The 57,671-nt window shown below is 47.6% G+C and carries 41 protein-coding genes and 1 pseudogene (2 of these 42 running past the window's edge); 8 read left to right on the plus strand and 34 right to left on the minus strand.

All coding sequences use genetic code 11. The annotated features are described in order from the left end of the window. The 9 genes from EBB54_RS15760 to EBB54_RS15790 form a co-directional block, all read right to left on the minus strand. Window positions 1-307, minus strand: partial view of a hypothetical protein gene (locus tag EBB54_RS15760; protein WP_125128144.1) — the 5' portion only. 143 nt of this gene lie to the left of the window's left edge; 307 of the gene's 450 nt are visible here — the first part of the coding sequence; its start codon is at window positions 305-307; its stop codon lies beyond the left edge, outside the window. After that, window positions 297-596, minus strand: a complete 300-nt coding sequence (locus tag EBB54_RS15765) for a helix-turn-helix domain-containing protein (RefSeq protein WP_125128145.1) — start codon at window positions 594-596, stop codon at window positions 297-299. The genes EBB54_RS15760 and EBB54_RS15765 overlap by 11 nt, the downstream gene beginning before the upstream one ends. 121 nt (window positions 597-717) lie before the next feature. After that, the gene (locus EBB54_RS15770; protein ID WP_148099374.1) at window positions 718-1,095 is read right to left on the minus strand and encodes a hypothetical protein; all 378 of its coding nucleotides are present in this window, start codon (window positions 1,093-1,095) and stop codon (window positions 718-720) included. Between the two features lie 124 nt (window positions 1,096-1,219). Further along, the gene (locus EBB54_RS30190; protein WP_154677795.1) at window positions 1,220-1,363 is read right to left on the minus strand and encodes a hypothetical protein; all 144 of its coding nucleotides are present in this window, start codon (window positions 1,361-1,363) and stop codon (window positions 1,220-1,222) included. 552 nt (window positions 1,364-1,915) lie between these two features. Further along, the gene (locus EBB54_RS15775) at window positions 1,916-2,449 is read right to left on the minus strand and encodes a Uma2 family endonuclease (protein ID WP_125128147.1); all 534 of its coding nucleotides are present in this window, start codon (window positions 2,447-2,449) and stop codon (window positions 1,916-1,918) included. Window positions 2,450-2,470: 21 nt separating this feature from the next. Beyond that, window positions 2,471-2,797 (minus strand): helix-turn-helix domain-containing protein, encoded by a 327-nt coding sequence (locus tag EBB54_RS15780; RefSeq protein WP_125128148.1) that lies wholly within the window; start codon window positions 2,795-2,797, stop codon window positions 2,471-2,473. A gap of 1,183 nt (window positions 2,798-3,980) precedes the next feature. Then, a complete protein-coding gene (locus EBB54_RS31610; protein WP_004072613.1) occupies window positions 3,981-4,103 on the minus strand; it encodes a hypothetical protein in 123 nt (40 codons plus the stop codon). A gap of 403 nt (window positions 4,104-4,506) precedes the next feature. Then, the gene (locus tag EBB54_RS15785) at window positions 4,507-8,367 is read right to left on the minus strand and encodes an SbcC/MukB-like Walker B domain-containing protein (protein WP_125128149.1); all 3,861 of its coding nucleotides are present in this window, start codon (window positions 8,365-8,367) and stop codon (window positions 4,507-4,509) included. 69 nt (window positions 8,368-8,436) lie between these two features. Continuing rightward, a complete protein-coding gene (locus EBB54_RS15790) occupies window positions 8,437-9,570 on the minus strand; it encodes an exonuclease SbcCD subunit D (RefSeq protein ID WP_125130841.1) in 1,134 nt (377 codons plus the stop codon). A gap of 140 nt (window positions 9,571-9,710) precedes the next feature. On the opposite strand from EBB54_RS15790, the pseudogene EBB54_RS32250 reads away from it, so the two are divergent. Next, window positions 9,711-9,950 (plus strand): annotated as a pseudogene (locus EBB54_RS32250) (AAA family ATPase); the annotation flags it as partial. Between the two features lie 12 nt (window positions 9,951-9,962). On the opposite strand, the gene EBB54_RS31935 reads toward EBB54_RS32250, so the two are convergent. The 23 genes from EBB54_RS31935 to EBB54_RS15905 form a co-directional block, all read right to left on the minus strand. Next, on the minus strand, window positions 9,963-10,133 hold the full coding sequence (locus tag EBB54_RS31935) for a hypothetical protein (protein WP_330554529.1): 171 nt from the start codon (window positions 10,131-10,133) through the stop codon (window positions 9,963-9,965). Window positions 10,134-10,234: 101 nt separating this feature from the next. Beyond that, window positions 10,235-11,245: an Rpn family recombination-promoting nuclease/putative transposase gene (locus EBB54_RS15800; protein WP_243127691.1), complete on the minus strand. Its 1,011-nt coding sequence runs from the start codon at window positions 11,243-11,245 to the stop codon at window positions 10,235-10,237. Between the two features lie 294 nt (window positions 11,246-11,539). Next, the gene (locus EBB54_RS15805; protein ID WP_125128150.1) at window positions 11,540-14,425 is read right to left on the minus strand and encodes a polysaccharide pyruvyl transferase family protein; all 2,886 of its coding nucleotides are present in this window, start codon (window positions 14,423-14,425) and stop codon (window positions 11,540-11,542) included. 61 nt (window positions 14,426-14,486) lie between these two features. Next, a complete protein-coding gene (locus EBB54_RS15810; protein WP_125128151.1) occupies window positions 14,487-16,649 on the minus strand; it encodes a glycosyltransferase in 2,163 nt (720 codons plus the stop codon). A 66-nt stretch (window positions 16,650-16,715) separates the two neighbouring features. Further along, window positions 16,716-18,101 carry an accessory Sec system glycosylation chaperone GtfB gene (gtfB, locus tag EBB54_RS15815; protein ID WP_243127693.1) on the minus strand — a complete coding sequence of 462 codons (1,386 nt, stop codon included), beginning with the start codon at window positions 18,099-18,101 and terminating at the stop codon, window positions 16,716-16,718. Then, the gene (gene gtfB, locus EBB54_RS15820; RefSeq protein WP_125128152.1) at window positions 18,082-19,440 is read right to left on the minus strand and encodes an accessory Sec system glycosylation chaperone GtfB; all 1,359 of its coding nucleotides are present in this window, start codon (window positions 19,438-19,440) and stop codon (window positions 18,082-18,084) included. The genes gtfB (EBB54_RS15815) and gtfB (EBB54_RS15820) overlap by 20 nt, the downstream gene beginning before the upstream one ends. Then, window positions 19,419-20,909, minus strand: a complete 1,491-nt coding sequence (gtfA, locus tag EBB54_RS15825; RefSeq protein ID WP_125128153.1) for an accessory Sec system glycosyltransferase GtfA — start codon at window positions 20,907-20,909, stop codon at window positions 19,419-19,421. The genes gtfB (EBB54_RS15820) and gtfA overlap by 22 nt, the downstream gene beginning before the upstream one ends. Further along, window positions 20,899-22,158, minus strand: a complete 1,260-nt coding sequence (locus EBB54_RS15830; RefSeq protein ID WP_125128154.1) for a glycosyltransferase family protein — start codon at window positions 22,156-22,158, stop codon at window positions 20,899-20,901. Before EBB54_RS15830 ends, gtfA begins: the two co-directional genes overlap by 11 nt. 108 nt (window positions 22,159-22,266) lie before the next feature. Continuing rightward, window positions 22,267-23,637: an accessory Sec system glycosylation chaperone GtfB gene (gtfB, locus tag EBB54_RS15835; RefSeq protein ID WP_125128155.1), complete on the minus strand. Its 1,371-nt coding sequence runs from the start codon at window positions 23,635-23,637 to the stop codon at window positions 22,267-22,269. Continuing rightward, entirely contained in the window at window positions 23,616-25,085 is a 1,470-nt protein-coding gene (locus tag EBB54_RS15840; protein ID WP_125128156.1) for a glycosyltransferase, read from the minus strand. Before EBB54_RS15840 ends, gtfB (EBB54_RS15835) begins: the two co-directional genes overlap by 22 nt. A gap of 191 nt (window positions 25,086-25,276) precedes the next feature. After that, a complete protein-coding gene (locus EBB54_RS15845; protein ID WP_125128157.1) occupies window positions 25,277-26,299 on the minus strand; it encodes a sugar transferase in 1,023 nt (340 codons plus the stop codon). Between the two features lie 125 nt (window positions 26,300-26,424). Then, a complete protein-coding gene (locus EBB54_RS15850; protein ID WP_125128158.1) occupies window positions 26,425-28,077 on the minus strand; it encodes a glycosyltransferase in 1,653 nt (550 codons plus the stop codon). Window positions 28,078-28,136: 59 nt separating this feature from the next. Beyond that, the gene (gene secA2, locus EBB54_RS15855; protein WP_125128159.1) at window positions 28,137-30,470 is read right to left on the minus strand and encodes an accessory Sec system translocase SecA2; all 2,334 of its coding nucleotides are present in this window, start codon (window positions 30,468-30,470) and stop codon (window positions 28,137-28,139) included. Next, on the minus strand, window positions 30,433-30,903 hold the full coding sequence (gene asp3, locus EBB54_RS15860; RefSeq protein ID WP_125128160.1) for an accessory Sec system protein Asp3: 471 nt from the start codon (window positions 30,901-30,903) through the stop codon (window positions 30,433-30,435). The genes secA2 and asp3 overlap by 38 nt, the downstream gene beginning before the upstream one ends. Window positions 30,904-30,908: 5 nt before the next feature. Then, window positions 30,909-32,411 carry an accessory Sec system protein Asp2 gene (asp2, locus tag EBB54_RS15865; RefSeq protein WP_125128161.1) on the minus strand — a complete coding sequence of 501 codons (1,503 nt, stop codon included), beginning with the start codon at window positions 32,409-32,411 and terminating at the stop codon, window positions 30,909-30,911. Then, complete coding sequence (gene asp1, locus EBB54_RS15870; protein ID WP_125128162.1) at window positions 32,404-33,999, minus strand: accessory Sec system protein Asp1; 1,596 nt, start codon at window positions 33,997-33,999, stop codon at window positions 32,404-32,406. Before asp1 ends, asp2 begins: the two co-directional genes overlap by 8 nt. Window positions 34,000-34,050: 51 nt before the next feature. Continuing rightward, window positions 34,051-35,250 (minus strand): preprotein translocase subunit SecY, encoded by a 1,200-nt coding sequence (locus EBB54_RS15875; RefSeq protein ID WP_125128163.1) that lies wholly within the window; start codon window positions 35,248-35,250, stop codon window positions 34,051-34,053. Window positions 35,251-35,331: 81 nt separating this feature from the next. Beyond that, complete coding sequence (locus EBB54_RS30195; RefSeq protein ID WP_154677796.1) at window positions 35,332-35,478, minus strand: hypothetical protein; 147 nt, start codon at window positions 35,476-35,478, stop codon at window positions 35,332-35,334. Continuing rightward, window positions 35,478-40,658, minus strand: a complete 5,181-nt coding sequence (locus EBB54_RS15880) for a hypothetical protein (RefSeq protein WP_154677797.1) — start codon at window positions 40,656-40,658, stop codon at window positions 35,478-35,480. The genes EBB54_RS30195 and EBB54_RS15880 overlap by 1 nt, the downstream gene beginning before the upstream one ends. 207 nt (window positions 40,659-40,865) lie before the next feature. Continuing rightward, the gene (locus EBB54_RS15890; RefSeq protein ID WP_125128166.1) at window positions 40,866-42,053 is read right to left on the minus strand and encodes a BTAD domain-containing putative transcriptional regulator; all 1,188 of its coding nucleotides are present in this window, start codon (window positions 42,051-42,053) and stop codon (window positions 40,866-40,868) included. Further along, window positions 42,050-43,093 (minus strand): GGDEF domain-containing protein, encoded by a 1,044-nt coding sequence (locus tag EBB54_RS15895; protein ID WP_162307162.1) that lies wholly within the window; start codon window positions 43,091-43,093, stop codon window positions 42,050-42,052. Before EBB54_RS15895 ends, EBB54_RS15890 begins: the two co-directional genes overlap by 4 nt. A gap of 311 nt (window positions 43,094-43,404) precedes the next feature. Beyond that, on the minus strand, window positions 43,405-44,025 hold the full coding sequence (locus EBB54_RS15900; protein ID WP_125128168.1) for a recombinase family protein: 621 nt from the start codon (window positions 44,023-44,025) through the stop codon (window positions 43,405-43,407). 471 nt (window positions 44,026-44,496) lie between these two features. Continuing rightward, window positions 44,497-46,107, minus strand: a complete 1,611-nt coding sequence (locus EBB54_RS15905) for an AAA-like domain-containing protein (protein WP_125128169.1) — start codon at window positions 46,105-46,107, stop codon at window positions 44,497-44,499. A gap of 276 nt (window positions 46,108-46,383) precedes the next feature. Here EBB54_RS15905 and EBB54_RS15910 point away from each other — a divergent pair, with 276 nt between their 5' ends. Beyond that, the gene (locus EBB54_RS15910; RefSeq protein WP_125128170.1) at window positions 46,384-46,752 is read left to right on the plus strand and encodes a VOC family protein; all 369 of its coding nucleotides are present in this window, start codon (window positions 46,384-46,386) and stop codon (window positions 46,750-46,752) included. A gap of 365 nt (window positions 46,753-47,117) precedes the next feature. Here the strand turns inward: EBB54_RS15910 and EBB54_RS15915 are convergent, their stop codons facing one another. Beyond that, complete coding sequence (locus tag EBB54_RS15915; protein WP_162307163.1) at window positions 47,118-47,456, minus strand: type II toxin-antitoxin system RelB/DinJ family antitoxin; 339 nt, start codon at window positions 47,454-47,456, stop codon at window positions 47,118-47,120. 208 nt (window positions 47,457-47,664) lie between these two features. Then, window positions 47,665-49,029, minus strand: a complete 1,365-nt coding sequence (locus tag EBB54_RS15920) for an MATE family efflux transporter (protein ID WP_125128172.1) — start codon at window positions 49,027-49,029, stop codon at window positions 47,665-47,667. A 192-nt stretch (window positions 49,030-49,221) separates the two neighbouring features. On the opposite strand from EBB54_RS15920, the gene EBB54_RS15925 reads away from it, so the two are divergent. From EBB54_RS15925 to EBB54_RS15950, 6 genes are all read left to right on the plus strand, one after another. Next, the gene (locus EBB54_RS15925) at window positions 49,222-50,577 is read left to right on the plus strand and encodes an RCC1 domain-containing protein (protein ID WP_125128173.1); all 1,356 of its coding nucleotides are present in this window, start codon (window positions 49,222-49,224) and stop codon (window positions 50,575-50,577) included. Then, window positions 50,567-51,325 carry a response regulator transcription factor gene (locus tag EBB54_RS15930; RefSeq protein ID WP_125128174.1) on the plus strand — a complete coding sequence of 253 codons (759 nt, stop codon included), beginning with the start codon at window positions 50,567-50,569 and terminating at the stop codon, window positions 51,323-51,325. Before EBB54_RS15925 ends, EBB54_RS15930 begins: the two co-directional genes overlap by 11 nt. Continuing rightward, window positions 51,322-52,782 carry a sensor histidine kinase gene (locus EBB54_RS15935; protein ID WP_125128175.1) on the plus strand — a complete coding sequence of 487 codons (1,461 nt, stop codon included), beginning with the start codon at window positions 51,322-51,324 and terminating at the stop codon, window positions 52,780-52,782. Before EBB54_RS15930 ends, EBB54_RS15935 begins: the two co-directional genes overlap by 4 nt. A 102-nt stretch (window positions 52,783-52,884) precedes the next feature. Further along, entirely contained in the window at window positions 52,885-54,441 is a 1,557-nt protein-coding gene (locus tag EBB54_RS15940; protein ID WP_125128176.1) for a DUF6034 family protein, read from the plus strand. Between the two features lie 106 nt (window positions 54,442-54,547). Continuing rightward, on the plus strand, window positions 54,548-56,152 hold the full coding sequence (locus EBB54_RS15945; protein WP_125128177.1) for a DUF6034 family protein: 1,605 nt from the start codon (window positions 54,548-54,550) through the stop codon (window positions 56,150-56,152). A gap of 114 nt (window positions 56,153-56,266) precedes the next feature. Continuing rightward, window positions 56,267-57,671, plus strand: partial view of a L,D-transpeptidase family protein gene (locus EBB54_RS15950; protein WP_125128178.1) — the 5' portion only. It continues 359 nt past the right edge of the window; 1,405 of the gene's 1,764 nt are visible here — the first part of the coding sequence; the start codon lies at window positions 56,267-56,269; its stop codon lies beyond the right edge, outside the window.

Genomic DNA, 57,671 nt, shown 5'->3' on the forward strand with positions numbered 1-57,671 from the left:
ATCCTTGCTTTGTATTTTTCTTATACTGATTTGGATAGCTGCACAGGAGGACCATATCTCCGACAACTCTTTCAAATGTTCCGTTTATTCTTCCTTTTTGACTGTAAGAATAAACATCCAGAAAGAATCTATTCTGTGTAATTTCTCTAATTTCCCTTGCGAAAGCATCTATATAGGTAAATGCCTTTTGCGCCTGATTCATTGCCTTATGATTGTTATATTTGCGTACAAGTTTGGAAATTTCTGTCGTATCACAATTTTGATGAATTGCAGCTTTAAGCTGGTATCCGTTGAATCTATCCTTCAATTTCGCAGCTTCTCATAATCCGCAGATTTTCCGCATACTCTGTTGACGATATTTTTAATGTCTGCCATATCTCATTAGATTTGTAGCCTTCTACAAGCATATCTAAAATTTTAATTTGCTGTTTTGTCAATCTCGAAATATGCTTTTTTACCTTGTCCTGGAATTGCTCCTTTTCCTGTCTCCTGACAACTTCCTCAAAAGTAACAAAATCGGATGCCACACAATCCAAAAGGCAGTAATCTTCATTATTTTCACTTGCCGCATCCAGCGAAACAGCAAATTGATTCAAAACTCTGTTTTGTCTGTGTCTATACTCCAACTCTATTTTGAACTTCTTTGATAAACAGCTATGAAGAAAACCTTCAAATCATTTTCGCAGTATGGTTCTAATACCGCTAAATTTTTGCTATTCATTTTCTTTTCACCTCACTTTCCTTTTGACTACCTCCCAACTTTACCAGATGGGAACGCTCACAGCTTAAAGGCCTGTTTATAGTGGCTATCGCCATTCTACTCTGCGGTTTATATGTAATTTTCGCCATGTCGGTGATCTCTGTATCAAGATCATTTTCAGTCATATATGAAATGATCTCATGCTCAACCGCTTTCAATTCGTTTTCTAGCTCTTCTTTCATTGCCTTCAAACTTCTTAACTCCTGAACCTTGTTTTCTAGCTCTTTTTTGTGATACACATATCCTTGTACCTTCCTTTTCTTATATTTAATTTGGTGAGTAGCAACCCCTAAAGAATCTTCTGGACCATTCCTCTCTTGTCTCGATATCGTCACCAGTATATTGTTTTAGGTTTGTGGATGCTTTCGGCTTGCCCGGTTGCTTATTTGAAGAATCAAAAAGAGTGTAAAGCCCTTGATGATTCAATAAAGACTTTACACTCTTTTTGATTTTGGTATATTAATCTCCATCTTCCAGCATTGACTGGAATATGTCCAGGACTTTTTTTAAATCCTCATTGTCAGGAGATTTTTGCAATGCTTTCCTAAGCAATTCCAACGCTAAACGAATAAATCCTTGGAATTGTTTATTGGTCATTCCCATAATTTCACCTCCCTTCTATATGAATATGAAAATACCGTCTATAGGATACTTTCATTATATCAAAGGGAATTTTGAGTGTAAAGTCTTTATTCAATTATCAAAGCGCATAGGATTTTGATATTCTACTATGTTTCGCAGGTCATCTGTTGTAATTGTGTTTATATTCAAATAAATCCTTAAGCTGCCCTTGCGGATGTAACCTCTGCCTGACTCTGTATAATGAATTTTGTGCTTGTGGTAGTTGGTGTAGCCCTCACCGTTTGACCATGCTGCTATCAGATCATAATTGTCTTTCCATTGATCAACACTTTTCAAGGCATAAAAAAACCAGGACATCTATGCCCCGGTTCTACTGGTATACAATAAATAAACACATCTATGATTTAGTTTTGCTTAATCCGGAATTCGCTGGCAAACTATTCCTGCATTTTGAGAATGCTCTGAACCCCACTATTTATGCGGCATTCAGAGCATTTTTTACTCAATCACCTACAAAACTCAGGTTAAAATTCTACCATATTCGAGAATTTTCTACAATAATATTTTCAATATCTACTGGATTCTTATCAAGAATCCTTCATATATTCCTACTGGAACCTCTTCACCAAATGGATATTCTATCATTGTATCAGCTTCAAAATTATAGACTGTTACAATATTCTTGTCCGGATCAGCCACCCAATACTCTCTGACTCCTGCAGTACGATATTTGAATAGCTTCTTATAATAATCCATCTGCCTGCTACTAAGAGATACAATCTCAATAATCCAATCAGGCGCACCATGACAACCCTTATCATCTAATTTTGACGGATCACAGATTACGGAAATGTCTGGTTCAACATAATTGCTGTCATTTTCATTCAGGAATACCGCAAAAGGGGCTGGAAAGACTTCACAGGGGCCTTTATTGTTGCGGATATATATATTAATCTCCGTACTAAGATAATTTACTAATCTTTGATGGTTTGTATTTGGTGGTGCCATATAATAAATCTTTCCATCAATAAGCTCTGCACGTTCTCCCTCTGGTAATGCGTAGATGTCATCTATTGTGTAGGTTTCTTCTTTTCTTACTACATTCATTGATTGCACCTCCCGCTTCTACTATGGCATTACTTTCTTTTCAATTGTGATTCCATAGCCTAATGCATTTAAAATGTTACAAAAGGTCTGCAAGGAAGGACTATGGCTCTTTTTTTCTAATCGAGATATCGCTTGTTGTGTATTCCCTGTCATTTTCGCAAGCTCTGATTGAGAAATATTCTCCTTCTTTCGAAGTTCAATTAATTTATCAACTAATTCCTTGTCATTGTCAGAAATATAATATGTCGGGGCTGGCATTCCTTCTCGTTCAGTAAGAGGAATATTTCTTTTTTCAATTTCAACTGCTTCTAACAAACCTTGCATTGTATCATCAAAAAATTTGCTCATACTTTTATTCCCCCTTTAAAATTTTAACAACTGCTTTAAATGCTTTCTTTTCGTCTTCTGTTAAATCATCCTTTTCGTTTTTTGCATATACATTTATAAAGTAAATAGTTTCTTTCAATTCAATATCTACATATATGACTCTGCCGCCTCCACGCTTTTTCCATTCTTAGGATACAACAAATTTGATGTTTTGTCAATAAATCTATTTCTTTACCTATTCCGCTTTTCAATTCTTATTAGGAATGCTTCTATATTTATCCGCACACCCTTAAATTCCACCATTTTTACTAACTTTTAAAAGCCATAAATCTCAAAATAAATCAATACTTTTCGCAATTTTTACTTTCCGCCTGCCGAACACACCACAAAAATCACAAATCCAAGCAAAAAAATAGCATCTTTCCCATGCTATAACACACAAGAAAACCACTATAAATCCTTTATTTTCAAGCTTACTTCCTTTTTCAAATCAGCTATTACATTATTGAAAATTTCATTCCTTATTACATTGCTTTCTTTGATATTAATCCTCCGATTTCACCAGTTTATAAGCAACGAATTCTTAACTTTCTTCCACAATCCTCAAATATTTATACACTGAATTTCTACTAAGTCCTGTCAGCCTTGCGAATTCTGATATACTGACATCATACGCAGCATACCCATGGTCAATGTGATCCACTTTCATATTCCAAAAAAATATTATGTTCCTTGATTCCCATAGCAACTAAATCTCCTACATGGAGGTGATCGCAATAAACATTGAAATCAAACCGAAAAGCAAACTCAAAGAATTTTTCCAGGGCTTCCGAAACACATCAGAAGACTTGCTCTTTGCTCTTGGTTGATACTTCCTATGCTCCATTCCATTAATTTCTTCCTTAATTTGATCCGTTGAAAGTTCTTCACACATTCCAGAAAAAATATAATCTATTTTCTGTATTTTTAGACAAGGTAAGATTAAAACCGATCGACAAATTAAGCAAAATTGATATTTCGTCATCATTAGATGGGTATGTAATGAATCTTCTGGACTATTCCTCTCTTGCCTCGATATCGTCACCAGTATATTGTTTTAGGTTTGTAGATGCTTTCGGCTTGCCCAGTTGCTTATTTGAAGAATCAAAAAGAGTGTAAAGCCCTTAATAATTCAATAAAGACTTTACACTCTATATAATACTAATTATTTAGTTTCTATTTTGGGTTCCGCCGTTTCGACATATTTTATAATTTCGATGATTTTTTCGGCAGTCATCCCTTCGGCTTCCAATTTCTGGATTAAGTTAACAACTTCTTTTCCAGTCACAGAATCGCCTCCCTTCTATATGGAAAATATCGTCCTATGAGATATCTCCATTATATCAAAAGGATTTTTGGGTGTAAAGCCTTTATTCAATTATCAAAGCGCATAGGATTTTGATAGGCCGAGTAGACATACCCCTTACGAGGTATGCCCCTCTACAGATTGTATCAAAACAGAATTATTGTATTAGCAAAGTACTGCTCATTGACTCTTTTTCTAATATCAAACATAAAGCAAAACCACAAAGCAGAGTGGAACCCGAAAAATGTCCTTACATTCTTGGAAGTTCATGGAGCCGACGCGGAAATCCTCCGTATGATGGAGACACAGTGCTCAAAAAGCAGGGCAGATGTGGATCATGAGATAGAAACAACTGTAACAAGCTTTCATACTTATTTTCTTACCCTCATTCCACCTCCACCGTGCTCCCAACTCCGTCCCGGCTCCGCAGCTTCGTCACCACGATCTTCCGCTCGATTCGCTCTTTGAGCTCCGCCACATGGGAAATGATCCCTACCATGCGGTTCCCTTCCGTCAGCCCGGCCAGCGCCTTTACCGCCTGGTTCAAGGCCTCCTCATCCAGGGAACCGAAGCCCTCATCCACAAACATGGCATCCAGCCGGATCCCGCCCGCGCAGGACTGGATCTCATCCGACAATCCCAGTGCCAGAGACAGAGACGCCTGAAAGGACTCCCCGCCGGACAGCGTCTTGACGCTCCGCTCCGTGCCGTTATAATGATCGATCACATTGAGCTCCAGCCCGGCTTTCTCCCGCTTGCCGTCCCCGTCCTCCTGCCGCTTCAGTTCATACTGTCCGCTGCTCATCGTCATCAGCCGCAGGTTTGCCCGGCGCAGGATCCGGTCAAAATACGTCATCTGGATAAAGGTTTCCAGCTCAATCTTCCGCTTCCCGGTCAGAGTCCCGTTAGCCGTATCCGACAGCGCCTTCACCCACACATATTCCTGCTCCACAGCGATCATCATCTGCTGTCGGTCACAAACCGCCTCGTAAATGTCCCGGTTCTTCTTTCCTGCCGCATACCGCTCCGCCCGTTTCCCGGACAGCCCCGCCTTTTCCTCTGTCCACTGCTGCTTTCTCTCCAGTATTTCCTCTGCCGCCAACGGTTCCTCCGACTGCTGGGCTTCCAGCGCCTGGACCGCAGCCTGCAGCGCCGTCAGTTCTTCCCTACACCTCCGGAAATTCTGCTCCGCCTTTTCCCGTTCCTTCTGCAGGAAATGCAGCTTCTCCCGGAGCTCCCCGGCCTTCTCTTCCGCTTCCTCCCTGGTCTGCCCTCCCAGGATTTCCGCCAGATCATCCCTCTGTTCCTTCCAGAGCTTCCGCTCCGTGTCCATCCGTGTCAAAAGAAGCTCTGTCCGGCCTGCTTCTTCCTCCATCCGGCGCATTTCCTCCTCCAGCTTCGGAATCTCTTTGTCCAAACGCTTTTTCCGTTTTATGTTTCTTCGGTTTTCCGCAATCCCGCTCTCCAGATCAGCCAGCTCCAGATCCAGCAGCTGCCCCGCTCCGGTCACCGTCTGCAGCAGATCATGGTCTCCCATTTCCACCGCATTTCCATAAGAATCTCCCCAGGGCATCCCCGGTGCAAGAAGAAGCGCTTCCATCTGCTTCCGGTTTTCCCCACGCCGGGACTGCAGGATTTCCAGACGGCTGCTCTGTCCCCGGATCGTCTCCCGGCATTTTTCCAGTTTCTTTTCCAGCCTCCGGACCGTTTCCAAAAGTCGGCCGCGCAGTTTCAGTTCCTTTTGCGCCTGCTGCTCCCGGAGCGAGATCTCTTCCAGCTGTTCCGCCAGACAGCAAAATGCAGATTCAAGCGCCGCTTTCCGCTTCCCGTCCGCTGCGGTTTTGAAAGCAGACGCATCCTCCGCCTCCAGAACCGCAGCTCTCACATCCGCACCCTTACTCTTCCTCCCTGCGTCCTGCTCTGTCCGCGCCTCCCCGATCCGGCCCAGCCTGTCATCCAGCTGCTTCCCCAGGGCCATACTCCGCCCCGCCAGCAGATCCACATCTGCCCGCAGCTCCTTCACCTGCTCGCCAAGCCCCGCCAGATGCCCTTCCAGCGCTTCCGCCTCCTGCATTCCGGCATCATACCGTTCTTTTTTCTCCTTCGCCCCTTCCTGCAGCTTCTGGAGCTCTTCCAAATGCATTTGCAGGGCCCGCCGCATCTCAGCCAATCGCCCGGCATTCACAGCCCCGGCATCCCGCGTCTCCTCTCCAGACAGCCGAAGTGCTTCCTCTCCGATCCTCAGCAGCTCCCCTTCCGCCTCTTCCATCTGCTCCGAAAGATGCCGGATCTCCCCGCTGAGCTTCTCCACCTTCCGCTCCGCCTTCGACAGCTCCTGCTTCTTCTCGTCCAGCTCCCTCTTTTCCGGAACCTCCCCGGCCAGTGCCGCCGGCTCCGGATGGTGCAGCGCCCCGCACACCGGACACTTCTCTCCTTCCTTCAAATGCTCCGCCAGCATGCCCGCCTGGGCATCAAAAAATCTCTGCTCCAGCTCATAAAACGCATTCTGCAGCCGCTTCCATTCCTCCACAGCCGCTCCATAATTCTCCTGTTGCTTCTTCCGCTTCTTCTCATACCCTTTCCAGCGCTTTTCATGCTCCAGAAAATCCTCCAGCACCTGTTTCTGTCTTTCCGCCCGGTGCCGGTACTCCATCTCCTCACTCTCCGCATTTTTCAACGGCCGCAGCTCTTCCTGCAGCTTCCCCAGCATTTCCTTCCATGCCCGTTCCTGCTCCGTCAGCCCGGCCAGCGTCTCCTCCGCCTTCTCCTGCTGCCCACGGATCTCCTCCCATTCCCGGCGGCACTCTTCCAGCTCTGCCTTCTCCTTCTCCAGCCTTTCCCGGCTCCCGGTCAGTCCAACCAGCACCGCGTCCCGATCCAGCAAAGCCTCCGCCTGCTGCCCGGCCTCCTCCAGTTCCCCGGTCAAACTCTTTTCCTGCGCCAGCGCCCGTTCCCTGGCCGCCTCACAGGTCTCCCGTTCCGCCTGAATCTCCAGATACTGCCCGCCCTGCCGCTGCAGTCCTTCCCGATGCTTTTCCATGCCTTCCTTCCGGTGCAGAAGCCGCTCCCGCTCCTCTCCTGCGGTTTCCAGCGTTTCCTGCTCCCTCTTCTTTTCCCCGATCGCCAGCTTCAGGTCTCCCGCGCACAGCACTGCCTTCTCCCGTTTCTCCCGCTCTTCGGCAATCCGAAATGCCTGCAGTTCCATTTGTTTCTGCAATTTTTCCATAGCATGGTATCTTTCCAGGTTTTCCTCGGCCTGCCGGATCAAGACCGCCAGCTCCTCTTCCTCGTCCCCCGACTGCAGAGCCTTCTCCCGAATCTCCCCGGCCTGCTCCAAATTCTGTCTCTTCTCCTTTAAGTCTTCCCGTTTTTCCTCCAGAAGTACCGCAGTCTGCCGAAAATGCTCCGCCTTCCCCAGAAGCTGGTCCTCCTGCTGGATCTTCTCATCCAGACCGGACAGCTGCTCATCCATCTGCTCCAATGCCGCCTCATCCTGCTCCAAAAGCTCCTGGAGAAGCTCCAGGCCTCTCCCCACCCGTCCTTCAAACTTCACCTTGCGCAGGCTTTCCAGCTCCAGGCTGATCTCCGGACTGCCCTCACAGACCACCCCCGACAGATACTGGCTGATGCTCCTGCGGGTCTCGTCATATTCCTTCCACCGTTCCTTCGCCGCGTCCCGCAGCCGATTCTGCACCTCCTGGTACAGCCCGGTATGAAAGATCTGCCTGAAGATCTCCCCCCGTTCCTGGGTTCCCGCCAGCAAAAGCTTTTGAAAATCCCCCTGGGCGATCATGGCGATCTGGGTAAACTGCCGGTAATCCAGCCCGATCACCTCCTCCACCGCCCGGGTCACCTCCCGCATCCGTGTCACCGGCTGCCTGCCGTCAAAAAAGGCCAGCTCCGCGTCCGCTTTCTGCATCGTGTACCCGGTCCCCCGCCCCTTAGGCCGGAGATACTCCGGATTCCGCCTGATCCGATACCGTTTTTCCCGATAGACAAATTCCAGCTCCACGAAGGTCGGCTCCTCCTCCCCGGCATATTTGCTTCGAAACATCCCCGCCTCCCGCACATTTCCGCTGGCCTCCCCATACAGCGCAAACGCGATCGCGTCAAATATCGTGGTCTTTCCCGCTCCCGTATCTCCCGTAATCAGAAAAAGCCCCCGGTCCCCCAGCCTGGAAAAATCAATCTCCGTTTTCCCGGCATAAGGTCCGAAAGCACTGATCGTCAGCTTTTGTGGTCTCATAATCTTTCCTCTTTTCCGTAAATGATACGCAAAAGCCCGCCGTTTGCAGGCTTTCCGCATACACTGAAGCTATCCTCTCTCCTGCACCTTCCGGATCAGTTCCCTGACAAATGCCTCCTGCTTCTCGCTCATCGCCTGATTATTCTGCAGCTCATAAAACTCCCCGAACAATTCCAGCTCCGACTTTTGCTCCACCTCACAGGCCCCGCTCACGTTCCCGCTCTCCCGGGTCCGCCTGTTGTCATATTCCAGCCGCATCAGATTCGGATAAATGACCCGGAGCTTCTGCAGCCCGTCCGGCACATCCTCCTCATCCGTCAGCGTGATCTGCACATAGTCCTCCGTATTCGTATCCTGATAAAAGGCCCGGTCCGTCACCTCCATATAAGTTCCCCGGATCCGCCGCATATCCCGCAGAGGCTTCAACGGGATCCTCCGGATCTCCACGTCCCCCTTTTTCTTAAGCTCCGCCACCGTCACCGACTTTTCCTGCTCCGCCTCGGAAAAAGAATATTTCAAAGGAGTCCCGCAGTAGCGCACCGTCTCCCTGCCCACATGCTGGGGACTATGGAGATGCCCCAGCGCCACATAGTCAAACCCGTCAAATACAGCCGCATCCACGTTATCCAGTCCGCCCACCAGGATCTCCTCCGACTCGCACCGGGCCGCACCGGTCACAAACTGATGGGCCGCCAGGACATTTCTCACAGACGGATCGATCTCCATATGCTCCACCGCCGTCCGCACTGCGTCCTCGTAGCTGTCAATCTCCTCCGACTCAAAGACATGCCGCACTGCCGCAGGCTTCACGAAAGGCAGCAGATACACCCGCACCTCCCCAAAGCAGTCTGTCAGCGAAATGGATTCCACCTTCCCGTCATACACCGGTGACAGATACACACCCCTGCTGGAAAACAGCTGCGCTCCAAATGCCACCCGCTCCGCCGAGTCATGGTTCCCGCTGACCGCAAAGACCGGCACCCCCATCTCCGCCAGCCGGGTCAAAAATACATCCAGCACCCGCACCGCCTCCGCCGGAGGCACCGGCTTGTCATACAGATCCCCTGCCAGGATCACCCCGTCAGCCCTTTCCCTCTCCACAAGCTCCAGGATCTGCGCCAATATATACTTCTGGTCCTCCAGCATGGAAAACTCATTCACCCGCTTTCCGATGTGAAGATCCGATAAATGTATAAATTTCATGAATTTTTCTCCATTCTCTGCTCTGCGGCCCCAATTTGTAATCACCTTGGAAAGATCTGCCTCATCACTGCATCGGATCAGCAGGCTTTCCCAAGAATCTTCATTCACTCTCTCCCCTGTCAATCTATAGTTTATCACACTTGCTTCCGGCTTACTATGAAAACTTTTCCGTATATTTTCCAAATACGGATATATCTATTACTGCAAAGATCATTCAATTTCAGAAACTTTTTGTATTTATACTGCAAAAACTTTATTTTTTCATCAAGAAAAACTGTGATGTATACATCACCGGTTCCAATGCCTTCCTGCTGTCAGGAGAACTCGCCACGCTCCTGTCCGGACGCTATATCGAAATCAAAATGCTGCCGCTGTCTTTTAAAGAATTTTTGTCAGCGCATCCGGCAGGCAGCAGCATGGGCCGGCTCTATCAGGATTACATCCACAACAGCTCCTTTCCCTATGCCCTGGAGCTGCGGAGGCCAAAAGACATCCGCCAATATCTGGAAGGAATTTACGATTCCATCGTCCTGAAGGATATTATCGCCCGCCGACGCATCCATGACCTGGAAATGCTCAAAAGCGTGACCCGTTTTCTATTTGATAATATCGGCAATCTCTGTTCTACCAAAAAAATAGCGGACACTTTTCCCCTTATAAAACCCTATATAGAAAACATCTTCCTTACGTCCTTTACCTCTTCGATACTACAGGCTGCCTTCTCCGCAATCTGCTCGTCTGTATACTCCGGATTCGCATTTACCATCTGAAAAATTTTACCGGACAAAAAGATTCCCTCTTTTTTTCCTTGTTTTTTTCCTTCCTTTCTGCCCCGCTTTTCACCTCTTTTTTCTCCAATCCGCAGCGCTTCCTCCTGCTTCACCTGCATATCCTCTTCATAATTGTATTCTGCAATTAACATATTCATCACCTCACTGCCCTTTCGCTTTAAATAGTCTGTCAGAATCCCCTGTTCCATACATTCATAAATCGCTTTCCTGATAGAGTCCTCTTCCTTCGCATATTTCCGAACCGTGTTAACGAACTGGCTGTATTCCTTTAATACTTCGCATTTGTCCAGGATATCATGAGCCTTTTGGAAATTGATATTGATCACCTTCACAGTCAGCTCCAACGGATTTTTGTCCGTCGGATCGAGGAATGCATCTGACAGAAACAACTCCCTTTCCAGCGGGTACTCTTTAACTCCATTATAAAAAGTATAAAACTCCGGGGTCGGAATCCTCACCAGGGCATCCCTGTATCTGGCCCTCTGATCCACCAACTGCTCATATGCCCTTCCCACATACATAAGGCACCTCAGGGGCATATTCTTATTGATCGTTGACTGATGCTCCCCGAATACGATCAGCTTCTCGCCCACTTCAAATGAAATATCATTCTTAAAATTTTTATACAGGACATTCCCGACCCGGATCTTGCGGATCATACTCCGGCTTCGGTAATCCGTACCGTGCAGCGCATTGTACAGGCTCAGAAGATTCTTTTCCGCCGTCTCGTCCTCGTAAAACAAATCTACGAAAACACTATCCTTATGCTCCCGGTTCTCCTTATCTGCAGTCCTCTCTGCAGCATCCCCTTCCTGCCGTTTCGCAGAAACATCTGCAGCATTGGTGCTGTGCAATTTCTTCGTCTCTTTCCTCATCCGTTCCATTGAAAACCTCCTTATTCTGTTGTTGTCAGGAGCTTTTCCATCGCCTTGCCAGAAATTCTCCTGCTTATTGTGGATAAAAGCATGAATTTTCTGAAAGGCAGGACACTGAGGCCCTCCTGCAGATATGTTCTGTTCAAAGATATACCGGAATCGGATATTCCGGTATAAGAAACTTTAGAAAATATGCTTTTTCTTATTCTAGCATATGGCTATGGAAAAACGCAAGGGAAAATCCAACCACAGCGTTCTATAAAACATCTATCTGACATTGCACCATGAACAGTATACCTGGAGTCACACCCTGTTGATTTTTAAGCTTGGATCAGAATAAGTATTCACATTGATCGAATCCATAATATTCCCTGTCTCCTTATCAATAACTACTATATTGATCCCGATCCTGTTCATGGAATAGTCTATGTTGTCAACCAAGATTTCACTTCTACAAGCCCCCATTGCTCCGGTAAATCCTTTGCTCTTTACTTTTATTTTGCAGTATCGCAGCGGTCGGCATCCTACCCTCAGTTCTCCATCCACATATTCCACACTATACTTCGGAAATCCTGCAAGAAATTCATAATTTATATTGATTTCCCCCTTCGATTTTTCATCCACCTTCACCGCTCCGCGATCCACAACTGCCGCATAGCTTTCCCGCCAGCCAATATCCGCACGCAGCGGCAGCCCGGAAACCTCCAGAAATCTCTTCCATTGCCCGGAACATTCATCGAATCCGGACAGCACAAGCACATAATCCGTTTTATTTTGCAAAATCGAAAAATATTCCTGAATGTCATTAATGCCTCTTAGCTTAGATTCTTCCGGCACGATCTGATTCCTTGTAAATACAACCTCCAGCCATGTTTTCCCTGCATTCAATTGCTCACGGATCGACTTCTTTTGCTCTTCCTCATAAGAGTATTCTCGCTTTATCTTATTTACAAGTTCCTTTTTCTCATGCAGTGATCGGAACAGCCGCTCCATCACTTTTACACTTTCCACATCACTTTTTGGCTTTACCGCAACATCCAACGCCGAACGTAGCCAATTTTCGGATTCCATTCGGCTCGTTTCTAAATGCTGATACACAACATCATAGTCTATATCAGCAAAAATATTTGTTTTACCCAATAACGACATACTGTCCTCAAAAAATAATCCCGGGTAGTCGATTAATCTTTCCAGAGAGTCAAAGCGCTCTCTTGACCGGTTCTTGATCGCCACAAATTTCTTTTTAAATATGATAGAAAACCATATGCCATGGACGGAATCTGTAATGACATAGCTAGCATGCTGAAAATACGCCAGCCAATCTATAAAATCTGGCTTTACAATATTTTCATCCATGGCCATTGCTCTTTTATTGGCTTCATAATTCACCTCGTACAAATCCAGAATAACCACAAGTTTTTCATTCAAATTTTGGGCAGCTTCTAAGATAGCTTTCCTTTTGTATGGCAGTGGATTCAGTATATATGCCAGAAGATAATCCTCATCAAATTCTACCTGTGATGAAGCACTAACCTCGCTCCAAATCTCTTGATTACATATAAAAACAGGATCTATCACCTGTCTGGCATGAACGTCGAACAGCTTGCGGCACATCTCAACGCCATAGTCTTCACGCACAGATACTGCATCAAATCGTTTTAAGTAATGAGTATATAGGACTCTTGCGTCTTCATCTATATCTTTTTCTTCCTTTTTTGCTCCAAAAGATGATGCATAGGATATCATTCTTTTATTCTTATCCGCAAAGCCTAACATCATATATTGAGGCTGTCTAGACCATTGATTCATAATCCAATCCCATGACAAGTCCGATCCAACAACAAATGTTTTAAAGCACTGATTTACCGCCCGCCAATCCCCTTTTTCCATAAAATCACTGCAAAAATTCATATGTTTTTTTACAAAATCTCTGGCTGTATTTCCAATGACAACCAAATTATCTATCACTGCTGCCCTTCTGCCCGTATCTGTAATTGTCCTGTAAAGAGCATAATTTGTCGCAATACTTCCATAATTATTAGACATAAACAGCATCAGTCCTACGTCAAATTTATGCAAAGACGCATAAACAGCACTTTCAAATCCCATATCAGAACAATCTTCAAAAAATTTCCGGCGTTTCGCAATATCACTGTTAATCGCAGAAGGATAAAAAATATTCGTGTTTAACAGATTTTGATTAATAGGGTTCTCTACGCCTTTACCACTGATCTTCTGCATCTGAAACTGATGTCCTGATCCGGAAAGGGTATCTTGAAATAATCTCTCACCTTTTTTGTTATTAAGAAGAATAACCGATACACCTTTTCTATATTCAAAAGATAAATTTGAGCTTTGCGCTGCCCACAAATCCCCGATCGTTATATCTCCCTGTCTTGGTAGCTTGCTGTATTGGCAGCGAAAACATGAGGCACGCAGATTGATATCCAGAAGAAACGATTTCATATATACACTTTTATTGTTATATGCTGTTTTAACCTCTCCGTTCTTTAGTTTCACCTGAAATAATGTGGACCATCCCTCCCGGCTCCGAAATTCAACATCTTCAATATTACCAATTCCATCGAAAGAATTTGTCAGGTGTTCCCGAAACAGTTTTGGCGAAGGAATCCCATGACAGAGCAGATCCACCGTAAACAGTGTATCATAATCCTTCCCCAGAAAACGTAATAATCCTGCAATCTGACATGGACAGCCGCTATATAAAACGTATTCCCCCATTTCCAAAAGTTCCTTTGTTTTCTTATAAGTATCTCCAGTAGCACTCTGCAGATACTTTGACCGACGGATTTTATCCAATTCTTCGATGCTATGTATCATCACATGATTCACCAAAAATTGTGAATCATACGCCGCTCCCACAACGTATCCTCCAGCCTGCAGTATGTATTCTGCCAGAAATGAAAATATTCCCCCGGACGAACTGTTATAAAGTATTTTTTCTTCTGCTGAAAACGCAAAAATATCCGGCTCCGGATCATTGGAATACAGGCAATTTACAGACGGGCACACCTTTTTGCACTTCTCACAGGAAATACATTTCTCCTCGTCTATGAAAGGTTCCAGAAACCCCTCTTTATTTTCCTTCATATCAATGGCTCCTGCGGGGCATACATTACAGCATGCCCCGCAGCCATAGCAATTTTCCATATTATCAAGTATCCTCATATTATATTCTTGCTAGATATCCCAGCTCTCCTTCCGTTATCTATCACTTATTTTATATATTCTATTGATATTTTTCTTTCATCTGTTCCCACAGCTTTTCATATTCATCATATGCATATATCCTTTTCCATCCCATTAGATTGTATTTTGCTAGCTCCATTAAGAATCCTCTTCTCATAGGATTACCATTTTCCAAATAAAATGTAACCATCCTTTTATATAAGTTAAATCGTTCCCCATTAGAATGCTCTTGCCATTGTGTTTCAAGAGTTTTTTCACGAATAGATCTGTCATATTCATAGAGACGGCTATTGAGATAGCATATCTTGTCCGCATAAGATAAAATATATGGGGTCCATGCTCCATCCTCTCCTATAAACAGTTCGGGAAACAAACGTTCTTTCACAAGAGAAGTCCGATATAACTTATTCCAGACCATTACAGAAAATATAAGTCCTTTACTAAAATGCATCCACAAAAAATCATCTACCGGTATTGCCACATCCTCTTCCATTGGATATTGCACATATTCCTTATATCCACTGTCTTCTATCCGATATACAGAAGTAATTGCAATATCACAATCATTTTTTTTCATAGAGCGATATAATTCCGCTGCCATCTCCGGGCGAATCATATCATCACAATCCATGAACCCGATATATTCACCTATCGCCTGCTTTATCCCTGTATTTCGGGCCACAGCAGGCCCGCCATTCTCCTGATGTATCGCTATTACATTCAGATATTGTCCAGCATACCAGTCGATGATATCCGGCGTATGGTCAGTACTTCCATCATCAACAACAATAATTTCCAGATCAGGAAAGGACTGTGCCAAGACGTTGTCAATGCATCTGGCAACATAATCCTCCGCATTATAAACAGGTATGATCATACTAACTTTAACTTGACCGCATTTCCCCTCATATAAATACGCTGAGGTTGACTCCGCCACCACCAGCTTCCCCTTCAGTGTATCCATATAAGCTTTTACAGCAAATCCACCCTCTTTACTATATCCTTCAATCAAAAAATAATGCTGATTGATATTTCTTGTCTCATACACCAATTTCCCTAAAGTATCATAAATCAAAAATCCATCCGCTTTCCCACGATAGCTCCATGATAATGCCAGATTCCCTCCATAGGATTCTTTCAATACCGTATATGTAAAGTTACGTTCTCCCGAATCAATTATCCTCGCCGGCGCATCAATCTCCCCTGCATCCTTCCTGCATATTGCCATCACTGCATCCACCAGGCACTTCTTTGTATAATATCCGTTTCTTAAAGCCGGAGCAAACCGCCTGACAGATTGAATATATCCCTGATATTCCGATTCTTCCATAGCTTCGACTGCTGTTACTGCCTCATTTAATGATTCCACAACCAATCCCAGATGATTCTTTTCTATCAAAATCTGGTTTAAAATCCCCGCAGGTACAATAACAGGTATTCCTGCTGCAAGATATCTGGCCAGATCAAAAGACGTGTCATACTCCATCCCCTTTCGTGCATTCTCATTCTGAGGCCAGACCAGACCAAAACCACCCTCTGATATTCCGGAAACCAGTTCTCTCTGAGTCCCACCGCTTCTAATATGTACATTCTGTCCCTGAACGCCTGAATCCGCATACAGTTTCAATGGCACTGTGTAATTCCAATTGTTTATCCCATCAATCCCACCGCCTCCGGTAAAATGAATCTCCCGTGGGAATTGTGGAGAGGGCGAACAATTCCATTCCATCGTATAGTCCCACATTTCCCGAATTACAAACTTCATATCTTTTCTAATGCCATTATCCAATAAGAACTGACGCATCGCCAACGATGGAATAATCAGTACCTCTGCCTGGTTATACAGCCCTATCCATTCTGATACCCTTACTTGTTCAGACTCACGCACAAGCTCTTCCGAATTTTCAATAAAAATTATAATTCGGATCTGATATACCTTCAAACGATTCAGCAGTTCCCTTTCAAATCTTTGACCATTCCCCGTTGGAAGCTGGCATACCACAACATCCACTCCCCAACTCAGTCCGGCAACAATCCCATCAAGTCTGATCCGCAGGCTCTCTTCACTCTCCGCATTCCCATTATAACAAAATATCCCCATCTCCCGGCAAGACAATCCATGTGCAATCTCTGCAGTCATCCACTGCCTGTACTGGAGCGGATTCCATGGTGCTCCATTCATCTTGGTAATATATACATTCAATCTAATTCACCTCAACAGATCTTCCCACTTTTCTGCAATCAACAGGTTAAATACGTATATTGCCATTTACTCTCCCTCCATCACCCTGACATAATCCTCCCCACTCTCCGCCAACGCCGCCTCCCTCTGCCTCTTCAGACACCGTTCCATCAACTTCTCATTCCTCATAATCACTTGAATATCCTCCGCCATCCCTTCCCAGTTCCTCACCTGATAAATCCGCTCCTTCGCCACATAATCCCTGTTATGCGCCGTCTCCTCAAAGGCAAAAATGAGAAGATTATGCAGAAATGCCCGATACACCGCCGACACAATTTCCCCCATATGGTTAATATCCAAATAAAAATCACACTTCCGAAAAAGCTCACATATCTCCTCTTTCCCCGCAGCCGGATACAACGTCACATTCTCATATTCCCCCACACGCATCAGCTTCGGAGACATCATCGTCAGCGCCGCGATATGAAAATGCATCTCCGGCAATGCGCTTACGATCTCCCTGCAATGCTCCACATTCTCCGAATTGGTACAGATCAGCGCCTCCGGTTTATAACCGTTCTCCCTTCGGAACCGATAAACCAGCCCCAGCCTATGTACCATCCCCGCATCCGCCCCCAGCTCCATCAACTTTTCATAAGGAGTCCTTCTCTGAACCATCACTTCCGCCGTACGCCTTGCCTTCCCACGCAGGATCATCTGCATATTCCAAGGAATCTCATCTCCCACCGGTTCCTGCCAGAACAGCACATCCCTTTTACCGGAAGCAGGAAGCCTGTTAGACACAAAAAAGGGCATGGACAGAGAATTATAGAAAATCCTTCTCTGTTCAAACCCTGTCTTTCGAAAAAAATAGAGCACCAGATCCAGCTTTTCCCGAAAAGATTTTACTTCTCCCCCTTCATTCAGCAGAACTGCCCCAGTGGCAAAATCCTCGGATATGACTTCCGCCCCTTCCGGGGAGAGCCAGGATTTCCCGGCCCGTTTCCCCATTGCGTCGTAAGTCATCCTGGCATACACCGCGCCATAGCGGTTATAATGATCGCTGATGCGGATTGTGTCTCTCTCATCATACCAGTTGACCGTCTTTACCTGCCTTTTATGCCGTAATCCCGCATAAAATAATTTCCCCCTTGTTTGATAGCGGTCATACTCTCCCATACCGTCCGTTTCCCGGCTGCCCGGCACTGCAATCTCGTTATAACATGACCGCTTTCCTGCACCTTTTTGCTTTTCTCCGTTGGCTCCCGTAAAATAACCATACACAGACATCACATCCCCCGGCAGAAATCCATCATCCTCAATTGCCACCGCAATGGGATTGCAGCCGGCCTGTTTAAAAGATGCGTGCAGCCTCCTGCTGTCCGCAGAATACCGGTTAAAAAGCAATATTACCTCATCCTCTGAATATCTATCCAACTTCTTTATCTCTCCGTCATTTACAAATTTGGGCATACCTTTCTGCCGTCTCTGCCATAGCCGCTTCATGCTGTCTCTGGATACGCCGCTCCAGCACGTCCCCATCCTTCAGGGCTTTTTTGATATCCGCAATCATCCTGTCCGTACTGCTGATCGGATAGATATGCGCATCTGCCGCAAAATTTCGGTTATGTGCGGTCTCCTCAAAAGCAAAAATCAACTGATTGTGCAAAAATGCCCTGCGAACCGCAGATACGATCTCCCCTCCGTGATTAATGTCCAGGTAAAAGTCGCATTCCTGAAACAGCCCGTCCAGAATCTCCTGCTTTACTCCCGGATAAATGCTCACATTGTCGTAGTTGTCCATCTCCGTAAGCTTCGATGACATCTCTGTCAGCGCCGCAATGCAGAAATGCATGTCCGGCAAAGCCTGTACAAGTTTTTCGCACTGCTCAATATGATCAGAATTTGTACAGATCAGCGCTTCCGGCCGATGCCCGTTTTCCTTTTCAAAAGAATAAATAAATCCCAGCCGGCGGGTCATACCTGAATCTGCCCCAAGGGCAATCAGCTTATCAAACGCCTGTTTCTTCTGTACCAGAACGGTTGCCGTACGGCTGGCCTGTCCCTTGAAAATCACCTGCATATTTCCCGGAATCTCATCCCTGGCAGGCTCCTGCCAGAACAGGATGTCTTTCTTTTCATCAGATGTAAGCCTGTTTGATACAAAAAACGGTGTTGACAGGGAATTAAAGAAAATCCTGCTCCCGGCAAAGCCTGCCCGTTCCAGAAAATACACAATGAAGTCCGTCTTTGAGTGAAAAATCCGCACCTCGCCGCCGTCATTCAGAATGATATCCTTTGTCACAAAATTTTCTACAATCATCTCCTGGCCCGTCGCCGAAAAATACGACTTGCAGAACTTCTGCCCCTTGGCATTAAATGTAGTTCTGGCATAAACAGCTCCATAGCGGTTGTAATGATCGCTGGTGCGTACCGTTCCCCTCTCATCGTACCAGTCCACGATCCTCACACGGCGCTTATGCAGAGGTTCCGTGTAAAAAATCTTCCCTCTCTCCCTGTACAGGTCATGTACTGACCCGCTGCTGTTATTTCCGCTGATTTCCCAATACTCCGGCACTGTGATCTCATTAAAAAATTTCGGACGTGCCTTCTCCCCGTAAACTGCCTGAAAATCTCCAAGGAAAAAGCCATAGACCGACATCACATCCTCCGGCAGAAAGCCGTTTTCCTCAATAACCACAGCCGGAAACGCAAAGCCGGCCGATTGAAAAGAACGATGCAGGCTTTGGCTGTCCAGTCCATAATTGTCAAAAAGCAGTATGGTATCATTTATTTCAATATGTTTTTCCATTTTTTCTCCACTTCCGTTGTCAGATATTCATTCGCTTTCTCATATGAATGTTTATGAAATTTTTCCAGATTCGCTTCCGTAAACAGACGTACAATACACTCCGCAAGCTTCTGCACCCGTTCCTGCTTCTCCATCTTGTCATGTACCGGAATCAGATATCCGTTTTTCCCGTCATCTATAAAATTCGGATTTCCATAGCGTACATCAAATCCAATAATAGGAAGTCCTGAGCCGACAGCCTCCATGAGGGTAAGCCCGAATCCCTCACTGGTAGAACCTGACAAGTACGCCTCATAGTTCTTGTAAATCTCCTCAAGATCCTGCTGCCCGCACAGACGCACATACTCTTCACAGTGCAGCCGCTTGATCTGTTCCCGAATCCTGCCTTCCTCTCCGCCCTTTCCATAGATATCCAGCGAAACGTCCTTCACCGTCTCCCGTGCCTTTGCGACTGCATCGACGATCCAGTCAATATGCTTCTCACCGGCAAGCCTGGAGGCGGTGATCAGAGAATGCTTTCTTCGCGCCTTTTTCGGGACTTTCAGTTCATCCAGACTTCCCACCGGAATCGTAACCACTTTTGGAGTGGCCTCCATATATTTTTTGAACTGCTGTTTCAAAAGCTGATTCTGCACATCCGTAGAAGCGATATAAAATTTCACATGCTTCCTCTGTGAAAATGCATATTCATAATAATTGTTCCAGAGAATCGCCTCCTCATCCGTAGCGCCCTCGCTGAAATGATCCGCATGGATCACGATCCCAATCCGAGCCGTCCCCGCATTCTGCATGATTGCCTGACCGATTCCTGTGGTTCTGTCTATCAGGACCACATCCTTCCTCGTCAGTTTCAAACAAGATACCATATAGCCCACCAGTTCCTCTTTCGAACAGATCAGCCTGTCCGGAAACTGGTACATCACCACATTGTTGTCCGTAATCTCTTCATAGGCTGCTGACCCGTTCTCGTTAAAAAACCTTCTGAGATAGAGATGCGCCTTGTTGTCCAGCGGAGCATAATATTCCGAATAAATCCTGCAGTAAGTATAATAATCTTTTCGGATCAGACAGCCATTGGACACCATTTCCACCCTGTGCACCCGTTTTTCTTTATCGTTTACCAGGTATGCCACATAGTAAGTATTCGTTCCTGGAAACGTATACTTCACCTTTGCCCCGTCCCTTACCCCGGAAAAGTTTTTGCTTCCGAACGTTTTTTCCAGATCTTTCAGCGTAAACGTCACAGGCGATATCCTGCAGTCCGTAAAAAACGTATAAAGCCATATCACTTCCGAGTCCTCAAATCCAATGTTCTCTGTCATGTGCTGAATGTTGTCCTGCGGAAACATATTTGTAAAAACAAACTTTGCCTCCTGGCCGATCCGCCGCAGAAGCTTTGCCCTGTATGCCTGCGCATACTCCACCCCGCTGCTGGCCCAGCCAACTCCCAGGTTAAAATTATATACCATGGCCGTTTTCCCTCCTCATCCATAAATCCTGCCATATTTCCCGCTTCTTTTTCTGCTGTGCGCCCAATAACTCCTGTACTCTGGCCGGATTCGCCATCAGCTCTCTTATGGTAAAAGCCATCTTTTCCTGCTCCGCTTCTGCGAAGATTCCTTCATCCGCCAGCAGTTCCCGGTGATGCACCGTATTGTCAAACCCCAGAATGATCTGATTTCTTGTATGCGCGGCATTTACCGCGTCGTAGATTTCGTAGTAGTGGTTGATATCCAGATAAAAATCACAGGTATCCCACAGCATATCCAGATCCTGCCTGCTGATCTGAGGGTAGACCCTCACATTCCCTGATTCCTCCAGCTTACGGAGCTTATCCGACACCTGCGTATGTGCCGCAATATGAAACCGCATTTCCGGCAGCACGCTGATCAGATATTCGATCTGCTCCACCCGGTCGGAAGCCGTCAGGATCATTGCTTCCCCTCTCCCATGGTTCTCCCGATACTGTTCCGGTATCTCGTAAAACCGGAAGCCATTTGTCCCGCCCATACCGGCATACTGATTCAGCAGCCCTGGATCTGAAAACAAGACCTTCGTCCACATCTTTCCCGCTTCGGAAGTCAGGCTCAGATCTTCAAACGTTTTCTCTTCCTGCACAAAAAGAACACATTCCTCCTCCCTCAAACCGGCTTCTTCCAGATAGCCTGCGATAAATTCGGCTCTGGAATCAAACAGTTTCCTCACCATGCCGCGGTCCAGCAGAGAAATCATATGGTTTACCGGCTGTTCCACCACCATCTCCTGATTCTTCTCTGAATAATACACCCTGGATTCCACATTTCTTTCTGTGTCCAGAAATTCACTCGCGTATTTCAAGGCGTATTTATTGTAATAGTCAATCTTATAGACCCATCCGTCCTCCATGTGCCACTCTACCCGCTGCACATTTCTCTTTTCCGCAGGTTCCCGGAAATAAATCTTTGCCTTTTCACAGCCCATATCAAAGATGCCGCCTGTACCGCCTGTCAGGCGGACCTCCCAAAATTCAGGAAGCGGGATAAAATTATAGAACAGGTCCTTCTCGGCAAACTCTCCCTGCCTGCTGCCATAGGAAAAAAAATCATAAGGAGATAAGATCCCCGACGGCAAAAAACCTTCGCCGCTCAGCACCGCGATTTTTGCATCCTCCCCCATACACCGCATTGTTTCCTGTAATTTTCCAGCATTTTCCGTATACTTGTCAAAAAAAGCGATCATCCCATATCCTTTCTTTCGTTGCTATTCACAGCCACTTCACACAATCATTTCTGTCAGTCCCGCATAAAACAAGTCCTGCATAAAAATTCTTGTAACTGTTCCGAGCTTTTAACATTCCGCCAACCTCACATATGTCTCTTTCTCTTCGGCCATGGCATCTTCTCTCTGCATCTGCAGATGACGTTCCATCTGTTCCTGATTCTCCATCGTCTCCCTCACATCCGAAACCATCCTGTCAAATTCTGCCGCCGGATATACATGCGCATCCGCCGCATACGCCCTGTTATGCGCCGTCTCCTCAAACGCAAAGATCAGATGGTTATGCAGGAATGCCTGATAAACCGCAGAGACAATTTCCGTCCAGTGGTTGATATCAAAATAATAATCGCACAGCTGAAAAAGTTCATCCAACGTCTCTGTCTGCACTCCCGGATACAGGCTCACATTCTCATACTTCTCCAGATCCATCAGCTTCGGCGACATCAGCGTAACCGCCGCGATATGGAACTGCATCTGCGGGAAAGCCTGAACCAGCTCTTCGCAGTGTTCAATCCGTTCCGAATTTGTACAGATTAATGCCTGCGGTTTATGTCCGTTCTCCTTTTTGAAATCATATACAAATCCCAGTCTTTGCACGATATCAGGATTCGCCCCCAGTTCCAGAAGCCGGTTATAAGAATCTCCCCTCTGTACCAGTATCCTTCCTATACGGCCAGCCTGTCCATTCAGAATCACCTGCATATTTCCCGGGATTGCCTCATGAACACTTTCCTGCCAGAACAGCACATCCCTCTTTTCTGAGGAAGCAAGTCTGTTGGAAATCAAAAATGGATTCGCCAGTGAATTATAAAACACCTGTTTCTGCTCAAAGCCTGCCCTTTTGAAAAAATAAACAAACATGTCCAGCTTTGTCCGGAAAAACTTCACCAGCTCCCCGTCGTTTACGATCAGGTCTCCGGTAATACAATTCCATGTGATGGCTTCCTGCCCGCCTGCAGAAAACCATGTTTTCCCCACTTCTCTGCCCTGTCCGTCATATACCGTTCTGGCGCAGACCGCCCCATAACGGTTGTAATGGTCCCTGAAACGTACGGTCCCTTTCCGGTCGAACCAGTCCACCGCTTTTACCAGATATTTTTTCGGTGAATCCAGGTAGTAGATCCTGCCCTTTTCCTCATGCTGGTAAGTGATCCTCCCATAATCTGTCTCTCCCACCCCCGCGTTGATACTCCAAAGATCCGGCACCTCAATTTCATTGAAAAACCTCGCTTTTCCAAGGCTTTTCCCCTTTTCTCCATAATAACCCAAAAACAGGTCATACGCCGACATGACCTCTTCCGGCAGAAAATCATTTTCTTCCAATACAACTGCAGAGCACTCACATCCGGCCAGCCGGAAAGAATCATGCAGCCTTTTGCTGTCCTGTGAATAGCTGTCAAACAGCAAGATCGTATCCGCTAACATAATAGGTTCTTCCATTTCTTTACTACCTCCTTTGTCAGATGCGTCTCTGCTTTTTCATAAGAATGCTTTCGAAAAGCCTCCAGATCCGCCTCTGTAAACAGGCGTACAATCGCTTTTGCCAGCTCCTCCACATTCTCCCATGGAACCTTATAGCCGTTTTCTCCTTCATCTATAAACATCTGCGCCCCGTAGCGCATATCATAGCTTACAATCGGCAGTCCGGAACCAACTGCCTCCAACAGAGTCACGCCCAGCGTCTCTATATAGGATGCCGACACATATGCGTCATACTCCTGATACAATTCTCCCAGCTTGCGAAATCCGCACAGCCGCACGCAGTCGCTGCATCCCAGCTTATCAATCAGTTTTTGTAAATTTTTTCTATCCCCGCCTTCCCCATAGATATCCAGAGACAGATCCGGAACCTCTTTTCTTGCCTCTGCCACGGCCTTTATCACCTGATCCATCCGTTTCTCCGGCGCCAGCCGTCCCGCAGAGATCAAAGCATGTTTTTTTCTCTTCTTTTCCGGCTTTTTCAATCCGTCAAGCCCCACCACCGGTATTGTCCGGATGTCCGGCTCCTTCCCCGTATATTTTCGGAACTGCTCCCTGAGAAGCTGATTCTGCGCCTCCGTATTCGTAATGAAAAAGCTGATCTTTTCCGGATGTGCAAAAGCGTACTCATAGATGCCGTACCACAATACATGTTCTTCATCATAGTTCCAGAAATGGTCGGCATGAATCACCAGTCCGACCTTTGCAGGCGCGGCATTTTGTATGAACGCTGCCTTTTCTATCATTCCAGGCTCGCAGTCAATCAGGACTACATCGTCCTCCGTAAGGTTCAGCCGCGACATCAGCTCCGAGAGCAGTTCCTCTCTGGAATACAGCAGCCGGTCCGTGAATTTATAGAAGGCCGAATCTCCTTCTGTCACCTCTTCATAGGCAACGCTTCCATCCTCATGAAAAAACCTCCGCAGATACATTTGGGCCTGCCCGTTCACCGGAATATAATACTCCGAATAGTTCCTGCAATATGTATAATAATCCTGCCGTACCAGGCAGCCATTGGAAATCATCATAACCCTATGGACAAGATCACGCTTTTCATCTGTCATATAAACTGTATAGTACACACCCAAATCCGGAAAATGGTACGTTACAATCTTTCCGTCCCGCGAAAACGTATAGTTCCTCTCCTCAAACGTATTTTCCAACTGCTCCAGCGTATAAGTAACCGGTGAAATCCTGCAGTCCGTAAAAAAACCGTACATCCATATCACCTCGGAATCCTGAAACCCAAGGTACGCTGTTTCATGCTGGATATTATGATTTGGAAATGTAGTGGCAAAGATAAATTTTGCCTCCAGCCCCAGTTCTCGGAATATTTTCGCCCGGTAAGCCTGTCCCGTTTCCACACCGCCCTTCAGCCAGTAATAAAAGTGATGAAAGTTATAAATCATTTTACTTTGTTTCCTTTCTTTTGTAACCAATTTGCGAAGCAGATTTTAAATGCGGACAATACCCATATCATTTTTTCATACGATACTTTACATTACCCTGCCGCACCTGCTATTTACCGCCGCAAATAACAAAATCCTATGTGCTGCTATGAACCCTCTTTCACTGTGTACAATCGTTTCTGCACGGTGTATCAATCATACAGCAATTGAAAAACAGCATCTGTCAGCAATTTCTTTGCGAAAAACCCCTGCCGGATCAGATTACCGAATGAATCCACATCCTGGGCCATCCGATTATATTGATCCTCTGTCATCTGCTCCACCTGATTCACTGCTTCATCCAGAGAATCTACCGCCAGTCCCAGATTTTTACGGCGAATCGTATCCGCCTCCGCGATACTGCTGTGTACGATGACCGGAATACCAGACGCCAGATATGTGCCGAGCTTACAGCAGGCATTACGCTTCATATATTCTATCCATACCGGATCGTCATGCCACAGCAGACCAAAGCCCCCGCTCTTCCGAAGTGCATAAGCCAATGCACTCTCATTCTCAAACCAGCCCAGGAAATGGATATTTTTATGGTCGGCCCAGGCATAGTTTCCCGGTTCTGCCGTAACTGCCAGTTCAACTCTGTCGCTGTTCCAGTTTTGAACAAAGGGGCGCGGATACATCACAACATTTGCCGCAAAATTCATCCTTTTCCGGAATTTTGGCATCTTTGTAAGATCAATATCAACCGGAGCATCCCACATCCGCTGAATCACAATTTTTTTCACAGTAAGTCCTTTAGCCTGCAGATATTCGGCCATATTACGGGATGGCAGGATAATCAGATCCGCCCGGTTATAAAACGCAATATACCTTTCTAATTCTCCAAATAGCTTCTTTTCCATCAGTGGCGGCACATCATGAATAAAAAATATTTTTTTCAATCCCCTGTAGCCGCGAAAATGCTCTTCAAAAACCTCATCGAACCGAATACCGTTCCACGTAGGCAGTTGGAAAATCACAATATCTCCGTGGCTGACGGAAGCAACGATCCCATCCAGCCTTGTTCGAAGCATATCCGGCGTATCTGAATTCATAGGATATTTATAGATTCCCAGTTCATGATAATTAAACTCTTTTTGAGCAATGCCTGCTGTCATCTGCTGGGCATTCCCAGCCGCTCCCCCCATACCGTACAAATTTGTAATATGAACCTTCATGATAATATTTCCTTCCACTTCTTTCCAGCTTCTGTTTCCAGATATGGTATATATAACTGAACCTTGATTCATTACTTCCTCATAGACTGATTTGCTCCTTTTCCTATCCAGCGATGTTCAAACTTTTATCGTCTTCTTTTCTTCCACCGTCCATGCGAAAAATTTCCAGACGCTTTTCTATATGAACACATAAAATTATTGAATGTATTTCCAAGCATCAAAGGCTCTGATGTTCCTTTTTCCTTCTCCAAAACTTCCTGCATAAATTTCCCCCATCTATCTTCTACCTCCCAAACCGTAAATCTACTGGCAATCTCATATGAACGCTCCTGAAATTTTTCCAACCGCTCCGAATCCGCAAAGATTTCAATCATCTTCTCCGTCATACAATCCACAATTTCCGACTCCTCCGAACTGCCAGGATCAAAATCAATCAGATATCCATTTTCCCCTGGGTGAATCAAAAGCCGGCTGCCATATTTCACATCCAATCCAATTACCGCTGTACCGGATGAGATTGCCTCCAAAATAGAAAGTCCCAGCGTTTCAAAAGTCGATGCTGTCAGAAACACCTCATAATTCTTATAAACCTCCGTCACATCCTGATGTCCTAAAAATCTGATATAAGACTGCGCATGATGCTTTTCCACCATACCTTTCATCAAGTTGATATAATCGAAATTCCCGCTCCCATAGATATCAAGCGAGATGTTCTCATTCACCTGATGCGCCTTTATGGCGCTCTCAATCAGCCAATGGATCTTTTTATGCCACTGAATACGTGAAACCGACACCATAGAGTAACGCTTCCGTCCTCTGTCCGGATACCGCAGATGCTCCACGAAACCTGCCGGTATGACTCTGATACTGGGAACGCCGCATTGGTATTCCAGAAGTTTCTCCGTCAGTTCTTCCTTTTGCTGCTGCGTAGACACCACAATATTGTCAATCATGCCGGAATATCTAAAGAGATAATTATAATCCTGATTGAAGTTTACCGTATAAGCGCTCTCCCCCGCTTCAAAATAATGACCTGCATGCATCACAGCAATTACCTTTGCCTTCCTTTTCCACCGGAAAAGCGGCTGGATATAATCCAATTGCGCAAATCTGTCTATCAGGATTATGTCCTGCTCCGACAGATCCAATTTCTTCATAAACTCCTCAATCAATCCGACACTGGTAAGAGTCTTTCCATCCTGAAGCAGATACCAGGATCTTTCCCCCGCAAATATCTGTTCATAAGCCACCGAACCATCTTTATGATAATATGTCCTTCTCGTTCTTTTGGCATAAAGCCCACGCTCCGACTCTGCTGTTGCAAAATAGTCCGTACATGCGATTTGATCCGTATACATTTCCGTACGGATCAGCTTTCCCCGGTCAAAATAATGGACACACAGCAGATGTTCCCAATCCCCCGGAACCAGTACAAGCGTAGCAATAGCCAGATCCTCCTTCATCAGCCGAATTTCTGATCCCTGATAGTCCACCTCTCTGATCTGCAGGCTCTCCATCAGCTCCACCAGCTTATCCCTCGCCTTCACCGTCGGCCGCAGGGTCGGATGATCCAGTAAATAATGCCACATGCTGAACATATCCTCTTCCCTAATTCCAAGCTTTTTATAATAATCAATATCATACCTTCCAGGCAATTCCGCAAATATATACCGAACCGGGCAGGACAATTTACTGAATATATTTGCCCGATACCCCTGTGCGTAGTCCACTCCATTGGGTGCATACCCCACCAAAAGACTGAATACATAAATGGCCATTTCCCGTCCCCCATACATTCCTTATACACGCTCTATTCCATAATTCACCAAACAGCGCATCACGGAAACAATATATGCAAATTCTCCTGTTCATCCAGATAAATATCACTAAGCAGAATACTCCGCATCGCATTCCCATACACCGTGCTCTCCATCTCCCGGAACGACTCAAAGGATTCATTCTGGTACTCAAACAACACATTACGCTGGGCAAACGACCTTCCCGATACCGCCGCCTGGAGCTGCTGCATATAATCCACCTGCTCCACCCAGCCATTATCCACGGCATTGAGCACAGCCACACGGATAAATTCATTCATCCTTTTAGAATTGCCTATCTTCTTTTCCTGCTCCGCCATAACCTTCCGTACCTTTTCCGTAAGATATCCCTCTACAGCCTCCCGGTCCTCTACCTGCAGATCCACCGCATCCCTGTCCAGCTGATAAGAAATATTGTCCAGAATATACCGGTTCAGCGTACGCCTGTCCAGGTTCGCATTGGCAGTAAGAAATCTCTTAATATTCCCATCTGCCATTTTCAGGATCATTTCCACAGGCAGCTCCTCGCCCTCTAACAGCTTATCCCTGGTGGCATAGATCAACCCTCTTTGCCGCTGTATCACCTTATCGTAGATTACGGCATTTTTCCTTGCCATCACAGACCCTTCTTCCCCCATGGTCTGGGTCTTGTTGATCTTCTTTTTCAGCTTTCGTTTCCCAATCCGCCTTCTCTCCTCTATATACTTCTCCAGCGACGGATTGTCCCCCATGAGATCATCCTCCAGTGACACAAAAAACTGGCTGGTCCCTGCGTCCCCCTGCCTGCCGGCACGTCCCCTGGCCTGCCGTTCCATCCGCACATTGTCCATCCGCCCGATGCCGATTACCGCAAGGCCGCCAAGCTCTTCCACGCCTTCTTCCAGCTTGATATCCGTTCCCCTGCCCGCCATGGTTGTTGCCACCGTCACTGTGGCGCGCCTTCCCGCTTCCTTGACGATCTGCGCCTCCCAATAAGCATTGTTCGCGTTCAGCACGCTGTGGGGAATTTTCTCCTTCATAAGGATCTTCGATATACGTTCCGTATTCTTGATATTCGCCGCCACGATCAGCACCGGCCGCCCGGTCTTATGGATCTCCAGGGCGGTCATAGCCGCTGCCTCAACCTGTTGTTTCGCATTCGGAAAATAGCGGTCCGGCAGATCCTTCCTCTTCTTCGGACGATTCGTAGGGATCACCACGACCTTCACGCCGTATACATCCCGCAGCTCCTCTGCGGCATCTGCCAGAGTGCCGCTCATCCCTGCCAGTTTGGGAAACATCAAGAACAGATTCTGAAACGTCACCACCGCCACGGCTCGGCTTTCCTGGGTCAGAGGAACCCCCTCCTTTGCTTCCAGAGCCTGATGCTGTCCGCCCCGAAGCTTCATGCCGTCCAGCGAACGCCCGGTGCTGCCGTCCATCAGCAGCAGCTTCCGATCCCTGGATACGATATAGTTTTCCCCCTTTTCATGCAGCTTGTGCGCCCTGAGGGCCAGTATCACATGGCGGTTGATCTCAAAATGCTCCCTGGCATAAAAATTATCAATCTGGAAAAATGTTTCCGCGTACCGGATTCCTTCCTCCGTAAACCACACGGCCCCGTCCTCCAGCATATAGTCCCTCTCTTCCACCAGCGTAGTGACAAAAAGGTCTGCCACCGCATACAGGTTCGACTGTACCCTGGGCGACGCCGAGATAATCAGCGGGGTCTGGGCCGCGTCCAGCAGTACAGAATCCGCCTCATCTATGATCACATAATAAAATTCCCTTAAAAAACGATCCGCAGATTTTTTCGCCAGATTATCGATCAGATAATCAAAGCCCAGCGCGCCATGGGTCGTATATACGATATCCGCCGCATAGACCTCCTGCTTCTCCGCGGTTCCAAATTCCTTCTGCCCCTTCCCAGGGACACCCGCCGCAACAGACAGGCCCATGAAGCGGTATACCGCCCCCATCTCCTCCGCGTCCCTGGACGCCAGATATCCGTTGGCCGTCACCAGGATGGTGCTCTTTCCTGTCAGCGCATTCAGGTAGAGAGGCATGGTAGCCACCAGCGTCTTCCCTTCTCCGGTATTCATCTCCGCAAGACATCCCTGGTGCAGCGCAATCCCTCCCAACACCTGTACATCAAATGGCGCCATCCCCAGAATCCGGAAATCCGCTTCGCAGATTGCCGCAAATGCCTCCGGCAGGATATCATCCAGAGTCTCCCCTTTTGCCAGCCGCTCTTTAAATTCAACCGTCAGGTGGGACAGCTCGGTATCTGAGAGCCCGGCCATCCGTTCTCCATGGCTTCTGACCTGACGCAGGATCTTATACAGTTTTCTTAGTTTCCTCTTCTTCTGTCTCATACTCGACTTCCTGAATCTCAATTTTATGAAAATGAAACCGGGTCATCCCGCCGTTCATCAACTGCATCCTGTAGCTGTACGTCCTAAGAGGGCATTGAAAATACGATACCTCATCCCTGACAGAGATGCGCCCTGCCTCCACCTCATATTTGTCATAGAAGATCAACTGAATCAGCCATGTCTCATCCTCCGGGCAGTCAATATGCACCGTCAGCTGGTATCTACCTTCGCCGTCGATCATCGGCAGCGCAGGCTCGATCCTCTGCATTTGGTAATAGGTTTTGGAAAACCAGTGCTTGATCACCGTCCCGGGAGCCATCAGCATGTTCTTAAATTCTACATCATCCTTTGCGTGGTAGGTGATTTCCGATCCATACAGATAGGTATTGGAAGAATATTCATTCCAGTAAACTGTCCATTTTTCCCCTGTCATTCTCTTTATTCCATCTTTCTGCCAAAATCCTCTCTCAGGATTTTTTTGTATTGATTCAGAAACCAATTGATGATTCCCGTCGTGTCGTCGTTATGCCTCCCATGGATTCCCTTGCCGTATGCCTGGACACCGTCAGACTGCAGATGGGAGAGCATGGAAAGGTATGCGTCCGCGTCATAGTCGTCCTCGATCATATAAGCAACCACAAACTTTGAGCTTCCCCAATCTGTTTTCTCAAACTTGTTCCAGAATTTCTCATTCAGCCTTTGGACGCATTCTTCCCCCGAGCCGCCGCACTGAAAACGCAGAATATCCAGGGATGTCGGAAAACCGCCGGGGCGCAGATGCTTCTCATTTGCCGCCACATTTCCGATGCTGGCCAATGGCTTCCCAACGATCATGGCATGGGGACGGATGTCGCATCCATAATATAAAGCGCCGAAGGTTCCCATGGAAAGTCCCGACAGGATCACCTGATCCGGAGTAAATCCAAGTTCCTTCATGTGTTTTCTGATCATATTCACATAGATCTGCTCATACTCATCCGATCCCATATAGAAACTGCCGCCTTCCAGGCGCGGCTCCGCGATCAGAAGAAAGGGACACCCCAATGCCTTTACCATGAAATATCCTTCAAATCCCTCCAGAGTCTTATATCCGGAAAAATATACATTCAAAGGCGGTTTCAGATCCCCCGGATCAAAATAGCAGAATGCTTCCTCCCGGCTGGAAGTCACATACCGTTCCCCTCCCGGAAGAAAATAACCATGACTGCCTCTGGACAGCCTTTTATGCAAACCCGTCAGCCAGAGTCTGCCTCTGCCCTTTGCTTTGACAGAGAAAAAGAGCGTGCCGTTCCCCTTGCTGCTTTCCAGCCGGACAACCTGTTCCAGATCCTTCTCGCTGAGTTCCAGCCGTTCCAGAACAACAGATGCCGTTCCTGTCGCAAAAATTGTGACTTCCAGAACAATCTCAACAGACGGGTCCTTATCGTATTCCAGCCAGAAATCTGCCGCCTCTCCCTTAGGCAGCGGATTGTTGTAACGCCAGTATGCTGCCTGGCGAAACTCCTCTCCAAAGTCACCCTCCAGCAAGATATTCTGGTTCCCGTTCCACTTCACTTTCCCAGAGAATCCGTGTGCCACAGCCACATCCCGCAATGCGAATTTTTCCCCATAAGGACGCGGGAAATAAAAGCGGGTTTCTTCTGTCAAAAATCTCTGGATATCCGCCCTTGGAAGATGCTGTGCCCTTCTGCTGCGGCACAGCCATTCCATACGCCCCCTGACATCCACCTTGCTTGTCACAAAGAGCGTATATGCCTTCGCCGAGCGGTAGACCTGCCTGATCTCCTCTTCCAGAAGGTTTCGGTCCAGAAAGAACAGGTCATACGCTTTCTCCGGAGGCTCAATAAATTCCTCGGCATAATCCAGTGTCACGCCCTCCGGCAATGTATAGATCTCATTCCAGTCCTCATTCCCAAGCTGTAAAATCTGTATCTTAGCCAACGCTGTCCATGACCTCCCCCCACATCTCCAGCAAACGTTCCGTTGTATATTTTTTGCTTATTTCATAAGAAAAAATCTTTGCCTCATTCCAGTGCTCCAGTCCGTCCAGATAGTAATCCAGTGCCTGGGGCAGCTTTTCCAGCCTGTCCAGGATGATGCCGTTGCCGCCGTCCGTGATGAACTCTGTCTTTTTCCATACAATCTGGGGAATCTCAAAGCTGATTGCGTTGATCTGCAGATACAGCTCCGGCACCTCCCGCAGGTCTATGATCAGCCACTGCTCCCGCATACATTTGCTCACAGACAGCTCGTCCACACACTGTTCCGGGACAAAAAGAACCGGTACTTTTCCATCCTCTTCCAATCCATTCTCCGACACGATATCATTTCCTGCTTCCCCGGCCCACTCTTCCGGCATACCGTTTTTAGCCAGCTCGGTCCGCGTCCGTTCCAGAAGCCTCTGCTTGCTGTCATATCCTGCCTCTCTGGTAAACAGATGAACCCTGGCCCCTTTCTTCCTTGGCAGATATCCGCCAAGGATACGGATTGCTTCTCCGAATGTTTCACTGTCCAGACCATCCACAGCCATCATAAGCTTCTGCAGGCCGCTCTGCAGGCTGAGCCCCTCGTCAACCCGCGTATCATACGGCGGAATCGCCGCAAGGCGGTCAGCTGGAATCTGAAGCATACTCTGCAGCTTCTTCGCATTGTCCTTGGAATCCACCACCACATAATCCGCACTCCGGATCATTTCCAGTGAATCCGGATCATCTGAAATCTGATATCTGTCATGATAAAATGACAAGATCCTTTTTTTTCCTTTCAATGCCTGTCCCAGGAGCTTCGCATGAAGGTTATGCATGGCGATGCAGAATACATCCTGCGTATCTGTCAGCTCCAGATAGGATGACAGCACCTCGCAGATCACCTGGTCCATATTCTCATAGGTTATCCGTGAAAATTGCCTTGTTTCCCGTAAGCCGCCGCACTCCAGCAGATATTCCGGACATCCTTCATTTATCTCCACATGCCCGTCTTTATCATAACGCCGAAGCTTCCATATTCCGGCCTCTGTCATATAATCCTGATACGCAGGCTGTCCGTTTTCATAAAAAATCATACTGGCAGTAAATCCCCTGTCGTCAAACAAGTCCCGCCGGAAAATCGTACCATTCTGATACAGTTCCACCCAGATCGGATTCCCGTCCTCGGCAAAGTCAATCTGGGCGTATTTCTCCTGGCCCAGCATAGCTGCCACCACGAAGGGCGTATAGAGAAACTCAATCCCCTCCGGCCAGTCCAGGTCATGAAACGACAGCACTTCGGCCTTCTTCCGCCTGACCTCCTGGATCGCGTCAAAGCAGGACCAGTAGGGCACCCGGAATACTCCCTGCCGATGGAGAAAATGCCGGAAGTTCGGGGAAAAGCCAAGAAGCATGATCTGGTAGTCATATCCCCCGCTGCGGTGAAAAAGCTGAATCTGCTTTACAGTGTCGTCAAATTCGGAATACATCCGCTTTACCCGCCAGCTCTCCTCACTTTCACACCATTCTCTTTTCTTATACCATGCCGGAATAAAATATAACATTTTACAGCTCCTATTATTTTGTTTCTATCCGCAATCACTCCACACACATGTTTAAAACAGGGGCCTGCAGGAATCGTAATTCCTGTATGTGACGCACTCCCTGTACATATTGCATGAAAATCCGATCAGCATCATCATAGAGGTAGGCAGTGCTGCCAATGTACTGTCCATCCCCCCATACGCCTGCAGAAGCATCGGCGTCACGATGCAGCCACCCATAACGGTCGCGCCAATCAGGCTGAGCCGCCATACAACCCCTCGCAGATACCGCCTTGTATCACGTCCGGCATGAAGATCCACAATGCTGTCCCCGCTTTTTAAAAACCGCTCGGAAATATCCTTCGGGTTGAGCATCAGCATCGCAAACAGGATCGTCAGCAGATATTCACAGACAATATAGATCAATATGCCGAAAGGCTTTGTCAGGGACAGATTCTCCTGCCACCAGAGGATTCCCTGATGATGCGGATAAAAAGATATCAGAAGAGATACGATGAGCTTTGGCAGCATAAATACTGCAGTAGCAAACATCATCGGCATCATTCCCGCAGGATTGAGTTTGATCGCCATATAATTCTTATCCGCATAAATATTGTGTATGGAAATGCGCTGTACCGGAATCCTCTTTTCCGTATTTTCCATAATCAGCATAAGGAACATCATCACGGCTGAAATCATCAATGGGACTGCAAGGCGGTCCAAAGTCTGCCTGAACAAAATCCCTGTAATCCGTTCCAGAATATTCACAGTGATGAATACCATCCTGCCGCTGACCCCAAATCTGCTGTTCCTGTCCGACATCCACATTATGAGGACCGCGCCTGTCACCATTTCCGCAGCCGCAATCGCCTGTACCAGGGGCAGTTCCTGGGCAGACGCCATGAACTTGATCTCTCTCACCTGGGTAAACGCCTGAAATAAAGCGATACCAAGCGTAACCGCCACCGTCATACGTCGGGACTTTCCCGGAGAAATCCCGGATTTTGTAAACAGTCCCCTGATTGCCATAAAAATCTGAACTATAAATCCGGATATCATGGAAGGAAAAATTCCAAGCGCAAACACCGAAGAACGGAACGCATCCCCGCTGATACTCTGGAGCAGCAATTCCTCCACATTAAAGTAGGCTTCCCTGTAGGCTGAAACATCCAGAGCATATAAAGGAATATTTTTCCCAATCAGATATACGAAAAGAATGATCCCCGAATAGGCCAGTTTATATTTTAATACATTTTCTTTCGATTCTTGCACAACCACTCTCCCGGTTATAAATAAAAATCAAAATCAGTGGCTGCCATATATGACAGCAGCCACCAATTTCTCATCATTCGATCAGTCCAGCTGATCCTCCAAATCCTTTATTTCTTTTTTCAGTTTATGCCTTTGTATGAAGTACCATCCTGTGATGGCGGCAAGAAAAACCAATGCAAACGTATCCCAATGGCAAAATCCCCATACTAAATTTTCAAAAAACTTCATCAACTATCTTTCCCTTCTGTCTTCTCATCTACCTCTTTTTTCAGTTCAGAAACCTTCTTCCTCCTCTTCCGGTTGCTTCCCGCATAGAAGAACGGCAGGAATGCAGATGCAAATACTTCACATATATGCTGGATATTATGCATCAGTCCGTTGGCAACCGCCATATCCGCCAATGGAGTATCCGGGTCGTTAACCGTCTGCATCGGCTGGTCATTCGGAGTATCTACATCACTCATATCCGCCAACGGTATCGGGGTATCCACTACCGGTACGGTCGGAGTTACTGTTGGTGTCGGGGTTGCTACTGCAGGTGCCGGGGTTGCCGCCGCAGGTACTGCCAGGGCATCCGCGTCTGGTGTCGCCGGGGTTGCCGGAGTATCCGGTGCCGGGGTGTCTGTCGGTGCATCCGGTGCAGGAGTATCTGTCGGCGCATCAGGAGCATCGTCTTCTGCCGGGGTCGGCGGAGTATCCGGGGTCGGAGTATCCGTCTCTGCTGAGCTGGTAGATGTGCTCTCGCTGGATGAGGTGCTGGCACTTGTGCTTTCGCTGGACGAAGTGCTGGCACTCGTGCTCATGCTTTCACTTACTACCGTTGAAGTGCTCTCACTCTCACTTACTACTGTCGAGGTGCTTTCGCTTTCACTTACTACCGTCGAGGTACTTTCACTCTCACTTACTACGGTTGAAGTACTCTCACTTTCACTTACTACGGTTGAGGTGCTCTCACTCTCACTCACTACGGTTGACGTACTTTCACTTTCGCTTACTACCGTCGAGGTGCTCTCGCTTTCGCTTACTACGGTTGACGTGCTTTCGCTTTCACTCACTACTGTACTGGTGCTCTCGCTTTCGCTTACTACCGTCGAGGTGCTTTCGCTCTCACTTACCACTATCGAAGTGCTTTCACTTTCGCTTACTACCGTTGAAGTGCTCTCGCTTTCACTTACTACCGTTGAAGTGCTTTCGCTTTCACTTACTACCGTCGAAGTGCTCTCGCTTTCACTTACTACCGTCGAGGTACTCTCACTTTCACTTACTACAGTTGAGGTGCTCTCACTCTCGCTCACTACGGTTGAAGTACTTTCACTTTCGCTTACTATCGTTGAGGTGCTCTCACTCTCGCTCACTACTGTTGAGGTGCTTTCGCTCTCACTTACCACTGTTGAGGTGCTTTCACTTTCACTCACTACGGTACTGGTGCTTTCGCTCTCACTTATTACCGTTGACGTGCTTTCGCTTTCACTTACTACCGTCGAAGTGCTCTCGCTTTCGCTTACTACCGTCGAGGTGCTCTCGCTTTCGCTTACTACGGTTGACGTGCTTTCGCTTTCACTCACTACGGTTGACGTGCTTTCGCTTTCACTTACTACCGTCGAGGTACTTTCGCTTTCACTTACTACCGTTGACGTACTTTCACTCTCGCTTACTACCGTCGAGGTACTTTCACTCTCACTTACTACGGTTGAAGTACTTTCACTTTCGCTTACTACCGTACTGGTGCTTTCACTCTCACTTACTACTGTCGAGGTGCTCTCGCTCTCACTTACTACCGTACTGGTGCTTTCACTTTCGCTTACTACCGTTGAAGTACTTTCACTTTCACTCACTACGGTACTGGTGCTTTCGCTCTCACTTACTACCGTCGAGGTACTCTCACTTTCGCTTACTACCGTTGAAGTACTTTCGCTCTCGCTCACTACGGTTGAGGTGCTCTCACTTTCACTTACTACCGTCGAAGTGCTCTCGCTTTCACTCACTACCGTCGAAGTGCTTTCACTTTCGCTTACTACGGTGCTGGTACTTTCGCTTTCACTCACTACCGTCGAAGTGCTTTCACTTTCGCTTACTACGGTGCTGGTACTTTCGCTTTCACTCACTACCGTCGAAGTGCTCTCACTTTCGCTCACTACTGTTGAAGTGCTTTCGCTCTCACTCACTACCGTTGAAGTACTTTCGCTCTCGCTTACTACCGTTGAAGTGCTTTCGCTTTCACTTACTACTGTCGAAGTGCTCTCACTTTCACTTACTACTGTCGAGGTACTTTCGCTCTCACTTACTACCGTCGAAGTGCTCTCGCTTTCGCTCACTACTGTTGAAGTGCTTTCGCTCTCACTCACTACCGTTGAAGTACTTTCGCTCTCGCTCACTACGGTTGAGGTGCTTTCGCTTTCACTTACTACCGTTGAGGTGCTCTCACTCTCACTTACTACTGTCGAGGTGCTTTCACTCTCGCTCACTACCGTACTGGTGCTTTCGCTTTCACTTACTACTGTTGAGGTGCTCTCACTTTCACTTACTACCGTCGAAGTGCTCTCGCTTTCGCTTACTACCGTACTGGTGCTTTCGCTTTCACTTACTACTGTCGAGGTACTTTCGCTCTCACTCACCACCGTTGACGTGCTTTCACTCTCGCTCACTACGGTTGAGGTGCTTTCGCTTTCACTTACTACCGTTGAGGTGCTTTCGCTCTCGCTTACTACTGTTGAAGTGCTCTCACTTTCACTTACTACTGTTGAGGTGCTCTCACTCTCACTCACTACGGTTGAAGTACTCTCACTTTCGCTCACTACGGTACTGGTGCTTTCGCTCTCACTTACTACCGTTGACGTGCTTTCACTTTCACTTACCACCGTCGAGGTGCTTTCACTCTCGCTCACTACGGTTGAGGTGCTTTCGCTTTCACTTACTACCGTTGAGGTACTTTCACTCTCACTTAATACTGTCGAGGTGCTCTCACTCTCGCTTACTATCGTTGAAGTACTTTCACTCAAAGAGGTACTTTGACTTAAAATTGCCGCTTCAGATTCGCTTTGTGCTCCCGACAAGCTTTCACTTTCGCTTATGTAAGTCGATGCAGATGTACTCGCACTCTCTGACAAATGCTTACTCGTAGTTTCTGATGTAGACAAAAAGCCACTTGCACTTTCTGACGCAGATGCACTCTCACTTAAGTATGTTGAATCCAGCGTACTTCCACTTTCTGACAGCAATGTACTCCTGCTTGCATATTCCGATGCAGAAGTACTTGCGCTGTCTGACATTGACGTACTCTCGCTTTCATACTTATGTACACTGTCTGACATGAACGTACTCTGATTCTCAGAGGTATTTTGACTAGTTAATGCACTGGTGCTTGCTGCTGCACTTACTGCTTCTGATGTCTGTATAAGATTTTCACTTTCACTCAGGCTGTCGCTCTTTGCTTCACTAAGCTTTACTGAAGCTTCTGTATAATCCGACTCATACGTCTGCGTGAATTCATCCTTTCCATCTATAAAATCTTTTTCGCTTATATATGCCTTTCCGCCCTTAAAATCGTCGTCTTTGTCAAGTATAAACTGACCATTAGTACCTTTTTTAATTTCAACGATATAAATAGTCTCTACTTTTTCTGCATTTTCATGATTCGCAGGGTCCAATGGTGTTTGCGCCCACCAGGGTTTATCATTTCTATTGGCTATTGGGTTGCCATCTCTATCTGCTGTAACGTAATCAAAATATCTTTCCTGAATTTTCCCTTCCTTATCTTTATACGTAGCCAGCACATACTTACCTTCAGCACCCTCATCGTACGGTGTCCAGTTAGAAAAAGTAACTTCCGTATAATCATTCACTTGTGCGTCTGTAAGCATCTTATACTGGATCAGGAGGTTTGCCAGTTTGTCTGCTTGGACATAATAGGCATTGTCCAATTTCTTATACCGCTTTTTTAATATTCTTTCACGCTCCGTCTTAACTAGAGCCTCCTGATTCTTAATATCCTGTTTTAATTGCGCTAATTTCTGAAGTCTTTGTTCGCTGTCATTATAGTGTTCCAGCAAGCTGTCATATTCACTCTGCGCCATTGAAACCGCCTCAGATGTAGCCTGATTCGTACTCTCTGCCATTGACTGAGATGCAGACATACTCGTGCTCACAAATGTAGACGCAATCTCCGACTGTGATACAACTCCAGACACTGCTTCCGACGCTGCTGTACTACCCGATTCAGACTCTGACAGCATCGTGCTGTAATGATCTGACAGAGATTCACTGGCAAACGTTGATTCTGACAAAAGCGTACTATGTGCCTCAGACAGAACTGTACTGTTCGATGCAGATTCTGACAACAGAGTACTATGTCCCTCTGACAGCGCAACACTGCCCGACTCAGATTCTGACAATACGTTACTATATACTTCTGACAGGATCGTACTGCCTGAAGCAGATTCTGACAGCAGCGTGCTGTTCTTCTCTGACCATGCCTGGCTTTCCGCCGTGGATCTAGCAAGCAATGCTTCCTCTTCTTCTGTCAGTGCCTCACCATTCTCAAGTTTCGCCTGAGCGATTCTTAACTTAGACAATAACGTCGGCGTGAGCCAGTCACTTCCTTCAATCGGAAGCTCATCTGCAACTTCGGATTCAGTCATGGATGCTTCTGAATCAGATGCCGATGCTTCGGATTCAGTCGTGGATGCTTCTGATTCAGATACCGAATCCTTAGAATCCGATGCAGAAGCCCCGGTATCTGATGCCGTCGTCGTAGAATCAGATGACATTGATCCTAAATCCGAATCTGCTGTCTCAGAGTCATAGACTGCCGCCTCAGAATCTGATGCGGACGCTTCGGAAGTATCAGCGCTGTTGTCCGCCGCTGAATTTATATCTTCCGTTGACTCCACAGAATCCACCGGTGCCGGGTCCGCTGGCGCTGGTTCTACCGGTGCGGGATCTACTGGCACAGGTTCTACAGGTACAGGATCTACCGGCGCTGGTTCTATCGGCGCAGGATTCTCCGGCACAGGCTGCTCCACTGTCTCTGATCCGTATGTTGATTCAGTTCCCGCAGCAGAATCCGTACTCTCTGTCGTTGCCACGCTGTCTGTGGATGCCGCGCTGTCTACATATGCAGCACTGCCTGTTCCGTCGTCATAAGCAAAACCCGAATCTTGGTCCGTATATGATACATTTTCATTCATCTGTTCCGAGCTGGGTTCCGCAGACTCAGAAGTCTCTCTTGTCTGCGGCTCTTCAGAACTCTCCGTCCTCTCCTCTGCGGAAAAGACCAGTTCATCTGACCCTCCCTCTCCATTCTGATCAAGCTCTGCGGCATATACTACATTCCCATCCTGGAACATTCCCATGCCCCCAATGGCAATTCCTGCCGCCGCAATCACTTTCATGGCTTCTTTCTTTTTCATTTCAGCCTACCTTTCTTCTATTCGGAATCACATTTTCCCTTTTCTCATAATGCTACCCACATACAGTATAACAAAGCCGCTCTTTCGCAAACTCTTTCATCCGGCACGATTTATACACTTTTTGCACCGATTGACTGCGGAAAGCAAGTCCCCAGCCTGACGTTCTCAGCCGTCCTCATTGTTTCTGCCTGACGAATCCCCTCTTCATTACCAATTCCCCCCATCATCCAGCAGCCTGCAGCTCACTCCTCCGCGTCCGCCGCACCGTTTCCGAAAATCCAGATCAATCCGTGCCCCAATCTCTGCTATATGCTCTTTCTTCATCCCCACACACAGCAGCAAATACTGATTTTCACTATATTTTGTATAAATATCTCCCAGACGGAGATGGGCCTGGAAAGATGCACGCAGCTTTTTTCCCTGCTTTTCGCAATATTCCCGGTTTTCTGCCGCATGACCGTTTCCGTCCAGAATGGTGCACAGAAACAGACTGAAATGTACAGTTCCACGCTTTATGACGCGCTTTAACATATGATAACAGTCTGAAAAACCCGGAAGCGTACAGCCATATGCCCCCGGTCCCTGAACCGTTTCCAGAAGATAATCACTGATGGCTTCCTCCGACCCCTCCGGCCGCAGGATTTTTCTTCCGATTTTTTGGAATTGATCCTGCTGCTTTTTCGACAGAAACCCTCCCGACTCCTGCAGATGCGCCGCTGCTTTTTGATATAACGCTTCTGCCTCCTGATGCTGATTCAAAGCGATCAGACTGTCAATCCGCCAGTTTTCCCATCCCTCATAAGGGTAAATTTCCGATGCGCCGGCAGCCAGCCTTTCAATGCTTCTGTAATCCCCCTCACCTTTCAAATATCCAAACAGATACTTCATCATCGAAAAATACAGTTTCTGATAATACCGGCTTTTCTCTATAACCCACTGCTCATTCGATAACTGCGGCAAAAATTCCCCCTGATAAAATTCACAGGCTTTTTCACACAGCTCTGCTTTTTTCCGTTTATCCTGCTCCTTCTCAAATTCCCGTGCGGCTTTTTCGAAATTCCAGGCATCTGATTCCACCTCAATCCCGCCGTCGAAATACAAGACGCCCATTCGCAGAAAAAGATAATCTCCGGCAGGAAGAGGTGAGGCCTCCAGGTATTTGCGCAGCCGGAAAATGGTATTGTTCAGGCTGGCGTTGGTATCCTCTACTTCCTCCCATTTATAAAGACTTTCCGCGACATCGCTTTTACTGAATCCCTGGCCGGGCCTGGTCATCAAAATCTGAAATAATTGTCCGAATTTGGAATCCCTCTGCCTGCCGAAGGTCAGTACCTCATCCCCATAGCTGGCCGTAAATCCGCCGAACATTTTCACTGATAGCTTTTTCTCCGTCACGCTTTGCTTCTCCTTTTCAGTTTCTCTGGAGCTGCATACGAATGATCCTGCTCCGTCAGTTCTACAATGCGGGCCGGCTGAAGCGCATAGCAATGATGAACCAAAATATCATTTTCCTGACCGCCTGCCTGAAATTTTCCTCTGATCCGTTCCGCAATCCTGTCCCCCTGCCCTTCTGTGGTATCAATGACAAGGACAAGGTACTGGCTGCTGGAATAGCGGGTATATACGTCTCCAATCCGAAGCGTGGAATGGATGTCTTCCCCCAGCCGTTCCATCTGGTCATCCTTTTCCCCCGGCTGAAGACTTCTCCCCTGCCCGTCCACTACGCTGATCAAAATGGCGCATGCTTTCAGCCCGCTTCGGATAATTCCGCGTTCCAGAAAACGATAGATTCCCTTGAAGGTTTCATAATCCTGGCAATATGCTCCCGGCTTTCGGATCTGTTCAATCAGATCCTTCCTGATCCGCCTGGCATCCTTTACATAATGATCCTGCCCTCTGCTCTTTCTTCCTCCCGTGTCTGACTTTCGTCTCCGCAGCTCTGCGTCAGCACGTTCCAATAAGCTTCGGCAGGTATCCCCCGGCTGCCGCAAAACCGATACTGCCGTCACGGAAAATGCAATCTCATTTTTTCCTTTTCCTCCGTTCATACGAAAACGTTTCTCAATGCGTTCGCAGATTTCCTGCGCCTGCTGTATCTCCTGACAGTTTGGTATAAAAATAAGAAAATGGTCACCGCCGTATCTGCCAAGAATATCGTTCTCACGTATCATATATGTAAGAACCTGTGCGGCCTCTTTCAGACATTCATCCCCGGCCGGATGTCCATACTGATCGTTGATCTGCCTCAGGCGGTTTACATCGCACAGCACAAGCGCTCCGCTCCGATTCCTGTTCATTGCAGATGTCATTCGAGACTCCGCAGCACTTTTCTTCAAAATGCCCGTAAGATAATCCAGTTCCCGCATCTCTCCCCTCTTTTTGTCCGCTCCTGCCTTCAATGTCCCCGTCTCATTGAACTGTGTATTCCCTCTCATGCCCAACCCCATCCTTCTCCTGATCTGAAAAATCTCAACCACTTTTTCACCCTGGAAATTTTTGGTTTATAAAGAAAGGCATCTATTTCTGGTACAACTGGTTTGTGAAACCGTATGAACCAAAAAAGATGCCTGTTTATAATACGCTAAAATAAAAAGAAACTCTTTTTTATGTTTTAAAAATCCCAATTACCGTTTCATAAAGTAGACAATAAGAAACACTTCTAAAACGCATATTTATCATTCGGTTTATGACCTTTTTTATGTATGTAGACATTATAAACCAATCGTTTCAAAAAGTCTACTATTTGTTACAGTCCTATTGTTCCTTTCTCCATCTCCAACTGCTCCCTGCATCTCCGGTAAAATGTCGAATGGCTCATGTTCAGCGCGCTTGCCGCGTTCCTCGAAGAGATATCCCCATGCTCCCACATTTCAAAATATTCCCTAAAATTATGGGGGATTTCTATTCTATGACAGCCGAACCTGACCCCCTTTGCCTTCGCCGCCGCGATTCCCTCCGCCTGCCGCTGTCTGATAAATGCCCGCTCTGTCTCCGCCACATAAGCCAGGATCTGCAACACCAAATCTGAAATAAATACCCCCGTCAGATCCCCCTGAACCGTATCCGTGTTCAGCAGGGGCATATCAATCACCCGGATGTCCGCCCCGGTCTCCTTGGTAATCGTTCTCCACTGCTCCAGAATCTCTCCGTAATTGCGCCCCAGCCTGTCAATACTTTTGATAATGAGCAGATCCCCCTTCCTCAGCGCCTTCGTGAGCCTTTGATACTGAGGCCGCCGAAAATCCTTTCCCGACATCTGATCCAGGTATATGTTTTCCTTCGGGATATCAAACTCCTGCAGTGCCGCAAGCTGCCGATCCGGATTCTGCTCCTTCGTTGACACACGTATGTAGCCGTATTTTTTCATCTGTACACGCCTCCTTATATACTTGATCATAAGTAACCCAAACGTAACTGTACCCTGTTCTCACAGATACAGCACATCAAAATATATAGTAGGCAATAAGAATTTGTTATCAATATATATTATACTCCTCCATCCAAACCTCCATCCAAATTCTTCGTATCGAAGCATCTCGTTTCTTTTGCAAATACGAAATCCAGGCGCGCTTACTGTCCACACGGTGTTGCGCACTTGCTGCACAGCAGCCAGCGAATACAGTGATGGAGCGGGCATCCGACTCATTGGGAAGCCGTCTCAGCGACATGATTCCTCTCCGACGCAGTGCGGCCCTGCCCGGAGGGCTGTATCATGTGGAGGCCCGAAGAACTTCCCCTGGTACAAAAAAACAGACCATACCAGATATTCATAATCCGATATAGTCCGCCATACATCACCTTCACAGTTGAGACAGCCGTTATCGCTCATACGTCTTTCTTATACAACCGCTTCTATCAATATTTTATCGCCGATAACAATTTCATGCACACCAATCTTTTTCTTTTTATTGAAATTGAAGCTGAGCATATACCCCTTGTTTTTGTGATACGCGTCCAAATAATCCGCCAGTTGTTTCTCGCCGCGCTTATTGTATTCATTTCCATGCCATACTTTCATCTCGATCACAAATTGCTCCCCATGGAAATCTACAATCACATCTGTTCTTCCCAAATCTCTTGTCTGTGCTTCCACATAATAATTTCCCGTACCATTGATAATCGGCCTCAGATACAGCAGAAAAAACTTCCTTCCAATATCTTCAATAAATGTTTCATCGCAATTTTTATACAAATCATGGAAATGTTCCACAAATTTTTCCAATATACGGCGCATATTCAAATGCCCGTCGATCATAAACTGACTGCGGTCCCTCTGAGACGCTTTATAAATATCCGTATTCTGCATATCCGCTGCCGACAGGTAATAATTATACAATCTTGTCTCAAAAATACGGTTGGCAACCACCGCCTGTCCTTTCCTGTTTTTTATAAATCCAAACATCGTTGCCATGTCAAATGCCGGTTCATCTGTATTATATGAAATATCTGCTCCTGTAAAAAGAAGTTTTTTCAGCATAGAATCCAGCTCCGGATAATCTCTCAGTTTCCCCATAATCGAATCGAACAGTGTATTCTTTTCCGCCAGCAGCATACGCTCTGCTTCAAGAAATCCCTCTTTTGTCCAGGCTGCCTCAAAGCTTTCAAAGCCTTCCATCCCACAGACTTCTTCGTCAATCAGTTTACAAAGTTCTGATGCCAGAAATGGGTAGCCGGAAGTATCATTATAAATATAACCTGCCATCTCATTCACATTCATACCGGTATGATAATCTTTTTCATATTCTTCCAGCATCCCTGCAATATCCTCTTGTGTAAAACTCATATTCACTTTAAACTTTGCTGCAATATTCCAGGGGCTGTTCAGTCTTTGCTCTTCATCCTGACGGATTTTCCTTTTCAGATTCTTTACATCATAGACCCCTGCCAAAATGACCGACTGAAAAGCAGGCGCTCCAACAGCTTCTCTTTCCAGATAACAGTTCCGCATCTGCGCAAGAAAATCCAGAAAAACCTGATTATTCTGCGCACTGTCTATCTCGTCCACCATCATCACAACCGGCTTTTCAGCTGACCTGCAAAATTCCTTCAAAATCTGGAACAGCTTTTGCAGGTCAAAATATGAGTCTTCTTTTTCCTCCGCATCGCGGAGCTGCCCAATCATCGGATGTTCTTTTGCCAGGTTTTTATCATAAAGCTCCGCCGCTTTTACAAAGCAAGATGCAAACGCCCGTGAAAATGTATTTTCATCCGTATAGGATGCACCGCCCAAAACCTGAAAGTCCAGCCGTATAACAAAATAGCTGTCTGCCATCGCCTTTGCCATTGCATGCAATATTGTTGTCTTTCCATATTGCCTTGCTCTGTTGATCACAAAATATGCCCCTTCATCAACCAGTTCCCGAATCTCACGCAGCCTGCTGCTCAAATCCACCATATAATGCCGCTCCGGCACACATAACCCCGTAATATTAAACCGTTTCTTCGTCATCCGTCCATCTCCTTTTCCCCAAAGCATTCCATCAAAAATTTCATCGTCTAAATCATCTATTCACCTTACCTGCTCCGAACGCTTTCCATTTATCAACCCTGATTCCAGCACAGTCTGCCCCACCTTCTTATCCTAACTATACCAAAAATCTCCTCTTCCAGCAATGTGCTTTTACCATATCTCTCTGCCCTTCCATATTTTCTTTTTTTCCGTAGAAAATCTCCCAAGTCTCTGTTATAATTCATACTATACAATACAAAAAATGGAGGAACCACTATGAAATTTACTTTTGCCCACAACAACCTGAATGTATACGACCTGCAGAAATCCCTGGACTTCTACAAGGAAGCCCTGGGCCTCACCCTGCAACGTACAAAAGATGCCGATGACGGCAGTTTCACCCTGGCCTTTTTAGGCGACCAGACCACCCCTCATCTGCTGGAACTGACCTGGCTCCGCGACATGAACCGCCCTTACGAGCTGGGCGACAACGAGATCCATCTTGCATTTACAGTAGACGACTTCGACGCCGCCCTCGCAAAACATCGGGAGATGGGCTGTGTCTGCTTTGAAAATACAGAGATGGGAATCTATTTTATCGAAGATCCCGACGGCTACTGGCTGGAAATCATCCCCGCAAAGTAAGCGCCTGCATTTACGGTACATACTGCGCAGCAGGATTCTCCGCCTGCGGCGGGTCGCATAAGCGGCATAATTCCTTTCCGCTGCAGTGCGATCCCCCGGAGGTTTTTTATCTTAATAGTAGACAAAGTTTCCTTTAATACAAAAAAACGCCCCTGCACAGCGTCTCCCGCTCCCCGCATGGGCGTTATTTTCACCTTATTAAACATTCTAAATGATACTCTAAATCAAAGTTCCCTTCCATCGGTCTTTTAATCAGTTCTCTCAGACGCAGCATTGTCAATTTTCTTTCATATATATGAAGTTTCTCATGGTCATGAATGTCCAATTTATTTCTCAGAATATCTGTCCCCGGATAACAATAAAGTTCATCGGCCATTCTGAACCTCTCTCATAATTTTTTTTCGCAGCTCATCCCCTGACACTGAACCGCTTTCATACATCTCCAGCATTTGTATGTCTTCTTCGTTCAGTTTCAGCCCCTCCATTGCTAACGTGGCATCGACTTCGCGAAGCAGCTCCTGCGGCGTATAGCCAGAGGGATTTAACTTAACTTCAAATGGAATCCCCTCATGGATAACCAATTGATTCAAGGCCATATTAATATATGTGGTCAGGTTTAAACCAAGTCTGTCAAGAATGTCTGCCGCCTGTCTTTTTAATTCCTCCGGTGTACGAGCCTGTATATATGACATATTTGCTGCCATCTTCAGCATCTCCTCTCGATCTTATGATTTCAGTATAATATTTTATCATTACATTGTCAATACATCCCCTTGAATGGCTTGCCGGCTTGGAACCGGAAAATAAATGTACGGGGAAATAAATGTACGGTAAATACACCTCTCAGCGCCCCCTCTGCAATTGCCTGTACCCTTTCAAACACCTCCATTAGGGTACTATAAGTACTCTCATTTATGTACACGCGTTTTCTTCAGCATACCTCTTTAGCAGATACATCCTCCGATAATAAGCCCCCACCAGTATCACACAAGCTCCCATCCAGGCCAATATCTCCGCGTAAAAGATCCCTTCCTGCCCCAGAAGCCCCGGTAGCAGCATGGCCGCCGACACACGCATGACAAATTCCGCGATCCCGGACACCATGGGGATGATCGTATCCCCCAGCCCCTGCAGCGCGCACCGGTATACATGCAGCGCATACAGGATCAATAAAAACACGCTCATGATCATCAGATAATGATGGGCAATCCCGAGCACCTGCTCCGCCTGGGATTTTTCCGCGGAAATAAACATGGACAGCAGATCCTTCCCCCACAAAAACATAGCCCCCGAAATCAGCAGCGACGTGGCAAACGCCATCACGATCCCGCTGCGCATCCCTCTCTGAATCCGGCGGATATCCCCGGCCCCCCGGTTCTGGGCCACATAGGTTGTGATCGCGTATCCGTAGGAAATGGCCGCCGTCTCCAGCACACCGTACAATTTATTGGTGGCCGTAAATCCTGCCACAAACAAAAATCCAAATCCATTGATCACCGACTGCAGCACCATCCCGCCGATACTGATGACCGCATTCTGAAACATCACCGGGATTCCCAGCCACAGCAGCTTCCTCACCAGCACAAGATCCGGTTCAAAATCCGACCGTCTCAGCCGCAGCAGCGAGATCTTCCGGATCACCAGGCTGCAGTACACGCAGGAGACTCCCTGGGCGATCAGCGTCGCGGCCGCAGCCCCTGCGATCCCCCAGTGAAATACCATGACAAACAGAAGATCCAGCCCAATATTGGTACACGCCGCAGCCACCATGGCCACCAACGGGGACCGTCCGTCCCCCAGCGCCCGGAGCAGGGATGCCTCCAGATTGTACAGAAGGATGATCCCGATTCCGCCGAACATGATCCGCAGATACATAAGAGCCCCGCCGAAGATATTTTCCGGGGTTCTCAAAAGCCGTAACACCGGCGCCGCAGCCGCCTCCCCTGCCGTCGTCAGCAAAACTACCGACACCGCAGCCAGAAGCAGAGCGTTTCCCACCGATTTTCTGAGAGACTCCTCATTTTTCGCCCCGTAAAACTGGGCAAACAAGATGGAAAAGCCCTGCGTCATCCCGGACGCCAGCCACATGAACAGCCAGTTCAACCAGTCCGACGCCCCGATGGAAGCCAGCGCCTGCACGCCCACGCCCTGCCCCACAATCACCGTATCCACGACGGTATAAAGCTGCTGAAAAATATTCCCCAGCATCAAAGGCATAGAAAACCCAAACAGCAGCCTGATTGGACTCCCCTTCGTCATATCTTTTGTTGCCTGCATCACAATCCCCGTTCCTTTCTATATATACAAACGCCCCAAAGCTATGCCGTCCATTCTAAATCATATTCCCCCTTTCGTCAATACGCCAATACTCTCAAACCTTTTACAATATGTTTACATCTCCAAATTGAAAATCCCCTTCAATTGTTATAAAATAATCCTATATCCACACAACTCAAGGAGGCCGTCAGTATGAATACCACCACCCGAAAATCCCATACAAAAACCCTGCTCTTTCTCGTCATCCTGCTGTCCGTTTTTCTCATAGCCGCAGGAGCCATCCTGGCCCGGACGATTCTCGGCGCCGCTTTTCACACGGCTCCCCCCGCATTCTGCACACATACCCCCGAACTGACCGAGGCAGCCGGCGGTTTCTCCCTCCCGGACTACTACATCACCAACAAGGTCACCGCTCTGAACAGATACTACATAGACGACCAGTCCGACCTCTGGGGCTACGGCAGCAATGAATACGGCCAGCTCGGAAACGGCATGGTCCTGGAGCCGGGTGAAACTACCGACACCCCCGTGAAAATCGCCTCCGGCGTGGTATCCGTGGACTGCTCCGTAAACGGCTATTTCTGCATCTATCTGACTGCGGACGGCGAATTGTACGGCATGGGCTCCAACATGCTGGGACTGCTGGGCCAGGATTTCGACAGTACGAATTACTACTGCCGGCACGACAACAAAGTGACCAGCCCCGTCCTCCTGATGGACCAGGTTGCCTATGCACAGGCCGGCATGGAATCCATCACAGCATTGAAAAAAGACGGCAGCGTATGGTGGTGGGGCCAGTACATGAGTACCTATGGGACAACGGTTTCTGACTCAGAAGATTTCGAAAAAACAACCGAGGACGAATCCAATCCCTGCAAAATGCTGTACAACTCTCCCCGCAAAATCCTGGACAACTGCGTCTATGCAGCCACCGGTGACTGGACCGGCGCCGCCATCAGCGAAAACGGCGACCTGTACACATGGGGATTCAATATTTTCGGCGAATGCGGAACTCCCGTTACCGAAGACGACTTCATCCGTACCCCCTGCAAGGTTCTCGAAGACGTGGCGATGGTCTGGCCGGAGCAAATTGAAGTGAACAGCCCTCTGGAAGAAATACCGGAACAAATGCTTTACGAGACCGTTTATCATTTCAACACCTTTGTCCGGTTAAAAGACGGAACCATCCTGGCCGCCGGACGCAGGCTCGGTGATCAGGAAAAAACCATTTCCCTGACAGGAGATCTGATCGCAGAATCCAGCCATACCTATTCAGACACCTTTGTTCCCGTGGAGATTCGAAAATATTCCGCCGAAAATATAAAAAATCTGATCCGCAGGATTGAAATCGGGACCGACAGAGAAGCGGTTGAACAATATCTTACAGCCAACGGAATCCAATATTTCTATGTAGCGAATTATAGCGAAGACACAAGAGAACACACTGAAAATCCATATGAAATGCTCACTGAGGATCAAACTTATTTTTTCTTTTTTGATTCTGAAAATAAACTGACAGAAAAAGGAACCAATCTCCATGCCCTGTAAAATACTTGTAATCGAAGACGAAGAACATATCAACGAACTGATCTGCATCAACCTGGAAACCGCAGGCTACGAACCCGTCCCCTTTTTCGACGGCGCCGCTCTTTTCAGCCATCTCCAGGAGATCCCCGCCCCGTCCTACGACCTGGCGCTCCTGGACGTGATGCTCCCCGGAAAGGACGGCTTTGAACTCCTTCCCGAACTGCAGGCTCAGCAGATTCCGGTCATTTTCCTGACCGCCAGGGGAGACCTCCACAGCAAGGTCAAGGGGCTCACCGACGGCGCCGAGGACTACATCGTCAAGCCCTTCGAAATGCTGGAGCTCCTGGTAAGGGTGGAAAAGGTATTAAGCCGTTTTCAGAAAAAAGTCGAGGACTGCTACCGTATACGGGATGTGGAAATCTTCCCGAAGGAGCGGATCGTGCAGAAAGCCGGAACCGTCATCCCCTTCAAGCCCATGGAGTTTGACTGCCTGCTGCTCCTGGTCCGGTATAAAAATATCGCCCTCAGCCGGGAGCAGCTCCTGCAAATGCTTTGGGGCGTGGAATTTGACGGCGAGACCCGAACCATCGACGTCCACGTCGGAAGGATTCGGAAAAAACTGGGTTTCCAGGATGTCATAAAGACCGTCCCCCGCATCGGATACCGTCTGGAAGACCGCCCGGAGGAGGAAATGCCGTCCCCGGCGGCCAGTCACATGACAGACCAGGCAGCAGCCCCGTCAACGGATACCCCGGAGGAATCACCATGAAGCTGAAAACAAAGATCACCCTCACCTCGGTGTGCCTGCTTCTTCTCCTGTCCCAGGCTTTTTCCATCTGGAACCTGTCCAGAACCCAGGAGCAGATCATTGAGAATATCCGCAGCTACGAATACGAGAGGCTGTCGTCGGATGTATGGCGTTTCAACAAAGCCCTGGCAGCGATGGAGTTTCACGATATCCGCAGCGCAAAGTATGCTGCCCGGACCACATTCTCCTCCGGCTACAGTGAAAATGCCGTCCTCTACTATGACAATGAAGAACTGTACAATCTCAGTCCCTATCTGTTCGACATGGCGGAGCTGGCAGAGTCTCCGAAGGAGCCGGCGCAGGATATGCCTCTCTCTGATTCCGGGGAGCCAGTCATCACGGCCCCGCAGCAAAACGTCTTTCTGGAAGAGGCAGGCAGCCGGCGTCTGCTGATTCTTTTTCAGGATCTGGATGTATTAGACACGGATTACTCACCAAATTCACTGGGCACTCTGCGCCTCCTCCACTACCGCGATATCACCTCTGTCTACCAGTCCGGAAGGCTGCTCTTTTTCCAGGGCATGATTGTGGCCCTGCTCCTGTCCGTCCTTCTGGCCATGCTGCTCACCTACGTTCTCCGGCGAATCCTGGCCCCCTTCTATCTTCTGCGCGATGCGGCAAATAGGATCGCAGAGGGGGACTATGAGAAGCGTGTGGAGCGTCCGGGAACCGATGAGGTGGGTGAAGTCTCCCAGAGCTTCAACCAGATGGCGGAGCGGATCGAGGAACACATCCGCGCCCTGGCGGAAATGAATGAAACCCAGCGTCAGCTTATCGGCTCCCTTGCCCACGAACTGAAAACTCCCATGACCGGCATCCAGGGCTATGCAGAGCTGCTGCAGCGTGTTTCGCTTCCCCCGGTCAAACAGGCCGACGCCCTCCATTATATAGAAGAGGAATGCATCCGTCTCTCCCGCCTTTCCGCAAAAATGCTCCTGCTCACCGACCTGTCACGGGAAGAAACGATCGAAAAAAAGCCCTGCCCGGTATCCGCACTCTTTTCCCAGGCAAAAGAAGTCACCCATTACCGCCTGAAAGAAAAAGACATCCGACTGCAGACAGACCTGGAACAGGATTTTTCCATCCAGGGAGATGCCGACCTTTTGCTCAGCTTCCTCACCAACTTAATCGACAATGCCTGCAAGGCCAGCCCTCCCGGTTCCTCGATCCGCCTGATCGGGACAGACTCCGGGATCTTTGTACAGGATGAAGGGATCGGCATCCCCCCGGACGAGATCACCCGGATCACAGAGCCTTTCTATATGGTAAATAAATCCCGCTCCCGCAAGCAGGGCGGCGCCGGCCTCGGCCTCTCCCTGTGCCACCAGATCGCCCGTCTCCACGGCGGATGCCTGGAGATCAAAAGCAGTCCGGAAGAAGGAACCCGCATCGGAATGCAGATCAATTGCGGCGTCTGAAGTCACTGTCGATTTCCTCAAATACCGCAAAGCAACGCGGCGAGTCATGAAAAAGCTCTTGCATCCAGGTGGATCTTGATATAACATAGAGGAGGACTACCAATGAAAAAAACAGCCCTGCTGCTTTTTCTCACCGTGCTGTCGGCCTGTATCACGCTCGGCTGCAGCTCTGGCTCGAAAAAGCATATTATCGTACGGGAAAAAAGCGAACTGAATACAGACAGCTACCGCCAAACCTCCGGCACGCCGGACACCCTTGCCGGTCAGCTCCAGGTTCCGGAAAAGAATCTGTATTCCGGACAATATATAGATGATCCATTCCAGCTCATCTGCAGTGCTGAGGTTATCGTTCCTGAGACGGACCAGGTTCCTGTCTTCAAGGTTGGCCAAAAACCCTTTAACCAGACATGGATCGATCAGGTCACAGATGTCTTCTTTGGGAATCATCCCGTGTATGACTACGAAAAATATAACCAGCCCACCAGAGAATGGATCTCCGAAAAGCTCCGTCAGCTGAGATCTTACCAGGCAGAAGGCAATCTTGACCCATATGGGTATATTGCCTCCGCACAGGCAGCGGGCTACGAAAATCCGGAATCCTTTTATAACCTGCAGTCAGAGATCCAGCGATGGGAGCAAATTTACGAAGCTTCTCCCGAAACGGTTGAAAAAGTTGAGGTCATCCCTGGTTTTGGCCCCGACGCACCGGATAACTGTTTTTACAGAGAACCATCCGCAGCGGAATCGTCTTCCGCAGAAACAGCCTCTTCGGATGATCCTTTTTTCGGAATTGTTGAAATGGATGGCGGAATTTTCCTGTACAAATTAAAAAGGAGCGGTTCCTTCCACATGGATATCGGCATCGTAAGAGGAGATACAGAGATTTCAGACAAGAAATGGTCCGAATCCTCTTGGTTTCAGCCGTATTGGCTTCAGGACTCTTCTGACGCCCCCAAAGGGAATCTCCCATCCAGGGAGGCTGTAGAAAAACTGGCAGGAATCACCCCTGCTCAGGCCGCTGCAATGACCGATCAGTATATGGAAAAGCTGGGCCTTTCTGATTTTACTCCAAAACGCATAGAACTGAGTCTGAGCAGCCGTTACAATACAGATCCGATCGGATTGGGTTCCGAAGAATACCTGGATTACCAGGATGCCGCCTACCAGATCATCTATACCAGAGATCTCCGTGGATTTCCGATCACGCCTGACAACAGCAATGGCGGTGTTTTGGAATATACGGACGATTCCGGGAGCGCATGGGGTTATGAAAAAGTAGAATTTTATGTAAATCAGGAAGGACTGCAAAAGGCTTCCATCCAAAATCTGTATGAAATACAGAAACCGATGATCGACAATGTAGAACTGATGAGTTTTTCGGATATCACAGAAATATTCTGGAAGATTATGCCGGTCCGTTTTCAAAACAATACAGATAAAATAAATATCAACCGGATCACACTGGGGTATATGAAAATCTATGATCCGGGCCTGAGCAGCACTACAGGACTTCTGGTACCTGTCTGGGATTTTTTCGGAACACGTGAAATATACGATCCTGACACCGGAGAACCCTATGCAATGGCATATCCCACCACCAGCTTTCTGACGATCAATGCCGCTGACGGTACGGTGATCAACCGAAATTACGGATATTAAATCAAACATGAACGAGAGAATTAATATTACAGTGCAGAACAGCCCTCCGCATTTGCCGCGGAGGTTCCGGCTCTGCTCTGAATCATTACATAGAGGAGGACTACTAATGAAAAAAACTGTCCTGCTGCTCTTTCTCACCGTACTGTCGGCCTGCATCACTCTCGGCTGCAGTGACGGCTCCAAAAAGCACATTATCGTGCAGGAAAAAAATGAACTGAATACAGACGGCTACCGTCAGGCTTCCGATACGCCGGAAAATGCTGACGACTCTGACGCAGGCAACGGACAATTATCCGATAGCTCCAGTTCAGACAACGGCAGCGGACATTTGTCCGACAGCGGCAGCTCAGATTCCATTCACAAAAATGCCCTTGCCAGACGACTGCAGGTTCCGGAATCGAACACGTTTTTCAAGGAGTTTCCAGAGAGTCATCTGCAACTATCCTGCCGGGCTAAAATTGAACTTACGGACACGGATCATGTTTCCGTTTACAAGGTTCGCCAGAAACCATTTGATCAGGCATGGATCGACTGGGTCACACACGTTTTCTTTGGTGACCTGCCTGTTTATGACAGCAATAAATATAGACAGCCCACCAAAGAATGGGCGCGTGAAAAGCTGCAGCGTCTGAAGGCGTTTCAGGCAGAAGGAAACACCGATCCCTATGGTCATATTGCAGCCATGCGGGAAAGCGGCAGCCGAAATCCGGAAGGCATATATAATCTGGAAAAGGATATCGAGCAATGGGAGGCGATTTACAGCAACGCTCCCGAGACTGTTGAGAAAGTAGAGGTTTCCCCCGGCTTTAATGTATCCGAATCTGCGGAAAATGCTGATGGAAATCAATATTTTTCCGGCATCGTTGAAATGGACGGAGATGTGTTTGATTACTATTTCAAAAAGAGCGGCCCCATTGATATGGAAATCCGAATCTTAAGGGATAGCGGCGAAGATCCGGATCATACATGGTTTGGATATGACTGGTATCCGGTAGACCTGCCTGCATATTCTGTTTCCCGCAATGGCTATGTTCCATCGCTGGAAAGGGCTGAACAGATTGCAGGAATCTCCCCTTCCGCAGCCGCTGAAATGTGCGACCGCTATATGGAAAAGCTGGGACTCTCTGATTTTTCCGCGAAGCATATAGAGCACAGCCTTAGTTACTGTCAGCCTGAGGACATGCAGGCTGAGCGGATATTTATAGATGCCGGCTACAGGGTCGTATATACACGGGATATCCAGGGATTTCCGGTTACATATGAGATAAGTCCCGGAGGCGCTTACGCTGCAGGCACATACGATCTGTCAAATGCATGGTGCTTCGAAACGGTTGAATTTTATGTCAATCAGAATGGACTGCAAAAAGCAATGCTTCGGAATCTATACGAGATTGAAGAACTGATGTATGATAATATAGAACTGATGGCATTTCCGGAAATCATGGACATTTTCGGACAGACGATGCCGATTCGTTTTTCCGAAAGTTCCGGCAAATATACCATCGACAGGATCACTCTGGGCTATGCAAGAATCTATGATCCAGGCATGGACAGCACCCTCGGACTCCTCGTGCCTGTTTGGGATTTTTTCGGAAAACATGTGGACAATTACAAGGACGGTGAAACTTCTATCCTGGATATTCCCACCCAGAGTTTCCTGACGATCAATGCCGCTGACGGTACGGTAATCAACCGAAATTACGGATATTAAATCAAACATAAACGAGAGAATTAATATTACAGTGCAGAACAGCCCTCCGCATTTGCCGCGGAGGTTCCGGCTCTGCTCTGAATCATTACATATATTTTTAAAGGAGAACAACCCATGAAACCAACGGACACGCCACTCACAGACCATCCGCAGAACACCCCGCAGGAGACTCCGGTGCCCAATTCCCAGGGCAAACCGCAGGAGCAGACCCAGAACCATTTGGAGAGCCGCTCTCAGGCTGCTTCAAATGCTTCTCAGGAAATCCAGCAGAATCTTTCCACCGAAAGTTCTCTGCACAGTTCCACAGATTCCGCATCGAATCCTTCCACGGAGCCTCCCAGGAGCACTTCCGCAGATTCCGCGCCGACCCATTCCACGGAGTCTCCCCAGAGCACTTCCGCACAGGATTCCCAGCAGCCCCCTGCGCAGGTTTCTTCCCAGGACTCCTCCCAGGAAACCGCACCTTCTGCCGCGGAACCAGCGAAAACGCTGCCCTACAAAAAAATCGCTGCATGCACCGCAGCCGTCCTCGCTGCTGTCCTGCTGCTTACATACCTGGGCGTGTCCATCTACTTCCGAAGCCATTACCTTTTTAACACCACGATCAACGGCCAGGATTTTTCCAGGCAGACCGTGGAGGATGCCCGCGCCTTTTTTGCAGGCCAGGCAGACGCCTATACCTTGAAGATCACAGAAAGCGGCGGTAAGACTGAGGACATCACCGGCAGCGAGATCGATATGTCCTGGAATGACAGCCAGGCTCTGGACCAGATACTAAAAGACCAGAACGCTTTCGCATGGCCGATGGAATATTTCAAAGAAACATACAAAGAGATCACGTTTGATATCTCCTACGATAAAGCGGCCCTGGAAAAAAAGGTCAGTTCCCTGAAAGCCGTAACCGCGGAACCGATCCAGCCCCAGTCCGCCTACCCGGAATTTGACGGAAACTCCTACGTCATAAAACCGGAAGTATACGGCACCGACCTGGATTCGAAAAAACTGTTAAAGCAGATCCATGAGTCCGTTGCCCGGTTGGATGAAGAGATCGACCTCCAGAAAGAGGGCTTTTACAAAGCCCCGGAATACACCGCCGAATCGCCGAAGCTGAAAGAGCTCTGCCAGACTCTGAACCAATACTGCAAGGCAAGCATCACCTACGAAATGGACATCCCCATCGTGGTAGATAAGACATTGATCTCCACCTGGCTGTCCTATGACGCAGATTTTCACGTCACACTGGACGAGGCCGCGATCCGCAACTGGATGACCGAATTTGGCAGACGTTACGACACCGTGGGCACTACCAGGCCTCTGACCACCCCGGCCGGTAAAGCCACCGAGGTTTCCGGCGGTACTTACGGCTGGATCATCAATGAAGACGTGGAATTTCCCGCTCTGGTAAACAGCATCCGAAACGGCGAGGTCGTGACAAAAGCCCCGGCCTGCGATCAGACCGCTGCCTCCCATGCTCCCCAGGACTGGGGCGGTACATTTTTGGAAGTAGATATGACTGCCC

It is taken from the genome of Schaedlerella arabinosiphila (assembly GCF_003885045.1).
GTDB classification, from domain to species: Bacteria; Bacillota; Clostridia; order Lachnospirales; family Lachnospiraceae; genus Schaedlerella; species Schaedlerella arabinosiphila.

What these genes read in the sequence shown, in the direction of transcription:
- EBB54_RS15905 (WP_125128169.1), bottom strand. Translation starts at nt 46,107, where the DNA reads ATGACGAAGAAACGGTTTAATATTACGGGGTTATGTGTGCCGGAGCGG.
- EBB54_RS15845 (WP_125128157.1), bottom strand. Translation starts at nt 26,299, where the DNA reads ATGAAGGTTCATATTACAAATTTGTACGGTATGGGGGGAGCGGCTGGG.
- EBB54_RS15840 (WP_125128156.1), bottom strand. Translation starts at nt 25,085, where the DNA reads ATGATTTATAACTTTCATCACTTTTATTACTGGCTGAAGGGCGGTGTG.
- EBB54_RS15930 (WP_125128174.1), top strand. Translation starts at nt 50,567, where the DNA reads ATGCCCTGTAAAATACTTGTAATCGAAGACGAAGAACATATCAACGAA.
- EBB54_RS15780 (WP_125128148.1), bottom strand. Translation starts at nt 2,797, where the DNA reads ATGAGCAAATTTTTTGATGATACAATGCAAGGTTTGTTAGAAGCAGTT.
- EBB54_RS15850 (WP_125128158.1), bottom strand. Translation starts at nt 28,077, where the DNA reads ATGGCCATTTATGTATTCAGTCTTTTGGTGGGGTATGCACCCAATGGA.
- EBB54_RS30195 (WP_154677796.1), bottom strand. Translation starts at nt 35,478, where the DNA reads ATGAAGTTTTTTGAAAATTTAGTATGGGGATTTTGCCATTGGGATACG.
- EBB54_RS15880 (WP_154677797.1), bottom strand. Translation starts at nt 40,658, where the DNA reads ATGAAAAAGAAAGAAGCCATGAAAGTGATTGCGGCGGCAGGAATTGCC.
- EBB54_RS31935 (WP_330554529.1), bottom strand. Translation starts at nt 10,133, where the DNA reads ATGGATGCGTCGGCGGGCGATAATATCCTTCAGGACGATGGAATCGTA.
- gtfB (WP_125128152.1), bottom strand. Translation starts at nt 19,440, where the DNA reads ATGGAAAAACATATTGAAATAAATGATACCATACTGCTTTTTGACAAT.
- EBB54_RS15830 (WP_125128154.1), bottom strand. Translation starts at nt 22,158, where the DNA reads ATGATCGCTTTTTTTGACAAGTATACGGAAAATGCTGGAAAATTACAG.
- EBB54_RS15940 (WP_125128176.1), top strand. Translation starts at nt 52,885, where the DNA reads ATGAAAAAAACAGCCCTGCTGCTTTTTCTCACCGTGCTGTCGGCCTGT.
- asp3 (WP_125128160.1), bottom strand. Translation starts at nt 30,903, where the DNA reads ATGACAGGGGAAAAATGGACAGTTTACTGGAATGAATATTCTTCCAAT.
- asp1 (WP_125128162.1), bottom strand. Translation starts at nt 33,999, where the DNA reads ATGTTATATTTTATTCCGGCATGGTATAAGAAAAGAGAATGGTGTGAA.
- EBB54_RS15925 (WP_125128173.1), top strand. Translation starts at nt 49,222, where the DNA reads ATGAATACCACCACCCGAAAATCCCATACAAAAACCCTGCTCTTTCTC.
- secA2 (WP_125128159.1), bottom strand. Translation starts at nt 30,470, where the DNA reads ATGAGACAGAAGAAGAGGAAACTAAGAAAACTGTATAAGATCCTGCGT.
- EBB54_RS15920 (WP_125128172.1), bottom strand. Translation starts at nt 49,029, where the DNA reads ATGCAGGCAACAAAAGATATGACGAAGGGGAGTCCAATCAGGCTGCTG.
- EBB54_RS15800 (WP_243127691.1), bottom strand. Translation starts at nt 11,245, where the DNA reads ATGGAACGGATGAGGAAAGAGACGAAGAAATTGCACAGCACCAATGCT.
- gtfB (WP_243127693.1), bottom strand. Translation starts at nt 18,101, where the DNA reads ATGCCCAAATTTGTAAATGACGGAGAGATAAAGAAGTTGGATAGATAT.
- EBB54_RS15945 (WP_125128177.1), top strand. Translation starts at nt 54,548, where the DNA reads ATGAAAAAAACTGTCCTGCTGCTCTTTCTCACCGTACTGTCGGCCTGC.
- gtfB (WP_125128155.1), bottom strand. Translation starts at nt 23,637, where the DNA reads ATGGAAGAACCTATTATGTTAGCGGATACGATCTTGCTGTTTGACAGC.
- EBB54_RS15935 (WP_125128175.1), top strand. Translation starts at nt 51,322, where the DNA reads ATGAAGCTGAAAACAAAGATCACCCTCACCTCGGTGTGCCTGCTTCTT.
- gtfA (WP_125128153.1), bottom strand. Translation starts at nt 20,909, where the DNA reads ATGGTATATAATTTTAACCTGGGAGTTGGCTGGGCCAGCAGCGGGGTG.
- EBB54_RS15900 (WP_125128168.1), bottom strand. Translation starts at nt 44,025, where the DNA reads ATGAAAAAATACGGCTACATACGTGTGTCAACGAAGGAGCAGAATCCG.
- EBB54_RS30190 (WP_154677795.1), bottom strand. Translation starts at nt 1,363, where the DNA reads ATGGGAATGACCAATAAACAATTCCAAGGATTTATTCGTTTAGCGTTG.
- EBB54_RS15785 (WP_125128149.1), bottom strand. Translation starts at nt 8,367, where the DNA reads ATGAGACCACAAAAGCTGACGATCAGTGCTTTCGGACCTTATGCCGGG.
- EBB54_RS15895 (WP_162307162.1), bottom strand. Translation starts at nt 43,093, where the DNA reads ATGAGAGGGAATACACAGTTCAATGAGACGGGGACATTGAAGGCAGGA.
- EBB54_RS15910 (WP_125128170.1), top strand. Translation starts at nt 46,384, where the DNA reads ATGAAATTTACTTTTGCCCACAACAACCTGAATGTATACGACCTGCAG.
- EBB54_RS15790 (WP_125130841.1), bottom strand. Translation starts at nt 9,570, where the DNA reads ATGAAATTTATACATTTATCGGATCTTCACATCGGAAAGCGGGTGAAT.
- EBB54_RS15775 (WP_125128147.1), bottom strand. Translation starts at nt 2,449, where the DNA reads ATGAATGTAGTAAGAAAAGAAGAAACCTACACAATAGATGACATCTAC.
- EBB54_RS15915 (WP_162307163.1), bottom strand. Translation starts at nt 47,456, where the DNA reads ATGGCAGCAAATATGTCATATATACAGGCTCGTACACCGGAGGAATTA.
- EBB54_RS15805 (WP_125128150.1), bottom strand. Translation starts at nt 14,425, where the DNA reads ATGAGGATACTTGATAATATGGAAAATTGCTATGGCTGCGGGGCATGC.